Here is a 57,671-nt window from a genome sequence, read left to right as displayed (position 1 = left end):
GGTGGGGTGAAGGTGTTCAGCGGCGGGATGTTGAAGGCGACGAAATCACCGCCGCCGGTCAGTGCCGGGCAATTGAACAGCAGGCTGCAATAACCGCACTTTTCCCACAACACGTGGTGCGAGGATTGCGGTGGGCAGTGTTCGGCGCTGGGCTTTGCATCATGGCCGCTGTGATCCATGCCCGGCATGCCCATCGACATGTCCATGCTCATCGGCATCGATGTCGAGACGTGTTGATCCATCGGCATCGACTGAGAAATCAGTGGGCCGATGAAGATCATCAACATGGCGAACAGGGCGATCCAGCTGCCGCGAGTCAGGTGTTGAGTCTGACGGCGTTGCCGGGAGGGCCTGGCGCTCTGCGGGCGCATGGGCGGAGTCTGCCGGAAGGCTTACTGGGCGTGCGCGTGGGCCTGCGTGGTTTCCGGCGGTTTCTTCTGCACCGAGACGTCGACGGTGACGTCACCGGCCTTCTCGAAATGCATCGTCAGCGGGAAGCGCTTGCCGTCGCTGAGCAGGCTGCGATCGGTCGGGTTGAGCAGCATCACGTGATAGGCCATCGGCGCGAATGTCACGTTGCCGCCGGCCGGAATGGCCACACTCGGCACCTGCTGCATCTTCATCAGATCGCCCTGCATGACGTGTTCGTGCAGTTGCGCTTCCGGGGCGATGGGCGAGTCGACGCTGAGCAGGCGATCGTCCGTCTTGCCGGCGTTGTGAATGATGAAATAGGCAGCAACGGTCGGCGCATTTGGCGGCAACTCTTGCGACCACGGATGGGCGATCTCAAGTTCGCCCACCTTGTATTCGTGGGCATGAGCAAAGCACGCCGGCAACAGCAGCGCAGCGACGACGATGAGTTTGTTCAACATGGCAGTTCTCCAGAACGATTTGAAACGCAGGTCAATTGCGCGAACAAATCAAACCAGAGGGGAGGCGCGGGGATTGAGACTCGGCCATTGCTGGCGCGGCGTGGGTGTTTGCAACGAGGCGGGCGCCACACTGCGATTGCTTTCATAACGGGCGAAGTAAAGCTGCGGCGAATGCCCCGGCAACGCCACCAACGGCGCCGAGCCCGAGCAGCACCAGCAATGCTGCATGTTCGAATGAGTGTCGTTGCTCGGGGCCTTCTGATCGGTGGCGCCGATGTTGATCGCCACCATCTTGGTCCCGCTGCCGGTGCAGAAACTGCTCCAGAGCAACTGTTCGGCCGGTGAATTGGCCGCCTGCGCCATCGCTCCCGTCATCGGCATGGCGAGCATGTTGAACAGCACTGCAAAGCAGGCGATCCAGGCAATTGCTAGCCGGTGTCGGTTCATGGGACAGATCCATTGGGTGGGCGATCAGGCGCGGCTATTTAGCCTGATCAGGGCGGATAAGTAAAAAAGCGTCGTGCGGTTTGGTGTCGCAGCGCGTTCACAGTGTTACGGCATGCAATCGCAAACCCAGAGCCTTCATGACTTTCATGATAGTTGCGAATTCGGGATTGCCAGTGCTACTCAGCGCTTTATAAAGACTTTCGCGGCCCAAACCTGCATCCCGCGCCACTTGTGTCATGCCTTGAGCCCGGGCGATGTCATTGAGCGCTGCACGGATAAGGACGCCGTCGCCTTCATCGTCGTCAAAACAGGCATCCAGATACGCCGCCATGTCCTCGGGAGTTTTGAGGTACTCGGCGGCGTCAAAACGGGCGAATTCTTCGGTCATGATTTACTCCTCATTTCCGATGTTATGAGCCATCTGCACGGCGCGTTTGATATCTCTTTTTTGTGTCGATTTGTCGCCCCCGATCAGCAGTAGATAAATCACTTCGCCTTTGCGTGTGAAGTACATCCTGTAACCGGGGCCGTAATGAACACGCATTTCATAAACAGTGTCACCGACGAACCCGCAATCACCGAAGTTGCCATTTTCGGCTGTTTTAATTCTGGAGATGATTCGGCCTTTCCCTTTGATGTCTTTCAAGGAGTCGAGCCATTCGGAAAATATGCGGGATCGTTCAAAAGCGATCATGTCGGGATCGTATTCCTTGGGATACAAGCTGGCAAGCCGCTTTTCTTGGCTGTCTGCTTGTCGGGATTAAAGGAACCGAAGTATTGGGGTGAGGATGTAGTGAAAAACAGTCGGCTGCGTCCTCAAAAATTGCAGGTAAATTCGCAAATAAATTCGAAGTCAGGAAAAGTCTGACGTCGTCAGGGCTTCAAGGACTTCAGACGCTGATCGAAATTCCCGATCAACCTCTGGCAACCCCGGACGCTTCAACACAATCACCGGCACCCCACGTTCACGCGCCACTTCCAGCTTCGGCTCGGTGGCGGTGCTGCCGCTGTTCTTGCTGATCAACACATCGATCTGCCGCCGCTCGAACAGTGCGCGCTCATCCCCAAGCAGAAACGGCCCACGCGCACCGATCACTTCGCAGCGTTCATTGCCCGGGTAAACGTCGAGGGCGCGCAGGGTCCAGAACTGGTCGGCGGGGATTTCATCGAGGTGTTGCAGCGGTTCGCGGCCGAGGGTGAACAGCGGTCGGCGAAACGGCTTGAGGGCAGCGATCAACTCGTCCCAGTCGCTGACTTCGCGCCAGTCATCACCGGACTGCGGTTGCCATGCCGGACGGCGCAAAGCCCAGCAGGGGATGTCGGTCCGGAGTGCGGCGGTCGCGGCGTTCTGGCTGATCTGGGCGGCATAGGGATGCGTGGCGTCGAGCAATAGGTCGATGCCTTCGTCACGAATGAATTGCGCCAGACCTTCAGCGCCCCCGTAGCCACCGACGCGCACCTGACAGGTCAGGTCGGTCGGTACTCGGCCAACGCCAGCGAGGCTATAGATATGTTCTGGCCCCAGCGTGCGAGCAATTGCCAGCGCTTCCGTGACGCCGCCGAGCAGCAAAATTCGTTTCATGCAAAACCTCCGGCATGCCCGACAATGCCGCCCTGACGATCAATCGCAAACACCTCGACCTGCACCTGCGCCGGCACCACGCTGCGGGCGAAATTCAACGCATGGCGGCAGACTTCATCACCGAGGGCGATCCCCGCCGCACTGGCCATGGCCAATGCCTGCTGGCTGGTATTGGCTTCACGAATGCCTTGCTGCAAAGCCTCATCGGCGCCAATCGCCGCGGCCCAGTCTGCCAGTTGCGGCAGGTCGATGCTCGAATGCCGCGAATGCAGATCCATGTGCCCGGCGGCCAGTTTACTGATCTTGCCGAAGCCGCCGCACAGGCTGAGTTTATCCACAGGCACTTTGCGCAGATGCTTGAGCACCGCACCAACGAAGTCACCCATTTCGATCAGGGCGATTTCCGGCAGATTGTAGACCCGACGCATGGTGTCTTCGCTGGCGTTGCCGGTGCAGGCGGCGATGTGCAGATACCCGTTGGTCTTGGCGACGTCGATACCCTGATGAATCGAAGCGATGTAAGCCGCACAGGAAAACGGCCGGACGATGCCGCTGGTGCCGAGGATCGATAATCCACCGAGAATGCCCAGCCGTGGGTTCATGGTTTTCAGCGCCAGCGCTTCGCCGCCCTCGACATTGACAGTGACGTCGAAGCCGCCGCCGTAGCCGGTCTCGGCGGCGAGCAGGCTCAGATGATCGCTGATCATCTTGCGCGGCACCGGGTTGATTGCCGGCTCACCAACGCCGAGCACCAGCCCCGGCCGAGTCACGGTGCCCACGCCGGCACCGGCATTGAAGCGAATTCCCGGCTCACTCAGCAGCCGCACCCGCGAGTAGAGCAGCGCACCGTGGGTCACGTCGGGATCGTCACCGGCATCCTTGATCGTCCCGGCCTCGGCGCCGTCGTCGGTCAAACGACAGAACTCCAGGCGCATCTGCACCTGTTTGCCCTTCGGCAACACGATCTGCACTGCATCGGCGGACAGCCCGCCGAGCAGCAGGCGTGCGGCGGCAAGGCTGGTGGCGGTGGCGCAGCTGCCGGTGGTCAGGCCGCTGCGCAGGGGTGCAGGTTGTTCGGCGGTTTCGTCACGCATCGAGGGGTTTGACCAGATCGAGCAGAGTGATTGGCAGCGCCTGGCGCCAGGTATCGAACTCGCCGAGCGGCTGCGCCTGGGCGACATGAATGCGCGTCAGCTCGCCACCGAAGCGCTCGCGCCAATTCATCAGGGCCACTTCGCTTTGCAGCGTCACTGCGTTGGCGACCAGACGGCCACCGGGTTTGAGCTGTTCCCAGCAGGTTTCGAACACGCCCTCACGGGTGACGCCGCCACCGATGAAAATAGCATCCGGGCGTTCCAGTCCGGCCAGTGCCTGCGGTGCCTTGGCGCGAATCAACTGCAAACCGGGCACGCCTAACGCATCGCGATTCTGTTCGATCAACTGTTGACGGCCATCATCGGCTTCAATGGCCAGCGCCCGGCAACTTGGATGAGCACGCATCCATTCGATGCCGATCGAACCGCTGCCCGCCCCGACGTCCCAAAGCAACTCGCCGGGTGTCGGGGCGAGGCGGGCGAGGGTGATGGCGCGCACGTCGCGTTTGGTCAGTTGGCCGTCATGTTTGAACGCCGAGTCGGGCAGTCCGGCAAGACGCGACAAACGTGGCGTGTTGGTGTCGGCGAGGCATTCGATGGCGATCACGTTGAGGTCGGCAGTCGAGGCAAGACTCCAGTCGTTGGCGCTGGCGTCGATCCGCTGCTCGGCGCCACCACCCAAGTGTTCGAATACGCTCATGCGGCTCCAGCCAAAGCCGCGATCGCGCAGCAATTGCGCAACCGCCGCCGGGCTCTGGCCGTCATTACTGAGCACCAACAAGCGTACGCCGCTGAACAACTGCGCATTGATCGCTGCCAGTGGGCGCGCCACCAACGACACAATGCTCACCTCCTGCAACGGCCAGCCCAGCCTTGCAGCCGCCAGTGAGCAGGACGAAGGTGCGGGCAGAATCAGCATTTCATCGCTGGGCACCTGCCGCGCCAGGCTAGCACCGACGCCGTAGAACATCGGATCGCCGCTGGCCAATACACAAACCGCTTCGCCGCGTTGTTCCAACACCGGGGCCAATGAAAACGGGCTAGGCCACAGTTGGCGTTCGCCGCGAATGCACACCGGCAGCAAATCCAGCTGACGCTGGCCCCCGATAATCCGCGAGGCGTCCATCAGAGCGCGTCGAGCATTTTTACCAAGGCCTTTAAAGCCGTCTTCAGCGATGCCTACAACCGTCAGCCAAGGGGCCATACCTTCCTCAATCGTGCGCTTGCCATTATCCGGCGACATGATAGCGCGATGGCTGCCAACTGACCGCTTGAAATCTTTTAATTGTTGATCGGACACTAATTGTTTTAGTTGCTTTAATTGAAGTTTTTGTGAGGTTGTTATTCTTTCGCGATGAGCTGCTGTTTATAACTGAACAGGCAGTGAGAGTGAGTGCCAGGCAAGGCACTTCAAATTACAGGAGTAGAGAGATGAATGAGATGCAGCAGTTAACAAGTCCGTTGCTTGATGGCGGTGCTTCAGTCGTGATGGGAGGCAATCTACTGACTTTTCTTTCGGGGGTGGCCAGGGAAGATCAGCGGTTCATTAAAGACAGTATGCGCTGGGCGGAATATAGAGCGGATCAGCGCCATAACAGAAAACATGAGTCGGCGGCGTGGTTCGAGTTTTACTCCGGCGTACTGTGGTCCATCGGCTGGGGTTTGGAATACGAACCGGTCATTGTCGCCGACAAGAACTTTTCAGGAAACGTATTGGACACGTGGGCAAAGTCGGTCTCGACGTTGATTAGTCGATCAAAGATTGCCGCAATGAAAGAGACGTTTCAATTGCTTGAGTGTAGTTCCGCTGGAATCGATGCGTTATCAGACAGTACGCGCGCATGGGGAGACTTTCGTTTTTCCCCGGCGCAATACAATGCCCAGAAAGAATTGGAGATTGTGGTCAGCAACGTCCGTTTTTTGCAGGCTGACTGGAGCTCGAATTATCTGTTCTGGACGATACAGCACAGTGGCTCGCAACTTGATATCCAGTCTAGGCGCTTTGCAATAAAACCACGACAGGTGGAAGAGTATCGCGCACGGTTAAGCGCGGCGGTGCTGGAGATGCGTATGACAGAGATTGAACTAACGCGTTGAATTGCTGTTGGGAGATAAGTGTTTTGATTATTGGTGTGAAGCCTGAAATGAATTGAATGGAACGTAAGTTGATTAGTTTTCGCTGGAAGGCTAATTTGGTTTTACGCCAAGACGGCGTTTAGATAACTGCATGGAATCAAAGTAATGAATGAAGTAAATGATCAAGTAATTTCTGCTGCGCAGCGTGTTGCGTTAATTGCTGAGTGCAATGAGTTTGTCGCGGCGCAACCGGTAATACGTGCGCGCACATTCCGTGCGGCCACGGACTTGCCCATTGACAAGGATGAACTGAACGCCGCCATTATGGGGTCGGGTATCGCCGGCTTTGATGCGAGCATGTCCAAGCGCAGCAAGCGTATCGTCAAGCACTCTTACATGTATGCCGACCTGGTTGCCTTGCTCAAGTTTCCGTCGGCCAGTCAGAAAGAACAACGATACAACGAGTTCATGCGACTGATGAAGTTGACCGGATGGTTCGCCTTCAGCCAGCCATATAATCGCTACAGCGCTTCTTCGCAAAAGCTCACCATGGACAATGTTGCATTGAACATTATCCATGCGGCGGTGGGTGCAGCTATTGGCCAAGGCCAGGCAGCATTGAAGGTGCTGTCGACTGTCGCCGATAAGACCATGGATGCGCTGAAGAACGAGCCTGAAGCGTTAAAGCTTTTTGAAAACAACTCGAAGAAAGCCGAAGGTGGCAACTTCTGCATGTCCAGTGCTCTGGAAGATGCCGACGGTGGTATCACCCTGGCCGTTGCAGCGGTGCAATACCTCGCCACTGCGCAGCCGACCAAGGTTCTGTTTATCGAGTGGGCCACTTCTTCGGTTGAAATCTATAACGGTGCGGCCACCATGCATATGGATGAAGAGGACTACTTGATGGTTGAACCGCTGATTGTCAAAGCATTGACCGAGCAGCGTGAAAAAGCACTCAGCTATGAGTTCGGTACAAAGGCCTGAGTTTAAGTAAAGCCAGAGGTGCAAACTTCTGGCTTTCCAGGAAGCAGAATATGAACACAGGATCTAAAACCTTCGTCTGCGCAGGCGCGATCATTCTGCTGGCGGACGAGTTATCCACTGCAGACAGATCCGATAGCCTTGATGCGCTGCTGTATTCTCAAACGGTCGCATCCCATAAAGTTTCCGATGTAAGCGATGTTACAGCATGGACCCACGCTAATAAAATGGCGATGAGGGCCACCGGAGCCTTATTGCTGGACAATCCAGGCGTCAGTCTCCCGCTACCGATGCCTGACAGCTTTACCTTGTTGGAGTTTGCAACCAGACTTTTGCACCACTGGATTCCCGCAACGGTAACTCGCGTGAGCGCCTCGGCGATCGAGTCGCAGTTGAAGCAAGTCTCAGTTGCCGTTGCCAATGAAAGTATCCAGCCGCATATTTTATCGGGGGGAAATTGCATAAGGTTTATGTTGGGCTTTGCTTCTGCCGGGACAACGTTATCGACGGTAATCCTGTCTTTCGAGAGTGCGGAAAGCATCGTCGATAATGTGCTTCATCATCGTTTCAACAGTAAGAGTGTGCAGGGCAACGTGTTTGTCGAAGGCTACCGGGCGCTGATTGATCCCGAAGATTATATTTTTTCCCGGGCCAAGGTTATCTCGCTATTGGGCGAGCGCCGCCAAGAGCAAATCATAGCGTTGTCGTGAAATGACTGCGTGGGCACTGCCCGTCGAACGAGTATCCAGGGATATGTCTTGCAAACCGACGGGCAGACTTTTCATGCCGGTGAACAAAGCAGGCATAATACCGCGCCTTTCCCTCGCTACTGGTTCGCCCCTTGAACGAACGCTTTTTGTCCACTGCCATACGCCCCTCGGCCTGTCCGGGGTTGCTGCGTATCGTCCAGGCGCTGGATGGCGGGATCTGCCGGATCAAGCTCAATGGCGGCTCGATCAGCGCCGAACAGGCAGATGCGGTGGCAACTGCGGCGCAACAGTTCGCCAGCGGGGCGATCGAGGCGACCAACCGCGCCAATCTGCAGATTCGCGGAATCGGCCCGCAATCTGCTGCGCTGATTGATCGTTTGCTCGCCGCCGGCCTCGGCCCGCGCACGGCGGCCGGTGACGATGTGCGCAATCTGATGCTCAGCCCCGCTGCCGGGATCGATCGGCAGATGCATTTCGACACGCGCAGCCTCGCCGGGCAGATCCTCGACACCTTGCAAAATCATCCCCGTTTCCATGAGTTGAGCGCCAAGTTCTCCGTGCAACTCGACGGCGGTGAAGCGTTGGCGATGCTCGAACATCCCCACGACCTGTGGTTGTCGGCGTTCGAGCGTGACGGTGAAACCTTGCTGGCGTTCGGTCTGGCCGGATGCCCAACGGATCGTGCACTGGGCGCGGTGTTGCCGGAGCACGGCCATGCACTTGTGGTGGCGGTACTGGAATTGTTTCTTGAGTTGGCGCGCCCCGAGCAAACGCGCATGCGCCATTTGCTCGACGAGTTGCCGCTCTCGGCGTTTATCGGGCAACTGAGCACGCGCTTGCCGATCAAGCTGATCAGCCATTGGCAGCGCGCGGCTGTTGCGGACGATCTGCACATCGGCGCTCATCCGCAAAATACCTCGGGGCGGGTGTACATCGGTGCAGTGCCGGCGCTGGGCCGTCTCGATCCGGCGATGCTGCGCGGGGCGGCGCAACTGGCCCGTCGGTTCGGCAATGGCAGCCTGCGCTTCACACCTTGGCAAAGCCTGCTGGTGCCTGATGTGCAAGCCAGCGATGCGGCGCAAGTGCTGGAAGGTCTTGAGCAACTGAACCTGCTGACCCGCGCTGCCGAACCCCTTGCACGACTCATCGCCTGCACCGGTTCCAATGGCTGCGGCAAAGGCCTGGCCGACACCAAGCAGGACGCCCGCCTTCTGGCGACGTTGCTGCCTGCTGCCCTCAACATCCACCTCAGTGGTTGCCCGCGCTCGTGCGCCGCCGCCCACTGTGCCCCGGTGACGTTGCTGGCCGTCAATCCCGGTCATTACGACCTCTATTTTCGCGATGCGACGCTGCCGGGTTTCGGCGCGCTGCACGCACGCAACCTTACTATTGAAGCGGTCGCGACCCTGCTCGCCACCCGCTCTCGGAGCCCCCTTGATGCTTGATTACATCCGCGACGGTCAGGAGATTTATCGCAACTCCTTCGCGATCATTCGCAGCGAGGCCAATCTGGCGCGCATCCCGGCCGATCTGGAAAAACTCGCGGTGCGGGTGATCCACGCCTGTGGCATGGTCGAAGCCGTCGACGGCCTGCAATTCTCCGAAGGTGCGGGTAAGGCCGGGCGTGATGCGCTGGCCGCCGGTGCGCCGATCCTCTGCGATGCGCGGATGGTCTCCGAAGGCGTGACCCGTGCACGCCTGCCGGCCAATAACGAAGTGATCTGCACCTTGCGCGACGAGAGCGTGCCGGAGCTGGCTCGCGAGTTGGGCAATACCCGCTCCGCCGCCGCGCTGGAACTCTGGCGTCCGCACCTGGAAGGCAGCGTAGTGGTGATCGGCAACGCACCGACCGCACTCTTCTATCTGTTGGAGATGCTCGACGCCGGGGCACCGAAACCGGCATTGATTCTTGGTTTCCCGGTCGGATTCGTCGGCGCTGCTGAATCGAAAGCCGCGCTGGCCGCCGACAGCCGTGGCGTACCGTTCGTGATCATGCAAGGCCGCCTCGGTGGCAGCGCCATGGCCGCCGCCGCCGTCAATGCCCTCGCCACGGAGATCGAATGATGCAGGCCAAAGGACGTTTGATTGGTCTGGGCGTCGGCCCGGGTGATCCGGAACTGATTACTGTCAAAGCCCTGCGCCTGCTGCGCGAATCGCCGGTGGTGGCGTACTTCGTTGCCAAGGGCAAAAAGGGCAACGCGTTCGGCATCATCGAAGCGCACCTGCAAGACGCACAGAATCTGCTGCCGCTGGTGTACCCGGTGACCACCGAAGTGCTGCCGGCTCCGCTCTCGTATGAACAGGTCATCAGCGATTTCTACGATGAGGCTGCCGAAACCATCGCGGCACATCTGGATGCCGGTCGCGATGTCGCGGTGATCTGTGAAGGTGATCCGTTCTTCTACGGCTCCTACATGTACCTGCACGATCGCCTCGCCAGCCGTTACGAAGCGCAAGTGGTGCCGGGCGTGTGCTCGATGCTCGGCGGCGCTTCGGTGCTGGGCGCGCCGCTGGTGTATCGCAATCAGAGCCTGTCGGTGCTTTCCGGCGTGTTGCCCCATGAAGAGCTGAAGCGACGTCTGGCCGATGCCGACGCGGCGGTGATCATGAAGCTGGGGCGCAACTTCCCCAAGGTGCGTCAGGTGCTGGAAGAACTCGGCTTGGCCGAGCGTGCGCTGTACGTCGAGCGCGCAACCATGGCCAATCAGAAGATCGTGCCGATGGATCAGGTCGAGCCGATGTCTTCGCCGTACTTCTCGCTGATCATCGTGCCGGGCGAACGGTGGCAAGGCTGATGACTCAATCCACGCCAGCCATCGTTATTCTCGGTCAGGGTAGCCTGGCCACCGCACGGCGCATTCAGCAGGTCTATCCGGCGGCGCAGATCCACGGCCTCGCCGGGCGCGTCGAAGGCGCCGATTGCACCTATCAGGAATTCGGCGCGACCCTGCGCGCGCTGTATCAGCAGGACACGCCGATCATTGCCCTGTGCGCGGCCGGCATCGTCATCCGCACGCTGGCGCCGCTGTTGCTGGAAAAGGGCGCCGAGCCGGCAGTGCTCGTGGTGGCCGAAGACGGCAGCGCCGTGGTGCCGCTGTTGGGCGGCCTCGGCGGGGTGAATGTCATGGCGCGGGACATCGCTGCCGGGCTGCAAGTCGCTGCGGCGATCACCACCAGCGGCGAGTTGCGTTTTGGTACGTGCCTGCTCAATCCCCCGAGTGGTTACGCGCTGGGCGATCTGGAACTGGGCAAGCGTTTTGTCTCTGATCTGTTGGCCGGCCACAGCGTGCGCATCGAAGGCGCGGCGCCGTGGCTGGATCAGGCGCAACTGCCGGAAGACCCACAGGCGCAGCGCTCGATTCATATCGGCAGTGCCGCGCGTGAAGCGAGCGCCAGTGAGTTACTGATCTATCCACGCAGCGTGGCGGTGGCGGTGAGTGCCGAAATCGTGGACCTGGCGGATGCCGTTCGCAGTGCGTTGCTGCAGGCGCAAATCGCCGTGCCGTCGCTGGCCTGTCTGCTGGCCAGCGAGACGCAAATGGCTTCGCCACGTTTGCGTGAAGCGGCGCTTGAGCTGGGAGTGCCGCTGCGCTTTGTTGCGGCGCAAAGCGACATCGAAAATCTGGCACGTGCCGCAGTGCCTGAGGCTGCAGTCGTGGTCAGCCACGGCGTGGCAATCGCGGTTGCCGAGCAGCCGTTGGATGTTTCGAACATTGGCCGGCCACGCGGTCGTCTCGCCGTGATCGGCCTCGGCCCCGGCGCTGCCGAGCTGATGGTGCCGGCAGTGAAAGCCGAACTGGCTCGCGCCACCGATGTGCTCGGTTACGAAACCTACGTACGCATGGCCGGGCCGTTTCGCGACGATCAAGTGCAGCACTGCACCGACAACCGCGAAGAAATGCAGCGCGCCCGTCACGCCTTCAGGCTGGCCGCCGAGGGGCGCTCGGTGATTGTCGTGTCGTCGGGTGATCCCGGTGTGTTCGCCATGGCTGCGGCAGTGCTCGAAGCCTTGCACGAGTCCACGGACCCGGCGTGGCACAGCGTTGATCTGGAAATTCTCCCGGGCGTGTCGGCGTCGCTGGCCACCGCTGCACAGGCCGGTGCGCCACTGGGTCATGACTTCTGCGTGATGTCGCTGTCGGACAACCTCAAGCCTTGGTCGATCATCGAAAAACGTCTGGATCTGGCCGCCGAAGCGGATCTGGCGTTGGCGTTCTACAACCCGATCTCGCGCGCGCGGCCATGGCAACTGGGCCGGGCGCTGGAGATTGTCGCCCAGCATCGCGCGCCGCAAACACCAGTGGTGTTGGGCCGCGACATTGGTCGTCCCGGCCAGACTCTGCGCACCACGACACTGGGCGCGTTGACCCCGGAGCAAGTGGACATGCGCACCATGGTGCTGGTTGGTTCTTCGACCACCTGCACGTTTGCGCGTGCCAGCGGCGGTGATTGGGTTTACACGCCGCGCTGGTACGGCGAAAAGCCGCTTTCCTGAGTGCCGAGCCGAGGCAAGTTGTAAATAAGTTGCCTCGGTGTGACATCAAGTCGAACTTTATTATCGGACGATCAAGTTTAAGACAGGGCGGCGCATCCGTTGGGAGCGCCGCTTTGTTTGTTTATCGGATGACTCGTCATACGCCTGTTTATTACCGAATCATGCGCGCAATCAACTTGTCTGTTGTTTGATGTTTCTTGGGAAACTATTTGAATTTTGTGCTTTTTGAAGTTGCCCGGCGGGCAGACTAACTTCGTCGAGGATTCTCTCAGCGAATAAAGGATGAAGTCTGATGGGTGTAATGGAGCAATATGTCGACGAGTTTAATTTTATTTCGGCCAATGAATACTCTGCGTTAAAGCGCGCATTCAAGGCATTTTCCAGTTCTGCCGAATATGCAATGTTGGTGACGCTTTACGAGAATGCTGGCCAGGCCACTAGCCTCGCTGAAAAGCTGCAGGTCGTAACACTCTTTCTGGAAAATTTTGAACGCTTGGCAAAGCGTAACCCAGTGCCCGCGATAGCGTTGATCGATAGCGTCGAAGAAAAATTGCGCGATCACGCAGCCCGCTTGACGGGCACTGTAAACATGCTCAGCGACGTGCCCAGTCCCATACCCGGAATCATGCATTTTGTCTGGGTGGGTGGCAGTGAAGTTGGCAATATCCAGCGCGATTACATGAATATCTGGCGTCAGGTGCTGGCTGCCGAGAATTACCAGTTCAATCTCTGGTACGACAGCGATGCGTTACTGGCTTTCGAAATGAATCGGGTTATATCCGACAGCGCCAGAGTTGCTGCAATGGAGTCTGGCGGGGACACCGTGAGCAACCCCGATGAACTTGCAAAGATGATCGAAGATCGTGCGCGTGTATTAAAGCGCGAGATGTTCGAGTACCTGCAACAACCGCAATGGCAAGGGAAAGCTGATCAGGCCCGGATCGACCTGATGGTGCGCGCTTACGGCAAAGACCGCACGACGCTGGAAGCCTTCCGTCAACGCTGCTTGCAAAGCCATCAGCAAATGGCCGGCAGCGACTTGCAGTTGCGTGATGTTCGACGGGAGTTCGCCGGGCACTTTCTAGAGGATGTCTATCAACGCGAAGTATCGATGCGCGGCAACTTTGCGGCGGCAAGTGACGTTGTTCGCTTGCAGGCCGAATATGCCGAAGGCGGGCGTTACAGTGACATGGATTACTTGCCGCCGCTGGCTGACAGACTGGGCGGTGTCGACATCAGCGGGTTCAGTGACGAGCAACGGCTGGGGGTGTTGCAGCTTTTGCTCAATCATGATGAAAGTTTGATGCCCGGTCGCGACCGCCTGCGCTACGCCGATCACACGGACACTTTGCCTGCCGCACATCGCGAGGCACTGCTGGTCTTTGCCCGCAGCAAGCCCGGCGTCAAGCATATATTTGTCGCACCGCGTGAAGTCGTCAGCCCGCAACACGGTCTGCGAATGGGCACGCAATTCAGCAGAGAGATGAACGCTTATCTGCTGGCACAGCCGCAAAGCGAGATGACGCTCGCGGTCATGCAATTGATCCGCTTCAACTATGACTGCCTGCAGGCCGTTGAGCAGGCGGCCATCGCATCGTCGGTAGACTGGTCACAGACTGAACGATTGCTCGATGTCATAGAAAACGTCATGAACGAGAAAATCGAGCAGGGGCAACTGACGCGCACGCTGCAGGATTTTCTGGGTAAGTTGAGCGAGGCGATTTTAAGCTACTACCGTGACGGCATTCGCGTCGGATCGCGCGGCACTATTGCGCTTACCGGACCCGGTGCAGCGGTGACCGGGCTGAAAAATTACGTCGAGACTCACCTCCTGCCGCACAACGAGGTTACGGTTCAGGAGCGCTTGCGACTGGCCGAGGGTTACAACGTGCAGACCGAGGAGGAAGCGATCTCCGGTTGGACCGTCAATGATGACGCCGAGCAATGGCTGGCCAAAGAGCAGGAAAAGTGGAAAACCGGCAAACTCAAATCACGCTACACCGGCCAACTGGCGGATCTGCTTCAGCCGCAACAGACGCTGACGTTTAAACAAGGCTGGCCCGTAGTCGGCGGTAAAGCGGTGCTGCTGACGTCGGTCCTGCAACAATTGATGGATGATCTGGGCGAACCCTTTGTGCGAGCCATGAGGGACAAGCTCAGCGGTGACATCACCTTCACCCAAGCCTTTACCATCGGCTTCGATAATCGTCAGTTGATCCTTGCGCAACCTGTGCGCGAACTGCCTGTTTCCCATGGCGCCGAATCATCAAGCAACCTCAATGAACTGCTCAGCCGCATTGCCCATGATTCCCTGCCGCTGGAACAACTCAGCCCGTTGGTACGCGTCATGCTCGGGGGCATTTTCGGCGCGACAAGTCTGGACGACGCGAGCTTTGCCAACGTCTGGCAAACCGTGCGCGACCTCGCTGTCGAGACTGACGGCGACGGTACTTTCGCTCGTTATGATGCGGTTGAAAAAGCCCTGCGTCAGCGGCAGTCGCCCGACTTCGAGGCCGGGCTGGTGCGTGGACAAGCGCATGACGTCCTGACAGCCCGCGAACTCAAGGTTCAGGCACTGTTTGAACCCTTGACCTTGCGCCAATGGGGCGAACGTATCGGGCAGATCAATCACACGGCGCAAGGCGAGTTCCGCTCGCGGATTCTCCAGCGCAGTGCGCAGGTGCGCGAGATATTCTTCGAGGCCGGCGCGACCTCGGCCCGGCAGCTGTCGCAGGATTTGCTGATGCACACGAGCAGTGATCCGGGGCGCCGGTGTTATCCGCTGGCGTTGCTGATGGGCGCAGCGGTGGCTGCCGGCGAGTCGGCCGAACGGACATTGGTGGGGCATGTCGCCACGGCCAACGTCAACCATCAGGAACCGAGTTCACAGGCTTTGCTCAGTGCGTTGAATGAACTGCGGGCCTTGCCCACCAGCGCTATTGGTGAATCCCGCGGCTTGCAGAGTCTGGGCTCGGTCATTGCGACACTGGAGGCGAAAAGTACGGCCACCGTCCTGTTGCTCGACACCGGCGATCACGCCTTGCTGGTGGCGAAAGTGCAGGCAGGAGGGCAATTCGTCTATCGATTCTACGACCCGAACTTTGCCATTTATGCGTTCGCCGAAAGCGCGCAGGTGAAACTTGGCATTGAGCGTTATCTGAGTGCAGGCGACAGTGCACTGGCCAGGCTCTACGGTCTGGGCGAGATGGCCGGGGCGCGATTCAACGTGATCGAGTTGAACACGCAGGCGATGGCGACCCGCGAGCTTTCGACGGGTTTGCGTCTGGACAGTTTTTTGCGCATTCCTTCAAGTGATTCACGTAGTGTCCCGGTCTGGGCAAAACAGGCCGTGGCGCGCCAGCGTTCGCTCGGCGAAAACGCGCGGATGGGGGCCAGCCTGGCACAGGTGGATGCGCGCTATTGGGCGCAGGCGTTTGCTCAGGCCATGCAGCAGTTGCGTAGCGAACACTCGCTGGGGCGTGAATATCTGCCGTTGCTGGAAACGCTCACACCTCAGGCGGACGGTGACTTTTCGCTGACGCTGGTCGATGCACAGCATCCGCATCAAGTGCGCACCGTGAGCACGACCGACCCGCGCTTCACTCAGCTCAAGCAGCATCTGCATCAGAGCGTGAAGGCAGGCAAACCCAGTGGCCCGGCCGAGGCTGATGGAGGCAGCCGCTTGAGTTTCGCCTTCGCGATCCAGACGCTGATCAGCGAACTGCGCCATCGTGAATACCAGGCCGGGGATCAGTTGCCAGCCTTGTCGATTGCGCTTCAAGTCCAGGTTTACGTCAGCTATGCGCAGTTGGGTTTTGGCGTGCTCAGCGACACCGCACAGATGATCAACCTGGTGCGGCAAGTGGTGGCCAGTGAACAGGCGTTGGTCCTGCGCCAATCGTCGTTGTCCGGCCGTGTGCTCGGTCGCGGGGCAACCGGCGTTGGTTTTGCGTTTTCGCTGGTCAACATCGGCTTCGACATTCATAACCTGTCACTGGCGCAAAATTACGAGCAGCGCTCGCGGTTCTCCACGTCTCTGGCGTTCAACACAATAGCGTTGGGATTGGATGTTGCTGCATTGGCGGCAGGCGGAACGGTTGGCGCAGCGGCGGCTTTTCTGTCTGTGCCGTTACTCGGCATCGGCATCGGTGCAACGGCCATTGCCAGCAATCTTGGGCAGATTGCCGACAAGGCAACAGCGGTCGGCAATCATTTGCGTGCGATACACAACGCTTACAAACCGGGCGCTTTCACTGTCGCAGAGGGTGTATTGCAGTTCCCGCCAGAAGCCGTGATCACCCACCTGGATCTGCAGGACAGGCGGGTTCGCTTTGACAGCCAGCGCTTTTATCCATCGGGCGGCGGCGCACTCGAATTGCCGAAATACAACGATGACCCGCAGCAGATACACCGTTCCCTCAATATCCGCCAGGCTTTCGGTCTCCCCGAGAGCACAGCGCTGAATATCCACGGGGCCGCTTCACTGCATACCGTGGTGCTGCCTTGCACACCACTCTGCTATTACGGCTACGAATATCAACTGGGAGGCGCGGGCTATGTGTATGAGCCTCTGCCGGGAGAGCAGGTCGAGCCTCGTAACGCCAGTGAAATGCCTGAGCCAGACTTTTACTCGTATTTCAATCCGTTCGCGGCACTGGGCGATACGCTGACGAGCCATCTGGATAAGCGCATCCACACACGCTATCCGCAATTGCGCGACAGTGCGGCGGACAAGCTGGAATACGACGAGCAGGGCAACCGGCGTTTTTATCTGCACAGCACACCCTCTTTCAAACACATCCTCTACAAACTGCATCCGGTCTATAAAGCGACAACGATCAGCGTGGTGCTGGACGAGCAGGTGCGCCAACTAGCGGTGCCGACCTTGCCGATGGAGTGCCAGCACAAGCTGTCCTACGAAATCAGCGCCACGTCAGACCGCTGCCAGCTCCGTCTGACCCCGGGACTGAAAACCGTGAAATTCAATGGAGCGACGCAATGGCTGGTGCATGCTCCTTGGGCCAGCATTGAGCAGGTCTGCTTTGATGACGTATCCACGATGGACGACGGCGCCCTGCAGACATACCTGGCGGGGCGTCAACTAACGGTCGACGGTATCGTGCTGTCGGCCTTCGAGGGGCTGATCGAACTGGCCGGGGGAGAGTTGTTTCAACTGGACTGGCAACGTCAGTCGCTGCGCCTGCTTTCCATCACCCTCAACGATGCTAAAGACAATCCGCGTGATGTCCTTGCCCATCTGCGCCAGCGAGACAATGAAGGGCGTCTGGGCACTGGTTACGTCACGCTTCACCGGTTCAGGGTGCCGTTCAATCCGGCCAGCCACGCTGTGCGCACAACCGCTTTTTACGATGTCGCTCGAAAACGCTTGTTGTACGCGCGCGAGCTGCCGCGCGAAGTCAACGACGGCCTGATGCTGGGCGCCGCCAGCGCTGCTCATGCGTGGTTTTATCATCCCGAGCATGCCACGGTCTGGCGCGTGGCTGTGATCAGCGGCCTGGTCGTGCATCGTTATCGGTTATTGAGTGTGGAGCCCGGTACGAAAATCAGCGCTTTCGGGCAACTGGCGGACGGCACTCTGCGAGTCTCGCAGCAGTTGCTAGAACAAAAGTCCATGAATGTGCGCACGACACTGGAGTTTCATCTGACCGACCGCGAAGTGACCCTGACGGACATCCACATGTGGTCGCCCGGTCTGGAAAAATCTTTCCTCAAGCCCGAGGAGGGCACGAGAATCGCGTTTTTCCGCCATCGCCAGAAACAACGCCGTCCCTACGCAGACGAGACACCCGGTATGGCTTCGCCCATCAGCACCTGGACCTACGCGCCATACATTCACGCCCGTGCCTGGTCCTTCGATCAGTTGCTTGAGCGGGCATGGATTGCCGCGCATCACGACAGGTACTTCCCAGCAGACACCGACAGTGACGCGGACAGGGTGATGCTGATGCCTCGAGCCTCTGATCCCGCCGCTGCGCTGCTGTTTTACAGCCGGCAAAGTCAAATGCTCAGTCATGGCATAGAACTGCGTGACAACGTGCCATGGCACAAGGCGCTTGCGAAAGGTGTGATCGATGTTACGCGCGTTGGCGAAAGCTTCCTGGCCACCCAAGACGATGGGCGAATGTTCGAAGTCGACCTCGGCGCCAAGGACGACAACTGGCTGTCCGAGCTTGATAGACCTGTGCTGAAATTTGTCGGCCTCGGCCAGCGTTGGCTGCAGCAAAACCCCGACTGGCTGACGGCATTACCGGCGCTTGCCATGGAATACAGCAGCGCCGCGTTTGCAATCATCGGCTTGCGTGCCCAAGCGGGTCAGACGTTTCTGCCAGTGTGGTGTATTGACGAAAAACTTGTGTTGATGGACGCCATGGGCAGCCACGAGCTTACGTTGCTGGGGCTAACGCCCGACCGGCAAGCGGTTTGGCTGCTTGATATTACTTCCGGGCAGCTGTGGCGCCAGACGCTGGTTGCTCTCGAGCAGATGCACGCGGCGTTCGGCAACGGCAGCGTGTTGCTGCATCGCCAAGCGTTGCCACAGGCCGAGCGAGTATGGTCATCGTGGGCGTTTTGCGAAGTGCTGCCGCATGGCGACGGGCTGCTCGGGCGTACCCGCGAAGGTGTGACGCTGCAACTGCAGGATCAGCAGCCGGCGCGCATTGTCGGCATGGAAAACCGCTGGTCATACGTCTCGGGCCAGACGTCTGTGCAATTGCAGGAGCGTTTAAAAAAGCTGCTGGACGGGCAAGACCATGCCGCGTTTCTTCCCGTTGAAAATACCGGCAATCGCTACCAATACTACGTGCCGAAGCTTGATCGACTATTCGAGGTGTCTGCTCGGGACGATGGAAAATGGGCTACGTTCCTTGGTACGCGTGATGCGGCCAATCCGCTGCTGTTCGACCCGATTGACCCATTGATCTTCAGCGCCGGAACGGTCGATGGCGTCTGGTTGCCGGGTAGCTACGCCCTCCGTGACGAGGAGGTCATGGTGCTGGAAGTGAGTGATGACCTCACCGAGGTACAGCCATTGCTTGCGGACAGCGTCGAACGGTTGATTCTGACCTTCGGTTCGCGCACGGAGGGTTATCAGATATCGGCCGCAACCTGGCAGCGACTCGATTGCATCGTTGTCGATGTGCGGCGCCCATCCGCGGAGCAGGAGACGGAACCTGGCTTGTTGGTGCTGGATATGCCCGAGTGTGGGCATTGGCTGATGTCGCGGATCGATGGCCACCTGGTACTGGCCGATCCGGACAATGGCCACAGTCTGATCGTACGCGGGATCGAGGAGCAGGGTTCATGCGAACTGGCTGTCAAAATCGCTGGCCGTCAGTACGTGTTCGCACTCGAACAATGCTTGAAGGCTTTGGCGAGCGTGCAGGGCAATGACGCAACTGCCAGCCTGGCGGTGCTGGCTGACCATTTGCTCTGACCGGTGAATTCGTCTGAAAACCAAAACGCCGCGAACGTTGTCGTTCGCGGCGTTTTAATTTTGGCCGGCGCACTCGGGGGCCGGTTTCAGGGCACCAAATAGCCTTTGATCCCGGTAAAAATGATCTGCGCCGCCAGGGCGCAGACAAACAATCCCATTAAACGACTGACGATCTGCAATCCCTGATCCCCCAGAATCCGCTCAATACGATTGGACAGGTAGAGCACCACGCCCACGGTGAAGCTGGCCAGCGCGATACTGATGATCGCGGTGAGCTTGTCGTCCCAATGCGGCTGGCTGACGCCCATCACCAGCAAGGCACCGATTGTGCCCGGGCCAACCGTCAACGGGATGGTCAGCGGCACAATGGTGACGTCCTGCTGCACGTTGTCGGCCTGTACCGCCGGTTTGCCCTGCGCCATGCCCAGCGCCGAAATGAACAGCACACTGCCGGCGCCGATGCGAAACGCATCCACGGTGATGCCGAACACATCGAAAATCACCCGTCCGAACAAATACAGCAGGACGCTGGAGACCAGCGTCGCCACCGCGACCTTCCAGGCCAGCCGCCGTTGCTCCTTGCGCGAATAACCGCGGGTCAGACTGATAAAACAGGACAGCACGAAGAACGGGCTGTAGAGCACCAGCATCTTCAGGTAAACGCTGAACAACACGTGGAGCATGGTCATGTCTCGCTGGGAAGGAGAGTGGGGAGGGAGTCTATCAGCGCTTTGCGGGGTTGGGGTATCGACTTTTATAGCGCTGATTGTTATTGGTTTAGTTGTTTGTTAGTTGTGGTTTTATTGCTTTGGTAAGTAGTGTTACATGTTTTTGTTTGTGGGGTGTTGGTGTCTTTGGTTATGGTCGTTTTCGCAAGTTAATGAAGGCTTGCTTAAATGATGATAAGGAATTGAAAGTGAATAATCCAGTAATGCAACAGCTCTATGTCGCCAACTGCATTAGTGCTTTGCAGCAATATGAAATTGATGAGGTTCCAACTATTCAAGGTCGTGGTGTTGCCCTGACCCTTAATTCGGGTGACGCCGTGGACGCGCCGACAAAGGCGGCAGTTGTTGGCGAGGGTCTTTTGGCATTTTCTGCTCATCTGACGGATGACAATCGGACCGACGCACAAAATGCCTTTCTTTTCGCGACACTTGTAGCCAACAAGAAATTCCCGCTCGAAAGCCAGGGCCTGGAGTGGTATCTGCTGTTTCGCGAGGTCATGACCAACTCAGGCTGGACGCCTGTTACCAAGTACTACAACGATCTGGAAGTTGCGGGCACCAGCGTACGGATGGATAAACTGGTCCTGGAAATTCTCGGCTCGGTGGTAGCGGGTCTTGCGGTGCCTGGTCCTGCAACTGCGCTGATGCTGAAGACGGCGGGCGACGCCATCGCCGCTCTGAAAAAACGCGACACCGCATTGACTCTGTATGAGCGCAATCTGCTGAACCACGGCGTTGGCGGCATCACCGCTGGCGTCTGTACCGAAGTTAATGGTGAAGCCATCATGGCCGTCGGCGCTGTGCGTTTTCTGCGTCGCAATACTTCTACTAAAGTTATGTTTGTCGATGTGGATATTCGCAATGTGAAGTTGTACACCGGTGAAACGATCTTTGCCAAGAATACCGAAGTTGCTGATAAGGCGCGCATGGCCATCAGGACTAAGCTGGGTCTGAACGTGGTATCGAAAATCGAAGAGTATGAAATCTGATTGACAGAAGAAGGGCAGTCATGGCGACTGCCCTTTTTAATTACGGAGGCCTAACATGGATGATGAGTGTTTAGTTCTGATTGTCGGGGCTTGTGTGGTGATTATTCCCGATGGTGAACGGCTGGAAGTTTATAGCGATCTGGTCAATTCGATTTTGCTGGCGCAACTGGTTGCCAATAAGAAACGTGAAAAATCCCTGTCCCCGGATTGGTACGGCACGTACGTGAGTGTTCTTGATGATTTCTGGTTGCGCCATCAGAAGTCGAAGCAGACATGGCAGGTCAGCAATCCCGGAAGTCAGTCCGCGCTGGAGTTTTTCAATACAGCGTTAAGCAATGATGCCATGCCTGAAACCCGAATAATGGGTGCTGTTCTGCAGCGAATGGCACAAATACCGGGCGACGAACTCGCCATCCAGCGATTGCGCAGTTTCATGAAAATATCGGCTACGGCCGAGTCGGACAGCATGCCGCCGCCGTTGGCGAAGGTACATCTACTGGTAATTGTCGCGAATGCTGCCGATTCGATAGCAAGCGCGTTTGTTGAGTTCGAGGCGTCACTCGAGTTAAGCCAAAATCCATTTCAACAGATGTATCAGTGCGAAGAGGTTCAAGGCTTGGTCCATGTGCATCACGCCCGGGCAAGTCTGTCGGAAATTCGCTACAGCGGCGCGCGTGAGGCGATTGCCAGGAAAGTCAGGGACAAACTTGCGGACAGCGTGGCAGTGCTGAATCTGCCCAAGGAGATTACGGCATGAAGGACTTGATTACACCGCAGGCTGCGGTGGTGGGCGGCAGTGTCGTGGCGTTTGCCGGTGGCCTGCCTGCGACCCATCGAGACGACATCTACATGAGCACAGCCTATGCGCAAAGAGCAACGCGCGCGGCGTTCGAGGACGGACTATCGGGGGACTGGTTCGAGTACTACAGGAATGTCCTGAAATTTGTCGGATGGGACGTGCCGAAACCGCAAACCTTGACGCCGTCGCGCAATAATCTGATGGCCGGTCAGGCAACGCAGCGTATCGCGGCGGTATTGGGTGAGCAGTTCTGCGAACCTATGCGGCGTGCGCTGCAGGTGATGGAGCGTGACGCATTGGCACTCAGGCTGTTCGAGTCCACGAGCCTGCGTGCCAATGTCGGATATTTTCAAATGATCCCCTGCGTGATGAGTGGCCCGAACAAAGTGGAAATGGGCATCTATCACCGCCAGTTCCAGATCGAGAGAGAGGCCAGCGGGTTTTTGTTCAGCGAGGATGAAACACTCATCCACAACAGCGTTGAACAAATTGCTGCCATTACATTCAACACGCTGCATTACGCACAGTTTCGCGAAAAGGTGAAAAACTCCGTCATCACCGGCTCACTCAAATACCTTGATGGCCTGGAGATCTGATCGAATAACAATACGATCCTGCTCAGAAGGTCGACGCCGTCCGATTCTGCTGATCTCGCTGGGCAACCCAGTGCTCGATCAGCTCGCGCAATTGCGACAACTCGACCGGCTTGGACATGTGCCCATCCATCCCGGCCTGACGCGCGCGCTCCTTGTGTTCGGCGAGAATGTGCGCCGTCAATGCCACGATCGGCGTGCGGATGCGTTGGTTGCTGACTTCCCACGCGCGCAGTTGCTGGGTCGCCGAGAAGCCATCGAGAATCGGCATTTCGCAGTCCATCAGCACCAGGTCGTAACGCTGGGCTTTCATCGCTTGCAGGGCTTCTTCGCCGTTGGCGGCGGTGTCCGGTTGCAGGTTGAGCTTGCCGAGCATGCCGCGAATCACTTTGGTCGAAATCGTGTTGTCTTCGGCAACGAGGATGCGGAAGTCGCTCGGCACTTTGGCAGCCGTGGCTGGGGTGACCACTTGCGGCTGGAACACCACTTGGCCTTTGTTGCGCTGGTTGAGTTCGTCGGCCAGCGTAGTCTTGAGGGTGTAGCCGGCCACCGGTTTGGCGAGGATGCGTTTGATCCCCGAGTTGCGCGCGATGATCTTGCTCGGCGCATTGCTGATGCCGGTGAGCATGATCAGCAGAATGTCGTGGTTCAGGCTCGGGTCTTCCTTGATCTTGGCCGCGAGCTGCATACCGGTCATGCCCGGCATGTTCTGATCGAGCAACACCACATCAAAGTAATCGCGCAGGTGCGCCTTGGTGCGCAACAGGGCCAACGCTTCCTTGCCGGAGGGCACGGCGCTGACATTCAGCCCCCACGCGCTGCATTGCTGCACCAGTACTTTGCGACAGGTGTCGTTGTCGTCGACCACCAACACTCGTGCGCCTTGCAATGGGCTGTCGAGATCGGAGGTCGGGTGTTCGAGGCGATCCGGATCCAGCGGCAGGGTCAACCATAAGGTGCTGCCCTGATTGGCGCCGCTCTTGATGCCGAATTCGCCTTGCATCAAACGGATCAGCTGACGTGCGATCACCAGCCCCAGATTGCCGCCCAAGCGATTCGCCGAGAGGAAGTGCTTGCTGTGCAGTTCGGCGTGCATCAGCGCGTCGCGTTCTTCCTGATCCATCGGTTGGCCGCTGTCCTGCACAGCGATGCGCAGGCGTGGCTTGCTGCTGCGTTCGTCGAGCGCGACGACGATCAGCACTTCACCTTCATCGGTTTTCTTCAGAGCGTTTTCCAGCAGGCTCAGCAGCGTCTGACGCAGACGTGTCGGGTCACCGCTGATCACTCGCGGCACTTGCGGCTGGATGAAGCTGATCAGTTCGACGTTCTGCTGTTCGGCCTTGGCGCGGTAAATGCTCAGGCAGTCATCGATCAAGGCATTAAGGTCGAACTGCACGTCGTCCAGTTCGATTTGCCCGGATTCAAGCTTGGAAATGTCGAGGATCTCGTTGATCAACGTCAGCAGTTCGTTGCCGGCGCTGTGGATGGTCTGCACGTAATCGCGTTGCTTGACCGACAGTGGCGTGCCCAGCAGCAGTTCAGTCATGCCGAGCACGCCGTTCATCGGCGTGCGGATTTCGTGGCTGATCTTGGCGAGGAATTCGGCTTTGGCGTTGATCTCGGCATTGCTTGCGGCGAGGTCGCGGCTGACGCTGAAACGGCTTTCGGTGATGCTGCGCTGACGCTCACCGAGGGCGATGCTCATCAGCAGGCCGCTGATGCAGATGAATGCCATCAGGGTCATGATCAAGCCTTGCGGCGAGACCAATGTCAGCCCCAGCAAGGCCGGAAGAATGATCAGCGTGCCGATGTTGAACACCACCATCGCCGCGACGAACAAACGCGCCGGGCGGTAACCCTTCTGCCAGTGATAGAACGCGACGAACAACATGCTCAGGCCGGCCAGCGCCACCAGTGCATAAGTGATGATGTTCAGCGGCAGGGTGTTGACGAACAGCAGCAACAGGCTGCAGGTCACGATAAACAGAATGTCGCCCAGCAACAGTTTGTTCAGCGGATGCGGGCCGAGCGGGGCGAAGAAGCGATAGGCGAACATCAGCCCGGCCGGCGCCGTCAGCAGCAACGCCAGATAGGCGCCCGGCGTCTGCACCGCATGCCAGTTCGGCAGCCAGGGACCGGCGAGGTTGAGCAGCAGCAACAGGCTCAGGCCCAGCAGGCCTTCACAGACCGCCAGCCATAAGCTGCTGCGCGAGCGGGAATAGGCGTAGCGCACCAGATTGTGCAACAGCAGCATGCCGAGGCAGCCGAACAGTAAACCGAAGACCAGCGTCTGATTGTGATTGGCCGCGCTCATCACCGCCGATTGCAGGGTGACGTGCGGGCGCAACTGATGGTCGGACACCAGGCGCAGATACACGTCGAGGGGTTTGTCGCTCTGCGGCAACGGCAACATGAAGTCGCTGCTCGGCAACGGCCGTTCGGCCTGCGGCTGGTCGGTGCCGGTGTTGCGTTGCTCGATCAGCTTGTCGCCGTCGAGTACGTAGAGATTGAGCTGTGACAGGTCGGGGGCAAAGATGCGCAGCACTTGCTCGTGCTTGCCCGGTGCCAGCCTGAAACGCAGCCACAAGGCGCCATCGGGTTCGGACGCGGTGAGGCGGTCAAGGTCGATGGGGCTGAATTGATTGGTGTAGCGAGCGGAGCGGATATCGCTCAGTTGCAGATTGCCCTGATCGTCGAGCAATACCGACCAGCCACTGCCTTGCGCGGCCTGGGCCGGAAGCATGCAGAGCAAGGTCAGCAACGTGACGGTGAAGCTTATGGCAATCCTGAGCCAGCGCACGGCGAAATCCCTTCGTAGGTTGATGCCAGAATATAACGATGCGCGGCGGCGGAACAGCCCGGCGAGGAACGGTATCCCTCGCCGGACTTGATCGACAGCTTATTCCTGGGTTTCGCCACGTTCACGGGCAATGGCGCGGTAGCCAATGTCCTTGCGGTAGAAGCAGCCTTCCCAGTCGATGGCGGCCGCGAGCTTGTAGGCTTGCTGCTGCGCTTCACCGACGCTGGCGCCCATTGCGGTGGCGCAGAGCACGCGACCGCCGGCAGTGACGACGTTGCCGTCTTTCAGTGCCGTGCCGGCGTGGAAGACTTTGCCTTCCAGCTTCGCCGCAGCATCGAGACCGTTGATCGCTGCGCCCTTGGCGTAGTCGCCCGGGTAGCCGCCAGCGGCCAGCACGATGCCGACGCTCGGGCGTGGATCCCATTGGGCTTCGACCTTGTCCAGCGCTTGCGCGAGCGCCGCTTCAACCAGCAGCACCAGGCTCGACTGCAGACGCAGCATCACCGGTTGGGTTTCCGGATCGCCGAAGCGGCAGTTGAACTCGATGACTTTCGGGTTGCCGGCTTTGTCGATCATCAGACCGGCATACAGGAAACCGGTGTAGACGTTGCCTTCCTCAGCCATGCCGCGCACGGTCGGCCAGATCACCAGATCCATCACGCGCTTGTGCACGTCGGCGGTGACCACCGGGGCAGGGGAGTAGGCACCCATGCCGCCAGTGTTCGGGCCGCTGTCGCCGTCGCCAACACGTTTGTGGTCCTGGCTGGTGGCCATCGGCAAAACGTTTTTGCCGTCGACCATGACGATGAACGAAGCTTCTTCGCCGTCGAGGAATTCTTCGATGACCACGCGCGAACCAGCGTCACCGAAAGCGTTGCCGGCGAGCATGTCACGCACGGCGTCTTCGGCTTCAGCCAGGGTCATGGCGACGATCACGCCTTTACCGGCGGCCAGGCCATCGGCCTTGATCACGATCGGTGCGCCTTTTTCACGCAGATAAGCCAGGGCCGGCTCGATCTCGGTGAAGTTCTGGTAGTCGGCGGTCGGAATCTTGTGACGGGCGAGGAAATCCTTGGTGAAGGCTTTCGAACCTTCCAGTTGCGCAGCGCCGGCGGTCGGACCGAAGCAGTCCAGGCCACGGGAGCGGAACAGGTCAACGACGCCAGCCACCAGCGGCACTTCCGGGCCGACGATGGTCAGGGCAACGTTTTTCTCGGCGAAGTCGGCCAGTTGCTCAAGGGCCAGCACGTCGATGGCGACGTTTTCGCACTTGGCTTCAATGGCGGTGCCAGCGTTGCCCGGAGCGACAAAAACCTTCTGCACGCGCGGATCCTGAGCCACTTTCCAGGCCAGGGCGTGTTCACGGCCACCGCTGCCAATGATCAAAACATTCATTTCAAAAACCTCGGATGACGCTAATTCTGTGGGGGCTGATCGTTCCCACGCTCTGCGTGGGAATGCCTCTACGGACGCTCTGCGTCCGAGGGACGCGGAGCGTCCCGGGCTGCGTGCCCACGCAGAGCGTGGGTACGATCAAGCAATAATCAGTGACGGAAGTGGCGCATGCCGGTGAACACCATCGCGATACCGGCCTCGTCAGCAGCAGCAATCACTTCAGCATCACGCATCGAGCCACCCGGCTGGATCACCGCAGTGATGCCGACCTTGGCCGCGTTGTCCAGACCGTCACGGAACGGGAAGAACGCGTCCGATGCCATCACCGAACCGGCCACTTGCAGACCGGCGTGCTCAGCCTTGATTGCGGCGATACGTGCCGAGTTTACGCGGCTCATCTGGCCTGCGCCGACACCGATGGTCTGACGGTTCTTGGCATAGACGATGGCGTTGGACTTAACGTACTTGGCGACTTTCCAGGCGAAGATCAGGTCGTGGATCTCCTGTTCGGTCGGCGCACGTTTGGTCACGACTTTCAGGTCATCGGCGCTGATCATGCCGATGTCGCGGCTCTGTACCAGCAGGCCGCCGTTGACGCGCTTGTAGTCCCACGCTGCAGCGCGGTCAGCCGACCACTCGCCGCAGGCCAGCAGACGTACGTTGGCTTTCGCCGCAACAATGGCGCGGGCTTCTTCGCTGACGCTCGGGGCGATGATCACTTCCACGAACTGACGCTCGACGATCGCTTTGGCGGTCTCGGCATCCAGTTCACGGTTGAAGGCAATGATGCCGCCGAACGCAGATTCGGTGTCAGTCGCGTAAGCCAGTTCGTAGGCCTGACGGATACCGCCCTCAGCGTCCGGGCTGACTGCCACGCCGCATGGGTTGGCGTGCTTGACGATCACGCAGGCTGGCTTGACGAAGCTCTTCACGCATTCCAGCGCGGCGTCGGTGTCGGCCACGTTGTTGTACGACAGCTCTTTGCCTTGCAGTTGGGTCGCGGTGGCGATGCCGACTTCGGCAGGCTTGGCTTCCACGTAGAACGCCGCGCTCTGGTGCGGGTTCTCGCCGTAGCGCATTTCCTGGGCCTTGATGAACTGGCTGTTGAAGGTGCGCGGGAATTCGCTGCGGCCTTCAGTGCTCAGGGTTTCAGCGGCCTGGTTCACGGTGCCCATGTAGTTGGCGATCATGCCGTCGTAGGCGGCGGTGTGTTCGAAGGCCTTGAGCATCAGGTCGAAACGCTGAGCGTAGGTCAGGCCACCGGCCTTGAGGCCTTCGAGCACGCTGGCGTAATCGCTGGCATTTACCACGATTGCTACGTCTTTATGGTTTTTCGCTGCCGAACGGACCATGGTCGGGCCGCCGATGTCGATGTTCTCGATGGCGGTCGGCAGGTCGCAGCCTGGCTTGTTGATGGTGGCTTCGAACGGATAGAGGTTAACGGCAACCAGATCGATCGGCTTGATGCCGTGCTCGCTCATGATTGCATCGTCGATACCGCGACGACCGAGGATGCCGCCGTGGATTTTCGGGTGCAGGGTTTTCACCCGACCGTCCATCATCTCGGCGAAACCGGTGTAATCCGCGACTTCCACTGCGGCAACACCGTTGTCGCGCAGCAGCTTGAACGTCCCGCCGGTGGAGAGGATCTCGACGCCCAGGGCTTCAAGCTCCTTGGCGAATTCGAGGATCCCGGTCTTGTCGGAAACGCTGATCAAGGCGCGGCGGATCGGCAGGCGGGTAGTCTGGTCGGTCATCTCAATTTCCATCAAAAGCAAAGGAAGTCAGCAAAAAAGGCGACCGTTTTTTACGCGGGCGCCTTTCTGGTTTGATTGAATGCTTACAGCAGATCGTACTGCTTGAGTTTCTTGCGCAGCGTGCCGCGGTTAAGTCCCAGCAGCTCACTGGCCTTGGTCTGGTTGCCCTTGACGTAGTTCATCACGCTTTCGAGCAGGGGAGCCTCGACTTCGGAGAGCACCAGGTTGTACACATCCGTGACGGACGCGCCCTCAAGGTGGGCGAAATAATTGTGCAGCGCCTTCTCGACACTCCCGCGAAGGGTCTGGCCTTCTTCGCTCGGGGTATTGAGGTGCTGTTTCAAATTCACGTTGTCGCTCACGGGTGCTGTTCCACTCACTAAAGTCTCGGTCATCATCGTCATGCGGCCACCCCTTCTTCGTCCCCTGTCAGGCTCTTGTAATGCTCGGCGAAGAACTCCCGAACATTGGCGCATTGTGTTTCCGTACCATCCAAACGATTGAAGTGGGCGCGAAACTCCCTGGCGCCCGGCAAGGTTGCGAGATACCAGCCCACATGCTTGCGCGCAATGCGCACGCCCATCACGTCCCCATAGAAAGCGTGAAGTGCGGCCAGATGCTCCAGCAGTATGTGTTCCACTTCGATCAGCTCCGGCGCCGGCAATTTCTCGCCGGTACGCAGGAAGTGTTCGATCTCGCGAAAAATCCATGGCCGCCCTTGGGCAGCGCGGCCTACCAACAGGCCATCGGCACCGGTCGCGTCAAGCACGTAACGGGCCTTCTCCGGCGAATCGATATCGCCATTGGCGAACACCGGGATCGACACGGCCTGCTTGATCGCGGCAATCGTGTCGTACTCGGCTTCACCCTTGTACAGATCGGCGCGAGTGCGGCCGTGCACTGCCAGCGCGGTGATCCCGGCCTGCTCGGCGATCTTCGCCACGGTCAGGCCGTTCTTGTTGTCGCGATCCCAGCCGGTGCGGATCTTCAAGGTGACCGGCACATCAACCGCAGCCACAACGGCCTGCAGGATCTCGGTCACCAGTGCTTCATCTTTCAACAACGCGGAACCGGCGGCCTTGTTGCAGACCTTCTTTGCCGGGCAACCCATGTTGATATCAATAATCTGTGCGCCCAGTTCGACGTTGGCCCGCGCTGCGTCCGCCAGCATCTGTGCATCACCACCGGCGATCTGTACCGAGCGTGGCTCGGGATCGCCCTCGTGGATCATGCGCATGCGCGACTTGCGGGTGTTCCACAGGCTCATGTCACTGGTGACCATTTCCGAGACTACAAGCCCTGCGCCCAAACGCTTGCACAGCTGACGAAAGGGCTGATCGGTGACGCCCGCCATCGGGGCGAGAATCAAGCCGTTCTGCAATGTGTATGGGCCGATGCGTACCGCCGACATAGGACTTCCCTGAGGTGGGGCCGGATCATGAGAGTTCGAAAAAGGGTTGGCATGATACCCGCTCTCGATGACTGGATAAAGGCTGAATTGAACAAAATCTGAACAGTTATTCTGTTATCGCCGCCGGTTTGGTCGTGGCTGGCAAAGTCAGAAAACCGCCGTCAATTCGAAAGCCATGCAGGGATTCACTCGGGTGAGTGGAAACTCAGGCTGTAATTCACCGCTTTGGGGCCGGGATCGAGAATATCCAGCGCAATATGGATCGGCGTCTGCGGCGGCATTTCGGCCAGACCTTCGAGATCTCCTCTAAGGTACTCGCCGGGTTTGAAACGACGACTGGCGATCAGGTGACCGTTGAGGTCGGCGAAGCGCAGTTCCAGTAATGGAAAGGGCTGAGAGAACGTCGCGCGGTTATAAATGATCGCGTCGACCACCAGTGCACCGTTGAACTCCGGGTGACTGCGCACCACCAGGTTGCTGCTCTTGATCCGGGCGATGTCGACCTTCGACGGCACCGTGCAGCCGATCTGCGGGCAGATTTGCTGAAACCACGGGCGGTATTGATCCTGTCGAGCCAGTTCATCGAAATGATAGGAAATGTACTGGGCAGCCAGTCCACCTGCCGCCAGCAGGACCAACAACAGCCAAAGCAAGCGGCGTCCCCACGGTGAGCGGCGTTTCTGCCAGTCCAGTTGCAGTGGGTCGTCGGTCAGGTCCTGCAGGACTTCGGCACGTACGCCGGGCTCTGCGCGCTCGCGCTTTTTGCGCAGCGGTTCGATCGATGGCAAATCGTCGTCATCGACCTCGTCGCTGGCCGACAAGCGTTCGCGGCGGGCATTCGGGTCGATCGGGTCGTGCAAGCGCAGATGCGGAATCGCCGGCTCGTCATCCACATCCACCGGTTCCAGCGACAGCGAAGGCTCGGTGCGCTCGGAGGTGAGCGGTTCAATGTCGTCGGCTTGTGGTTCGTCGTCCGGCTCAGGGATCCGCTCATCGGCGGGTTCGCTGAACAGGCTGCCAGGCCACGCGGCATCATCGGGCTCGGGGCTGTCGCGTCGGGCGCTCAGGGACTCTTCGCGCGGGCGGCCGAGTTCGGTGGCGGGCTGGATTTCCCGTTGTTCGAGACGGGCCAGTTCTTCGTCCAGATCGAGGCTGTCGAGATCAAGCGCCGAGGCGCTCCATTGTTTCTGGCTGATGGCACGCGGTGCCGCAGGTTCAATGGCGGGTGGCTCGACAACAGGCGGCGCGGCAATGCTCGGCGACGCCTCGACAGGCAGCTCGGCGAGCGGTGGTGCAACCGGCGTCACCGCGTCCTTGCCGGCGTGTTGTTCCAGCAGCTGTTTGGCGGCGTTGAACACTTGCAGGCAGGAGCCGCAGCGAACCACCCCGCGGGCCACGCTCAATTGAGCATGGCTGACACGGAAACTGGTTTGGCAATGCGGGCACTGGGTGACGAAACTGTCGGTCATGCGGCGATCCGGATTATGCAGGCGGACATATTAGCGCCGACGGCCAGTGATGCGCACCCAGCCATCGCGATTGGCGATCGGGTCGAGATCAAAGTCCTGCGCGTAAGCTGCAGCCACTTCGTCACCCTGCTCAGCGAGGATGCCCGACAGCGCCAGGCGTCCACCGGACTTGACCAGCCCGGACAGTTGCGGCGCCAGCGAAACCAGCGGGCCGGCAAGAATGTTGGCGACCAGCACATCGGCTTGAACTTGCGGCAGATCTTCCGGCAAGTACAGCGGGAACAGCTCATCGGCAATGTTGTTGCGCCCGGCGTTGTCGCGCGAAGCTTCCAGCGCCTGCACGTCGATGTCAGTGCCGACCGCTTCCTTGGCGCCGAGCAGCAGGGCGGCGATCGCCAGAATCCCCGAGCCGCAACCGAAGTCGAGCACGTTGCAGTCTTTCAGGTCCTGACCGTCGAGCCATTCCAGGCAGAGCGCGGTGGTCGGGTGCGTGCCGGTGCCGAAGGCCAGGCCTGGATCGAGCAGCAGGTTGACCGCATCAGGTTCCGGCGCGGCGTGCCAGCTCGGCACGATCCACAGGCGCTGGCCGAAACGCATCGGCTCAAAACCGTCCATCCAGCTGCGTTCCCAGTCCTGGTCTTCGATGACTTCGCTGTGATGCTCGGGCAGCGGGCTGCCGGTCAGCAGTTCCAGATGGGCCAGAACCGGTGCCGGTTCGGTGCCGCCTTCGAACAGCGCCAGCAGGTGCGTGTGCGCCCACAACGGGGTGGTGTTGAGTTCCGGTTCGAAGATCGGCTGATCTTCGGCGTCCATGAAGGTCACCGACACAGCGCCGACTTCAAGGAAAGCGTCTTCGTAGGTTTCGGCTTGTTCCGGGCTGATGGCGAGACGTACTTGCAGCCAAGGCATGGCGGGCACCTTTGAAAAATATTGATTGCAGCCTAGCGGCCGGCGAGAAGCGCGCAAGTTTACGCGAGCGCGCGGCAGAACACGAACATGGTTGAAGATCAAAAGATCGCAGCCTGCGGCAGCTCCTACAGGAGTTCGCATTCCAAGGCAGGAGCTGCCGCAGGCTGCGATCTTTTGACTTTGCAGCAGAAACAACAAAGCCGCCCGAAGGCGGCTTTGTCAGGTGCGGGCTGAAGCTTAGTGCTTCTCGCCAGCCAGCTTGTGCTCGAGGTAGTGAATGTTCACACCACCCTTGCAGAAGCCTTCGTCACGAACCAGATCACGGTGCAGCGGGATGTTGGTCTTGATCCCGTCAACCACGATTTCGTCCAGGGCATTGCGCATGCGGGCCATGGCTTCGTCGCGGGTGGCACCGTAAGTGATCAGCTTGCCGATCAGCGAGTCGTAGTTCGGCGGAACCGCATAGCCACTGTACAGGTGCGAATCGACGCGAACGCCGTTGCCGCCTGGGGCGTGGAAATGCTTGACCGTACCCGGGCTCGGCATGAAGGTTTTCGGGTCTTCAGCGTTGATCCGGCATTCCAGCGAGTGACCGCGGATCACCACATCTTCCTGCGTGAACGACAGCTTGTTGCCAGCGGCGATGCTGAGCATCTCCTTGACGATGTCGATACCGGTGACCATTTCCGAAACCGGGTGCTCCACCTGAACACGGGTGTTCATTTCGATGAAGTAGAAACGGCCGTTCTCGTAGAGGAACTCGAAAGTACCGGCGCCACGGTAGCCGATGTCGATGCACGCCTTGACGCAGCGAGCCAGTACTTCTTCGCGTGCCTTCTCGTCGATGCCCGGTGCCGGCGCTTCTTCGAGAACTTTCTGGTGACGACGTTGCAGCGAGCAATCGCGGTCGCCCAGATGGATCGCATGACCCTGGCCGTCGGACAGCACTTGCACTTCGACGTGACGCGGGTTGGTGAGGAATTTTTCCAGATACACCATCGGGTTGCCGAACGCCGCGCCAGCTTCGGTGCGGGTCAGTTTGGCGAAGGCGATCAGGTCTTCTTCCTTGTGCACCACACGCATGCCGCGACCACCACCGCCGCCAGCGGCTTTGATGATCACCGGGTAGCCGACTTCACGACCGATGCGCAGCGCCGTTTCTTCGTCTTCCGGCAGTGGGCCGTCGGAACCTGGAACGGTTGGCACCCCTGCTTCGATCATCGCGTGCTTGGCCGAAACCTTGTCGCCCATCAGGCGGATGGTTTCGGCTTTCGGGCCGATGAAAGCGAAGCCGGAGTTCTCGACCTGCTCGGCAAAATCGGCGTTTTCCGCGAGGAAACCGTAGCCTGGGTGAATGGCGGTAGCGCCAGTCACTTCAGCGGCAGCGATGATGGCCGGGATGTGCAGGTAAGAGTGCGCGGCAGAAGCCGGGCCGATGCAGACGGATTCGTCTGCCAGACCCAGGTGCATCAGCTCTTTGTCGGCCTTGGAGTAAACGGCGACGGTCTTGATGCCCATCTCTTTGCAGGCACGCAGAATCCGCAGGGCGATCTCACCGCGGTTAGCGATCAGAACTTTTTCCAACTTCGCAGTCATCAAAGGCTCTCCGCAGTTCAAACGATGGTGAACAGCGGTTGGTCGTACTCAACCGGCTGGCCGTCTTCGACGAGGATGGACTCGATCACACCGCTGGTTTCAGCTTCGATGTGGTTCATCATCTTCATGGCTTCGACGATGCACAGAGTGTCGCCTTTCTTCACGGTCTGGCCGACTTCAACGAAGGACGGCGAGGTTGGCGAAGATTTACGGTAGAACGTGCCGACCATCGGCGAACGGGCAACGGTGCCGTTCAGCGCTGGAGCAGCAGCGGCAGCCGGGGCGGCGGCAGCCACCGGAGCAGCAGCAACAGGTGCGGCAGCCGGCGCTTGCATCGGCGCCGGCGCGTAGTACTGCTGAGCCGGGGTCTTGCTGTGACGGCTGATGCGTACGGACTCTTCGCCTTCCTTGATCTCGAGCTCGTCGATGCCGGACTCTTCCAGCAATTCGATCAGTTTCTTAACTTTACGGATATCCATGAATCATCAACTCCCAAGGGTCGGTCAGGGGCGCTTAACGCTTGTAGTTCAAGTCGTTGCCTGTGTTTCAAGCTGTTCTAGTGCAGCCTCCAGGGCCAGTCGGTAACCGCTGGCGCCAAGGCCGCAGATCACTCCCACCGCTACATCGGAGAAGTAAGAGTGATGGCGGAAAGGTTCGCGTTTGTGCACGTTGGACAAATGCACTTCGATGAATGGGATGCTCACTCCCAGCAACGCGTCACGTAATGCGACACTTGTATGCGTAAAAGCCGCCGGATTGATCAGAATGAAATCGACGCCTTCGCCGCGCGCAGCGTGGATGCGGTCGATCAATTCGTACTCGGCATTGCTTTGCAGATACAGCAGATGATGGCCGGCTTCACGGGCGCGGCGCTCCAGATCCTGATTGATCTGCGCCAGGGTCGTTGAACCGTAAGTGCCGGGTTCGCGGGTGCCGAGCAGGTTCAGGTTGGGGCCGTGCAGCACCAGGAGGGTTGCCATCTGCGTAGTCCTTGTTATGAGTGAGCAATCGTCAGAACCCGGCGACTATGCCGCAAAGACTTTGTGACTGTCCAGTTCTATGCAATAGCCAGCACGATGGCCGATGTTTGCGCGAAATATGTGACCAAGTGATTTGATCCGGTCATTTCTGCAAGATAGGCGGTGATGCAAATGACGCTATCGCGAGCAGGCTCACTCCTACAGTTGGAATGCGTTCCCTTGTAGGAGTGAGCCTGCTCGCGATAGCGGTCTATCAGACCCGAAAGGCCTGAACGGCTGTATGCAGTTGCCCGCCAAGAACCAGCAAGTTCTCGCCCTGTTCGCGCCCACGGCCGATACGCACCAGGTTATCCCCACCCAACTGATGAATCCGCTCACTGTGATCGCGAATCTCGCTGACAGCGCCGCTCTGTTGCGCAGTGACATCGGCAATGCGAATCGCCGTCTCGGAGATGGTCTGGATCGCGCCGACGATTTTATCCAGCGCACCATCCGCTGCTTGCGCCTGGTTGGCTGTGGCTTCGGCGTGTTCGACCTGTGCGCGCATGCCTTCGACCGATTGCCGCGCCGCTGTTTGCAGGCCGGCGATCAGCGTCTGAATTTCCGCTGTAGCACCGGCGGTGCGTTGTGCCAGCGAGCGCACTTCCTCGGCCACCACGGCAAAACCACGGCCCATTTCCCCGGCGCGCGCCGCTTCAATCGCCGCGTTCAGCGCCAGCAGGTTGGTCTGGTCGGCAATCGAGCGGATCACCGTCAACACGCCGCCAATGGTTGCCGACTCTTCGGCCAAATGCTCGATCATCTGCGCGTTGCCCTGAACTTCACCGACCAGCGCGTGCAGGCCGGTCAGGCTCTGGCCGATCACGGTCTGGCCATGCACAACGGCCAGTCCGGCGTGACGGCTGGCCTCTGCTGCCTGTTGCGCATCACCGGCAACTTGCTGGATTGTCGCTTCAAGTTCGCCGAGGGAATCGCGGATCAGCGCGGTATCGCCGGCCTGATGTTCAGCCCCGCTGTGCAAGTCGTTGCTCAGTTCGGCGAGGGTGCGGCTGCTGCCCGCGACTTGTTCGGCGTTGCCACGAATCGTCCCGACCAGATCCACCAGATAGGCACGCAAGCGGTTTAGCGAGGCTTCGATGTCGTGCAGTTCGCGGTTGGTCTTGCCCAACTGAATATCGCGGCTGAAATCGCCTTCGGCCCAGGTCGAAAGCGCCGGCGCCAGATTGGTCAGGGTGCGCGAGAGCCGGCGCTGCAAGGTATCGATCAGCAACGCGATCAGCAGAATCAGGCCGATCATCACGCCTTGCATCAAGCGCACTTCGCCTTGGATCTGGCCGTGCTGGGCGCGTACCACCGGCTCTAGTCCGGCGATGGCTTGCTGTACGGCGGCGATTTTCTGGTGAGTGGCGGCGCTGAGGTCGGCGCGTTTCTGGATCTGGTCGCGAGTGCGCGCAAGCTCCGCCGGGTAGCGGGCCAACAAACTGTTGAGTTCACGCTTGAGGCCGACCCCGACATCTTCGGCGACGGTTTTTTCACTGTTCTCGATGCCCATCATCGCCGCGAAGTCGTCGCTGCCCGATTCATTGTTGGCGACGACGCCGAGCAGCGGCAGGGCATCAAGCGCTTGAGCCTGCGAGCGAATACTGGTGACTTCGCGCTCAACATCGGCCGCCAGTTCGCTGCGCCCGCTGCTGACCAGTTTGCCCCGCGCCAGTGACAGTTTGCCCAAGTGCTGAGAGGCGATGAGCAACGGCGCCAGATAAGCCGGATTACCGTTGGCGTAGGTGCTGAACTGATCGAGGCTGGCGCTCAATTCGCGCTCGGCCTGCAATAGCAACGCCTGCGGATCACCCGCCAGTTTGCCGGCCGCGAGCAAGTCGGTTTTGCTGAACTCATCCAGGTCCGACAGGCTCGGGCGCAGCGTTTCAGCCAGCGCCGGCGGCAACTCATCGAGTTCTTTGCGCAGGCTATCGATGGCCTGGCTGGCGCTGCTCAGGCGCAGGGCATCACCGCTGCCGAGGTAGTCCTCAACGTTGCGTGCCACCTCGTTCTGAAATTGTTGCGACAGCCCAAGATAACGCTCCATCAACAGATACGGGCGTTCGAGGGCTTTTTGCGACCACCACAGCGTAGCGCCGAGTGCCAGGCACACGGCGACCAGCAGCAGCGTATTGAGATTGGTGAGCAACTTCAGGCGCATGACGGCTACCAACGGCAGAAATGGTAAGCGCCTGAATTTATTGCGGTTCTGTTACAGGGTTATGACCGAATCAGTGGAATCTGATGAAAAAGTGGCACTTTGCTTTGAGTCGCGCGCGGTCTGCACCCGGTTGCGCCCGGCCCCCTTGGCCCGGTACAGCGCTTCGTCGGCCTGACTGGCCATCATCAGGCTGTCGCAGTCATCGTGCATTTCCACCACGCCGGCACTGAAGGTGCACCACAAATCCTGCGGCTGCGCCGGATAATGGATTTCGGCGAAGCGCTGGCGGATTTCGTCGAGCACTTTGTGCGCGGCTTCTATATCAGTGTCGGGCATGACGATGGCGAATTCTTCGCCGCCGTATCGGCCAATGAAATCGGTTTTGCGCAAACGCTGCTTGAGAAACAGCGCGAGGCTCTTGATCACACGGTCGCCCATCGGGTGGCCGTGACTGTCGTTGACCCGTTTGAAGTGGTCGATGTCGAGCATGGCAAAGCTCAGCGGCTTGTTCTCGCGGCGGGCGCGGAATGAGCAATCCTCGAGCAGTTGCAGAATATGCGTGTGGTTGTACAGGCCGGTAAGGCTGTCGCGGACCATCCGTGCTTTCAGATTGCGCGCGCGGGCGGCGCGGTTGCGCACGGTAGTGATCAGGTGGCGCGGCTTGATCGGTTTGGTCAGGAAGTCATCGCCGCCTTCGCTCATGGCGTCGAGTTGCTTGTCCAGATCGTCTTCGGCCGACAGATAAATGATCGGCACGCTGACGTAGCGATCATTGTGGCGAATCACTTTGGCCAGTTCGGTGCCGGTGCAGGCCGGCATGTACATGTCGAGGATGATCAGGTCCGGCTGGAAATCTGCCAGTTCGGCCATCGCCTGAATCGGTTCGATCAAGGTGCGCGTGACGATGCCGGCGCTGTTGAGCAGGCGTTCGGTGTGCAGGGCCTGCGCACGCGAGTCGTCGATGATCAACACTTTATAAGGTTCGTATTGGGCGACGCAGGTGAGGACTTCGATCTTTTCCAGCAGGCTCGACGCTTCGAGAGTGCCGGTGAGGAATTCCTGGCCACCGGCACGCACGGCGGCGAGACGCGTCGGTGTGTCGGTTTCGTGCAGGCTGAAGAACAGCAGCGGCAGCGGTTCTTCCAGGCCAACCTGGGCTTCGGCGGCGAGCTTCAGGCCGATGCCGGCGCCGCTGAAATCCACGTCCATGACGATCGCTGCTGGCAGACGCTCGACCATTGAGGAGCGAAAGGCTGAAACACTGTCCAGCGCCTGCGCGCTCAGGCCGAAAAATTCCAGTTGCTTGGCCAGCCGCTCGGCGCGGTCGTAGTCCTGCAGCATTACGTAGATCGGTTTGCGCAGGGGCGGCAAAAAAGTCTGGTCGAGTTGGTCGCCATGGCGCAGGCCGGTACGCGACAAGCGCTGCATCAAGCGATTGAGGTCGGTGATCAGGCCGCTGCTCAGGCGTCCGCGGTTGGCGTCCACCGCTTCCAGCGACTGGCTGATGTGCCGCGCCAGTTGAGTGTGTTCGGGCTGTTCGAAGCGCTCGGCAAAACGCAGCAGGCGCAGGTTGGCCTCGCTCAGTTCGGCGAGGTCGACAGTGGACCACTCACTGCGTTGCAGGCGCTGCCATATCTCAAGAATCTGACGTGCCTGATGAATTACCCGCTGGGCAAAGTGGTGCTTGAGACGCTCACGGCTGGGGTCTTCTGGCTCGGTCATATCCTGACTACTAGTTAGGCTGCATGCTGAGATCGACTGGTGGCTCTATGCTAGCACCTCTTTTCCCTTACACGAGTGTCGTACGTCAATAATCTGCAATGCGTCACCATTCAGTTTCTGACCGGGCGGTTTTGTTTTTGACCTTGGCGTCTGACAAGTCCCCGTAGACCGGGCACTCCCTGACTAAACAGGGTGATCAGGATGACCACGCTGTCGTGCTTTTACCCGAGCGCTGAGTGACCTTTGCGATGGTTTTCAAGCCAATGGGCTGAAGCGTGGGCATCGGGGATTCCCTTAGTCATCGTCGAAGCGTCATTCGGCCATACGAATTGCGGCTTATCTTTACGCGCGGGTGCCCGGCCTTGGCACGTTGTTGTATGGTTGTGGTCGAACCGTTGAACCCAAGTGATTGAAAGGATATCGCCATGCTGGACTGGAAAAACCGCGCGGGCAGCGCGCCTGAACGTGCCGCCGAGCCCAAGTCGGCCGCCCGCAGCTATGTCGGTGGGGTGCTGTTCAGCCGAGCTTTGGCCACGCTGATCGGCCTCTATCTGCTGGTGACCATTGGCCTGGGCTGGTACTGGAGCCAGGAGCCGGCGTTGTTTCCGGTCGCACAAAATGCGCAAGTGGCTGCCGAGAAAGAAGGCAAGCAGATGGTGATCGGCTACACCACCGTCGAAACCTTGAAGACCGTTGCCGGCACCTTGCTCAACAAGCCGGGCGGCTACATTTCCAACGACCGCTTCCCGCCGGGCCTGTGGATGGACAACACGCCAAGCTGGGAATACGGCGTTCTGGTGCAGGTGCGTGACCTGACCCGGGCTCTGCGTAAAGACTTTGCCCGTTCGCAATCGCAGTCGGCGGAAGATGCCGATCTGGCCAAGGCCGAGCCGCGTTTCAACTTCGACAACAAAAGCTGGATCCTGCCGTCGAGTGAGTCGGAATATCAGGAAGGCATCAACTCGCTGAGCCGCTATCAGGCTCGCCTGTCTGATCCAACCCAGAAAAACGCGCTGTTCTATGCCCGCGCCGACAACCTGAACAACTGGCTGGGCGATGTCGGCACCCGTCTCGGTTCGCTGTCGCAACGCCTGTCGGCCAGCGTTGGCCGGGTCAAACTCAATACCGCGCTGAAAACCGAAGTGCCGGCGATCGGCGAAGTACCACAGGTTGACGAAGAAGTCGTCGAGACTCCATGGATGCAGATCGACAACGTGTTCTACGAAGCGCGTGGTCAGGCCTGGGCGCTGTCGCACCTGCTGCGCGCCATCGAGGTCGACTTCGCCGATGTGCTGGCGAAGAAGAATGCCACGGTCAGCGTGCGTCAGATCATCCGTGAACTGGAAGCCTCGCAGGAACCGGTCTGGAGTCCTATGATTCTTAACGGAAGCGGCTTCGGCGTCCTCGCCAACCACTCGCTGGTCATGGCCAACTATATTTCCCGTGCCAACGCCGCTGTGATCGATTTGCGTCAACTGCTCAATCAGGGCTGATTATGAGTCAGAACGCCAAAGAGGCGGCCCATCGCGCCGCCTCGGATGCCGAACAGATCGCCTGGGTCGACGAGCAGGACAACCTGCTCGGCGCGCTCGTCCGTGCCGATCTGCGCGAGCGTGGGCTGATTGGTCGAGGCACCTACATCATGTTGTTCAATTCTGCCGGTGAGCTTTGCGTGCACCGGCGCACCTTGAGCAAGGCGATTTATCCCGGCTACTGGGATGTCGCGGCGGGCGGCATGGTGCAGGCGGACGAGACCTACGCCGAGTCGGCGGCCCGTGAGCTGGAAGAAGAATTGGGTGTCAGCGGCGTAGAGTTGACGGCCCATGACCATTTCTACTTCGAAGACACTGGCAATCGTCTGTGGTGTTCGGCGTTTTCTGCCGTGTGGGACGGCCCGTTGAACCTGCAACCTGAAGAAGTGCTGGAAGCGCGCTTTATTCCAGTCGATCAGGTCATGCGGGAAATCGAGCAGAAGCCTTATTGCCCGGACTCTCTGGCCGCTTTGAAGCGCTATCTGAAGGCGCAGCAAAGCGACGTCGCAAAGAACACATAAATTGGCGCCGATTGGCACTTAGCAATCGGGATTTTTGCCGTTACACTGCGCGACCTTTTCAAGCTGCGCCGCGAGTGCTTTTTGTAGGAGCTGCCGCAGGCTGCGATCTTTTGATTTTTTGTTTTGGCGTCGAAATCAAAAGATCGCAGCCTCGTTTCACTCGACAGCTCCTACATTTGGCGCTTTATCGGTGCAGTAGCGCTGCCCCTGCCTGAGTGGGGCTTCGCGGTCGATGACCTTGCCCAAGGTCGCGATCAGTCTTTGTCCTCCCAAGAGGATTGCCGGTGGCCAAAAAAGCCGCATCCTTCGCCGCCCTTGGTGGCCTGGTATTTTCCACCGACGCAGGTCGTCATTGCCCGGAATGCAGTAAGCCGGTAGACGCCTGTATCTGCAAACAAACCGCGATCCCGGCCGGTGACGGCATTGCCCGCGTGCGTCGCGAGAGCAAGGGCCGTGGCGGCAAGACGGTGACCACCATCACCGGCGTGCCACTGGCCGAAGACGCGCTCAAAGAGTTGGCGACAACGTTGAAGAAACGTTGCGGCACTGGCGGGGCGTTGAAAGACGGCATCATCGAAATCCAGGGCGATCATGTCGAGCTACTCTTGGCTGAGCTGATCAAGCACGGTTTCAAAGCGAAGAAGTCCGGCGGCTAGCAGCCTCTGTGAAATCCATCTGCGGCTTGATCCGGCGCTGAAACACTTCAGATCCGGCGTCGTCTCCATGGTTTTCACAGAGCCTGTTCATGACCGGTTTCTAAACTCCACGCAGTCAGTGAGGTCTACCGCCGCACTGACGAACCGTCATTTTCATTCTTTAGACTGCGCCGGCCTGCGATCAGGCGACGCACTATGACTTCTTTATAGGGGACTTCGATGTCCGTACGACGCACACGCAAAGACGATGGCAGCCAATGGACAGTTGCGGACAGCCGCAGTGTTTACGGGATTCGCCATTGGGGGGCCGGGTATTTCGCGATCAATGACGCCGGTCGCGTCGAAGTTCGTCCGAACGGCCCGAGCAGCTCGCCTATCGACCTGTTCGAGCAAGTCGACCAACTGCGCAAGAGCGGTTTGTCTTTGCCGTTGCTGGTCCGTTTTCCCGACATCCTGCAAGACCGTGTCCGCCAGTTGACCGGCGCCTTCGATGCCAACATCGAGCGTCTGGAATACCAGAGCAAGTACACCGCGCTGTACCCGATCAAGGTTAACCAGCAAGAAGCGGTGATCGAGAACATCATTGCCACCCAGGACGTGTCCATCGGCCTGGAAGCCGGCTCCAAGCCTGAGCTGCTGGCCGTGCTGGCGCTGGCCCCGAAGGGCGGCACCATCGTCTGCAACGGTTACAAGGATCGTGAGTTCATCCGTCTGGCGCTGATGGGTCAGAAGCTCGGTCACAACGTGTTCATCGTCATCGAGAAAGAATCCGAAGTCGGTCTGGTGATCGAAGAAGCTGCCTCGCTGAAGGTCAAGCCACAGGTCGGCCTGCGCGTGCGTCTGTCGTCGCTGGCGTCGTCGAAGTGGGCGGACACCGGTGGCGAAAAATCCAAGTTCGGTCTGTCGGCGGCGCAACTGCTGTCGGTGGTCGAGCGTTTCCGCGCGGCCGGTCTCGATCAGGGCATCCGTCTGCTGCACTTCCACATGGGTTCGCAGATCGCCAACCTGGCCGACTACCAGCACGGCTTCAAGGAAGCGATCCGTTACTACGGCGAGCTGCGCAACCTCGGTCTGCCGGTTGATCACATCGACGTCGGTGGTGGTCTCGGTGTCGACTACGACGGCACGCACTCGCGCAACGCCAGCTCGATCAACTACGACATGGACGATTACGCCGGTGTCGTGGTCGGCATGCTCAAGGAGTTCTGCGACGCGCAGGCGTTGCCGCACCCGCACATCTTCTCCGAGAGCGGCCGCTCGCTGACCGCGCACCACGCGATGCTGGTCGTGCAGGTCACCGACGTCGAGAAGCACAACGACGAAATCCCGCAGATCGAAAACAAGGAAGCGCTGCCGGAAACCGTGCAGTGGCTGGTTGATCTGCTCGGCCCGACCGACATCGAAATGGTCACCGAAACCTACTGGCGTGCCACGCACTACATGAGCGATGTGGCTGCGCAGTACGCCGACGGCAAACTGACCCTGGCTGAAAAAGCCCTGGCCGAGCAGTGCTACTTCGCTGTCTGCCGTCGCCTGCACAACTCGCTGAAAGCGCGTCAGCGTTCGCACCGTCAGGTGCTCGACGAACTCAACGACAAACTGGCCGACAAGTACATCTGCAACTTCTCGGTATTCCAGAGCCTGCCGGACACCTGGGCGATCGATCAGGTCCTGCCGATCATCCCGCTGCACCGTCTCGACGAAGAGCCGCTGCGCCGCGCGGTGTTGCAGGATCTGACCTGCGATTCCGACGGCAAGATCAACCAGTACGTCGACGAGCAGAGCATCGAAACCAGCCTGCCAGTACACGGTTTGAATGAAGGCGAAGACTACCTGCTGGGCGTATTCCTGGTTGGCGCCTATCAGGAAATCCTTGGCGACATGCACAACCTGTTCGGTGACACCGACTCGGTGAACATCTACCAGAACGCCGATGGCAGCGTGTACCACGCCGGCATCGAGACCCACGACACCATCGAAGACATGCTGCGTTACGTGCACTTGTCGCCGGAAGAACTGATGACTCACTACCGCGACAAGTGCGCCAGTGCCCGCATCAGTGCCAGCGAGCGCACGCAATTTCTCGATGCCTTGCGTCTGGGCCTGACCCGTTCCTCCTACCTGTCCTCCTGACGCCAGGTGGCGATCTCGCCGGGTTGTCCGAATTTTTTCCGAAAGTGGTGGAAAATTCGCATGACCCGGTGGGATATCTCCCAAAATCTTCGCGAAATGCTTGGCATCCCCGGCCAGCAAAGTCATCCGGTCTGCTTTTCACGTAGGTCATTTCCTAAGTTGTACTTCAGCTCTCTACTCGGCCATGGCTCTCGGCGAGAATCCCCGACCGCCCCTCCTGTAGAGATCCGCCCATGTTCGAACCAGTCAACGAGTCGTCGTTTCGTCTCGATGTAGCGGGCCTGTCCGACCCCTTCGAAGTCCTGGCCTTTACCGGTAGCGAAGCCCTCAGCGAATCCTTTGCGTTCGAGATCGATGTGTTGATCGACGATCCGCACCTGGATCTCGCCGGTCTGCTTTACCGTTCGGCGTTCCTCTGTTTCGGGCCGTCGGGGGAGGGTGTGCACGGGCAATTGCAGAGCCTTGTCCAGCATGAGCATGATCATGGACAGGGTTTGCGGTTGAGCCGGATCCGTCTGGGGCCGAAACTGGGTTGCCTCGCGCTGCGCTTCAGCCAACGAATCTTCAGTGGCCGTTCGGTGCCGCAGATCATCGAACAGGTGCTCAGAGAGCACGGCATCGTCGGTGCCCAGCGCCGCTTCGAGTTACGCGGGGAGTACGCGCCCCGGACGTTCTGCACCCAATACCGCGAGTCCGATCTGCAACTGCTCCAGCGCTTGTGCGCGCAGGCGCGGATTCACTATTACTTTGAACACGACCGTGACCGGCATTGTCTGGTTTTTGCCGATGATCCGGCGCAGTTGCCCTTGGCCGGTGCCGCGCGGTATCAGCGCGAGGACAATGGGCATAACGCTTCTCGCACCTTGCACCAATGGCAGTTGCAAGAGACCGTGCAGGCCAGCTCATCGGGCCAGCAACAGGCCGAAGGACAAAGTGAGCTGGCGGCGTTGCGCAGCGGTCATTGGCTGCGATTGGCCGGTCATCCTTTCGCCGAATGCAATCGCCCATGGTTGCTCACACGCATTGAACATCGCGCCGATCCCTCCCTCGAACGTCCTTATGCCAATCGCTTGTTTGGTGCGTTGCAGGTGCCGTGTGCATCAGCCACTGCGCCCTCGCGCATGCACAGCCTGCAACGGGCGTGGGTGGTGACGGTGGACGAGCCGCAGCCTGATTGCCAGCGCCCGGTGGCGGTGCAATTCGATTGGCTCTATCAAGGTGAAGGCGCCGCGCCGAGTCACTGTTGGCTACCGCTCGCGCCATCCGTGGCGCAAACGCCAATGGCGGCGCTGAGCGATGGCGTCGAGGTGGTGGTGAGCTTTTTCGAGGGCGATCCGGATCAGCCGATGATCAGCGGTGTACTGCAACCGCCACTTGCCGTCGCCGAGCCTGACGATGCCCCGCCACTGCCCGACAGCTTGGTGAGTGAAGGCCTGCAGCAACTGCTGGCGTCCGGCGAGCCGTTGCTGCTGTTGTGCCTGATCCCCGGCGGCGGCAGTTTCAGTCACTGCGCAGAGCCGGTGTGCAGTTGTCGACTGGTCACCGCCCTTGAACAGAGCGGCACAACATGACTGGCGCGGCGCTTGAGCCCATGGCGCAGTGGCTGTTGCTCGATGGCCCGGATGCACCGCAGGCCTTGCTGGTATTGCGCCAGGCCTTTGCCGATGTGCGGTGCTTCAAGCTGTTCGATGGCACCGAGTTTGAACCGGTCAGCGAGCATGGCCCGGTGTTGATCGAGTTGCGCGATTGCCCGGCATTGGCCGCGTTGTGTCACCGCGATCCGGACACCTGGCGTGGGCTGTTGCTGGGCAGTGAGGTCTCGGCGCAACAGTTGCTGAGGCACTTGCAGCGCATGCTCACAGTGTCGTTCGGATTGAGTCATCGGGCGTTGCTCAGCTATTACAACCGGCAGACCGCGAGCTATTTTTTCGACGCTTGCGACGCCTCTGAATTGAGCCGCTGGCTCGGGCCGATCCGTCAGTTGCGCTGGTTCGGCGGCACTTGGGCCGACCGCGCGATTGGCAGCCAGGGCTGGCAGCAGTTGCGCAATCCGGGGCTTGCCGTCGAACCGCTGAGCATCGAAGAAAGCCTGACCCGGCGCCAGCGCGAACGCTTGCAAACCTGCTTGCTGGAACAGCACATCTGGCGCTGGTGCCAATCGTTGGGAACCGATTACGCGACGATGTCCTCCCATGTTCAACAAGGCCTGGCGCTGGGATTCAGCGACCGCACCGTGCTCGATGGCTGGTTATGGCTACGCTTGCTGCATCCGCGTGCCGTGCTGGTGCCACCGCCGGTGGGTTTGACCCAACAGCAGCGGCTTGACCATGTACGACGCCAGTGGCGCGGCGATCAGTCCTGAGGCGAGGTTCGGCGCGTATGACACGGTTATTCCGGCAAGGGGTGGGCGCTGTGATCGGCAGTGTGTTGCTGCTGGCGCTGAGCGGTTGCTCGCCCGTGCAGTTGCTCAACGCGCTGACACCGGACAGCACCTACGACAAAACCATGGGCATCGCGTATGGCGACGACCCTCGGCAGAAGCTCGATGTGTATGTGCCGCATCAGCCGATGGCGGGCGCGCCGGTGGTGGTGTTTTTCTATGGCGGCAGCTGGAACAGTGGCTCGCGCGTTGACTACCGCTTTGTCGGTGAAGCGCTGGCGTCCCGGGGGATAGTCACGGTGGTGGCGGATTACCGTTTGTATCCACAGGTGCGCTATCCACTGTTTCTGCAGGACGGCGCGCGGGCGGTGGCGTGGACCAAAGCGCATATCCGCGAGTTTGCCGGCAACCCGCAGCGCTTGTATGTGATGGGCCACAGCTCTGGCGGATACAACGCAGCGATGCTTGCGCTGGATGGTGAGTGGCTCGCGGCGGTGGGCATGTCGCCCAAGGATTTGCGCGGCTGGATCGGTCTCGCCGGGCCTTACGACTTTCTGCCGATCAAGAATCCCGAGGTGCGCCCGGTGTTCTTCTGGCCGGACTCACCGCCGCAATCGCAGCCGATCAACCATGTCAGTCGCGGCGCACCGCCCGCGCTGCTGATTGCCGCGACCGAGGATGATCTGGTCAACCCGACGCGCAACACCGGCGGGCTTGCGAGCAAACTGCGCGAGGCAGGGGTGCCTGTGCAGGACTTGTATTACTCGCGGCCCAATCACATTACGTTGGTTGCGACCTTGTCACGACCGTTGCGGCAACTGGCGCCGGTGCTCGATCAGGTGGTCGGGTTTATCGCCCACACGCCATCTCAGTGAACGCCGCCACTGAACCAGCCATCGTTGCGTTTGAGCCACCAGGCTTGTGCGCCGAGGGTCAGGCTGCGCAACACCATGAACAGCAGAAAAGATATCCACAGCCCGTGATTGCCCAGACCTTGCAACGCCCAGGCGAACGGCATCAACAGCACCACAGTGATCAACATGCCGTTGCGCATTTCCCGCGCGCGGGTAGCGCCGATGAACAAGCCGTCGAGCAGGTAGCTCCAGACTGCAATCAGCGGCAGCACGGCGAGGTAGGGCAGGTAGACGAAGGCCGTGTCGCGCACGCTCTGGATGTCGGTCTGCATCTCAATGAACAGGTGCCCGGCCAGCAGAAACAACGTGGCGAAGGCGAGGCTGGCGATCAGTGACCAGCCGCCGGCAACCACCAGCGATCGACGCAGGGCCAGGCGATCACGGGCGCCGATGGCGTGTCCGCACAAAGCTTCGACGGCATGGGCCAGACCGTCCAGCGCATGCGCCGTCAACAGCAAGCCATTGAGCAGCAGCGCGTTGGCGGCCACCGTCGAATCACCCAGTCGCGCGCCTTGCACGGTGATCATGAAAAACACCGATTGCAGCGCCAGGCTGCGGATGAAGATGTCGCGGTTGACCGCCAGCAACGGGCGCCAGCTCTGCCAGACCTTCAGCGCCGCCCAGACAATGTGCCCCGGATACGCCCGCAATGCCTTGCGTGTCAGCAGCAGGCCGAGCAGGGCGCCGCTCCACTCGGCGATCACCGAGGCCCGCGCCGAACCGACCACGCCCCAGTCCAGGCCGATGACGAACCACAAATTGAGAACGATGTTGATCAGGTTGGTGCTCAGCAGAATCGCCAGCGGCGCCCGGGCGTTTTGCGTGCCGAGGAACCAGCCGACCAGCGCATAACTGGCCAGCGCCGCCGGCAAGCCGAACAGCCGCGTGTGGAAAAAGTCCCGAGTGAGCTGATCCAGCTCCGCCGACGGTTGCATGAAGTGCAGCGCGACGCCGCTCAGCGGCACACCCAACGTGCCAAGCACGAGTGCCAGTCCCATCGCCAGCAGCAGGCCCTGCAACAGAATCTGCCGTAATGCCGCACCGTCGCTGCGCCCGGCAGCCTGTGCGGCAAACCCGGTGGTGCCCATGCGCAGAAAACCCATGGCCCAAGCGAGAAAAGTGTAGAGGCTGGCGCCGACTGCCACCGCGCCCAATTGATGGGCGTGGGGCAGGTGGCCGATGACGGTGCTGTCGACCAGCGCCACCAGCGGTACGGAAATATTCGACAGAATCATCGGCGCGGCGAGTGCCCAGACCTTGCGGTGCGTCGGGCGGTCGCGCCAGTCGGCGATCAGAGTGGGCATGCAGGCTCCTTGGGGAAGCGGACATTGTAGCGATGCACCGCGGATTTACCGCACCCGAAATCTGCGTTGGGCGGCAATGGCGCTCCCCGACGACACATCGGGTTATGCGCCCAGCTCAAAAACATGCCGCGTATATCTATGTACCGCACGCCAGATTTGTACACGGGGTTCAATTGCCCTCAAGCAGTCAAACAAATTACTGGAAGGCGCAATGGATCACTCTGAAAGCATCATCTCTGGCATCGTCAACGCCGTTGTGACGGCGCTTCGCTCCACCGGTTTTTTCGAAAGCGCAGAGAACGCGATAGTCAGCGCCCCCTATCGCAAGCACATTATCTGGCTGAAAAAGCGCAGCGATGAAGCATCCCTTGAGGTCCTCATCAAGGCTGAGATAACAAGAAGCGTTGATTGCAACGTGACGACTACATTGCCAGGCAGACTTCACAAAGAGTCGCTGGGATATTTCCGACTTGATTTGCCGATTACCCTGTCGACAAGAAAGGGATGCCCGGTCACCCACGAAGAAACGGTGTCGTTAGTGCTCACGGATAACACGTTCGATTATTCGAGCAGACAACCCATTGTTATTCATGCGCACGAGCATATTGATATTTCGTACGCGATTGAAAAAAAAGCGCGCGGCGATTAGCGGTTGAGCGGTTGTTGAACAAAAAAACCGCCGGGTATTTCGCTGCGGCGCATGTCCGGAACATTAATGGATTGAATTGGCCTGTGTTTACTAATGATCAGGCTGTAAGGAAACGAAATGGAAAACGAGCGAAACATCATCCACGAACCTGTGTCTCAGGAAACTGTGCGCGACAGGGACTATTCCGAACGCCCGGAGAATATCCGGATAAAAGCCCCTGATCGGAAACATGTTTTCTGGCTGCCGAGGCGCGACGACGCGCAAACGCTGGTCGTACGCATTCAGGCCAGGATCACCGTTATTGGAGAATGCAATCTTTGGACAGACTGCGGAATGGGGGGCAATCTGTTTTTCGGTGATCTGGAGGCGATTCCGGAGGGTTATTACAAGATCGATAAACCCTATGAACTGACTACACAGCGACTGCAATGCGGTCGTGATGCCAAGACTTACGATCTGATACTCAGGGACAGCCTGCTTGCCTATTCCAGCACCGCTCCAATTGTTATTCACGCACATGAGGACATCGATATTCATTACACCGTAGAAGCCAGGCCCGAAGAATCCGGGAGCTGAGTGCTGCCAGCTTTGAATTGATTGATCCTTTATTTGATCAGCCCCCTGATATGAGGGGGCTTTTACAGGATCAATGAATAATCCAGCTCAATAACCACAACCCCAGCAACAACCAGATAATCCCGGCAATGATCGAGGCATTCATGAACGCCCGAATCGCCGACCACAACAGCATCAACCCGACAATCAGCGCGATGATGCTGATGATCGAGGTGTCCATGCCCAGGGTTTTGGCCAGCCCGTCGACAAAGTTGCCGCCGGCATTGCTCAGAATGTTGAACAAGCCACTGAGGCCGTCGACGATAAAGCGGATGACCGAACCGAGCGCCTGGCCGAGCCATTCGAAAAAGCTTTCTACCTGCATGTGTGCATCCTGATGAAAGAGCTGAGCCTTGGGCCACAACGCAGGTGGCCGAGTTCCCTGCATGATAGAAGGTTTGCACCCATTCTGTGTGGGAGCGAGCCTGCTCGCGAATACGGTGGATCAGATAACTGATGGGTTGAATGACACACCGTATTCGCGAGCAGGCTCGCTCCCACATCAGATCACCTGCGCCGCTTGCCTTTGGTGGGTATCCCCCCGAAGCTATACGCCTTCAGGAGAGCCCGATGAACCTTGTTGAACTGACCGAACGCCTGCACGCCATTCGCGACCGCAATGACTGGCGGCAATTTCACAGCCCGAAAAATCTGGCCATGGCGGCCAGTGTCGAGATGTCTGAACTGGTGGAAATCTTCCAGTGGCTGACGGAAGACCAGTCGCGCCAGTTGCCGGCGGACAAACTCGCCCACGCCGGGCAGGAAGTCGGCGATATCGTGCTGTATCTGTTGCTGCTGTGCAGCGAATTGGGGTTGGACATGAATGAAGTGGTGCGCGCCAAGCTCGCCGACAGCGAACGGCGGTTCAGATGATGAGCGACCGGCATTTCGATCAGTTGGCGACGCGGTTCGCCGAAAAAATCTATGGCGGCGCCAAAGGCGCGATTCGCCTCGCGGTGTTGCAGGCCGATCTTATCGAGGCATTGCCGGGTCGTCCGTTGCGGGTGCTCGACATTGGCGGCGGCCTTGGCCACATGTCGCTGTGGCTGGCTGAACGCGGTCACGATGTGACCTTCACCGAGCCGGCCGCACCGATGCTCGAAGGCGCGCGCCAGCGTTTCGCTGAAGCCGGGCAAACCGCGACGTTCATTCAGGCGCCATGGCAGGAACTGCTCGGGCAACTTACTGAACCGTACGATCTGGTGATCTGCCACGCCGTGCTGGAATGGCTCGCCGAACCCCACGCGATCCTGCCGGTGCTGCATCAGTTGACCATGTCTGGTGGCTGGTTGTCGCTGGCGTTCTACAACCGTGATGCGCTGATCTACCGCAACCTGCTCAAAGGCCATTTCAAGAAAATGCGCAAGAACAGCATGGCCGGGGAAAAGCAGAGCCTGACCCCGCAACAACCGCTGGACCCACGGGAATTGGCAACGCAACTCGACGGCCTGTGGCAGGTCGAAACCCAGAGCGGGATTCGCGTTTTCCACGACTACATGCCGGTGGAGTTCCAGGCCCGCGCCGAACTCGCGGATTTGCTCGAGATGGAACTCGCTCACCGCCGTCACCCAAGCTTCGCCGGGCTTGGGCGCTACTTGCACTGGATCTGCCGGCCGATCTGATCGGAGCGCGACATGAAAGCTCAATCCGGGTTATTGCTGATCTGTCTGGGGTTGGCTGCCTGCCAAAGCAGCAACCCGTACGTGGCGCAATCGCGGCCCTTGCCGCCTGCACCGCCCCAGGCCGCCGCCACCTTCGACCGCAGCGCGTACCCGGCGCCGCCGCGTGACTACGGACGCTATCGCAGTTGGGCCTGGCTCAATGGGCAATTGCCGCCGGGTACGGCGTGGGCCGATTCGGCGCAAGTGGCCGAGGCGGTGAGCAATGCCCTCGATCAGAGCGGTTTGCGCCCGCTGCACGACAAGCGCCCGGCCGACTTGTTGGTCAGCGCCAATCTGCGTTTGGAAACCCGCTTGCGTCAGGTCCAGGACGACTACGGTTATTACGGCGGCGGATACGGCGGCTATGATCGATATGGTCGCGGTTATGGCATGTACAACACGGTGCCGATCGTACGCACGTATTCCGAGCAAGTCGTGGTGGTGCAAGTCGATCTGTTCGATGCCGGCACGGGGCAACCGGTGTGGAGCGCCAGTGCTGAAACCGCGAACAAGGGCAGCGAAATCGATCGCACCGATTCGATCCGCGAGGCTGTGGAAAAGGCCATGTCGGCGTATCCTCCCGGTTAGCTTCCTGCCAATCAGAAGCTGCCGCAGGTTCATGTCTTCAACCGGAGAAAAACCATGTTCCGCCGTCTCGTTCTACTGGCCATGGCCGCGCTGCTCACCGCCTGCGCCGCCAACCAGGTCAATCACGACTTCGATGCCAGCCGCGACTTTGCCGCCTATCGCAGCTGGAGCTGGAAAGACCCCGCCCTGCAATATCGCCCCGATGATCCGCGAATCAAAAGCGACCTGACCGAACAGCGCATCCGCCAGGCAGTCGCCGACCAACTCGATCAGCGTGGCTTGCGCCCGGCGGCTGCGGGCGTCAAGGGTGACTTGAGTGTGCAGACCTACTTGATCGTCGAGGATCGTCAGCAGCAAGTAACAACCAACTACGGCGGCGGTTGGGGTGGCCCGTGGAACGGCTACTGGGGCGCACCGATGTACAACGAAACGCGCAACATCACCTACAAGGTCGCGACCATCCAGATCGACCTGCTCGACGGCAAGGACGGCAAACTGGTGTGGCGCGGCAGTGATGAGCAGATGCTCGCCAGCAAGCCTAATCCGCAGGATCGCAGCAATGCCATCCGCGAGACGGTCGGGCGGATTCTGGCCAACTATCCACCGCGCTGAATCCGTTCAGGAAAAGCGGGAGCTCTTGAGCTCCCATTTTTTGCCCTGCGACGAACCCCTGTAGGAGCTGCCGAAGGCTGCGATCTTTTGATTTTGCTTTTTAGAGGCCAAGATCAAAAGATCGCAGCCTGCGGCAGCTCCTACCGGGGATTGCGCGTCTACACTCAGTTGCACCAATGGAGCTAGCGGCAAAGGAGTGCGCCATGTCGCCTCGTTCGCGATTCAACAGCCCGGCCCGGCAGCGCGGGGCGATTGGCTTGATGGCGGCGGCCACCCTCAGTCTGGCGGTGGTGATGCTGCTGTTGGTGGTCGACACCGGCCGCCTGTACATGGAACAACGCAAATTGCAGCGCGTGGTCGACAACGCCGCCCTCGAAGCCGTCAGCCGTGGCGGTAATTGCCTGCCGGGCCTGAGCGCCGCCAGTTATGCCGGGCAGAGCGCCGTGCGCAATGGCTACCTCGTCGATGCCAGCAACACCCTCGCCACCACGTGCGGCACCTTGGTGACGGCCGCCACCGGCCTGCGCACGTTCGCAGTGGATGCCACGCAAGCGGCAGCGGTCAAAGTCGTCGCCAGTCGCACGGTGACCAGCAGTTTTGCCGGTGGCGTACAGGCCTTGTTCAGCGGCACACCGGTCAGTCTCAATACCACGCTCAATGCCTCGGCGGTGGCCGCCAAACCGCAGCCGACGGTGGCCCAGTTGAATATTCGCAGCACCCTGGCCAGCATCGATACGGCGCAGTCGAACATCCTCAATCCACTGTTTTCCGGATTATTGGGCGGTAACGTCAATCTCACGGCTCTGGGCTGGGATGGCCTGCTGAACACCGACATCAACTTGCTCAAATACCTTGATCAACTGGCGATAAATCTCAACGTCGCGGCCGGCAATTACACGCAGTTGCTCAACACCCAGGCGACCGTGACGCAACTGATTCAGGCGGCGGCGACGGTGGTGCAGCTCAATGGCGCGACCGCCCAGGTGATCACTGCACTGGGCCAATTGCAGGTCGCGGCAATCAATGCCGCGCCGGTCAAACTCGGCGACATCCTGCAACTGCAGACTGGCACCACGGCGGCAGGGCTGGACGCCAATCTGCAACTGCTGCAACTGATTCAGGGCGTGGTGCAACTGGCCAACAGCAAGAGTGCGGTGGCGGCGACATTGCCGATCAGCGTGCTCGGGCTGGCGAATGTCACGGTGCGGGTGAAAGTGATCGAACCGCCGCAGTTTTCTGCGATTGGCGATCCGGCGCGGGCCAAGGTCAACCCGACCGGGGCGGACCGGATTTATGTGCGTACGGCGCAGGTGCGCACATTGGTGTCAGTCAGTCTGCCGGTGCTCAGCGGCGTCACCGGGCTGACCAATGCCGTGCTGGGGCTGGTCGGTGGCTTGACCCCGACCCTCAATGCACTACTGAGTCTGAATCTGGTCAGTACGCTCAATTCAGTCCTGTGTCTGTTGGGCGCCGGTTGTGAGCAACTTGATCCACAATTGCTGCCATCACCGCAAATCGACATCAGTCTGGATGCCGGTGGCGCCAAGAGTTATGTCACTGATTACAGCTGTCCGACGGGCACCACCGGCACCAAGAGCCTGACCGCGCATACCATCACGTCCATCGCTGATTTGAAACTCGGCAAGATCGATCCGACCAATGCCTTCTCTTCGGCGGCCGAACCCACGGTGGCGCCCTTGGCGCTGATCGATCTGGGGATCGTCACCTGTCACAAAATCCTGCTGCTCGGCACCTGTGATCCTGCCACCCATGTCCCTTTCGGCGCGGGAGGCATCGGCATCATGCTCGACACCAGCGTCGCGCAAAACACTCAGGATCTGGTCTTCTCCAGCGCCACGCCATTCGCCACCCCGGCCAACCTCAAATTGCCCCCAAGCATTCAGTCAGCCGCACCCACCAACAACATCGTCGGCAGCTTGTCGAACACCCTCGCCGGCATCAACCTGATCGTCTACAAACCCCAGGGCAGTAATCCATTGGGTGCCGTTGTTACCGGCGTTGCCTCGTTGATCAGTGATGTCACCAGCAAGTTACTGCCAGTGGTGACCAATCTGGTCAGCCCATTGCTCGACCCGCTGCTGAACAACCTGCTCAAAGGTCTGGGCATCAATCTGATGGACGTCGACGTCGGCGCCAACATGACCTGCGGCCAGACCGGCAAGGCCTATCTGGTGATCTAGGCGTCCACGGCAACCGGCAATTCGATGCAGAACCGTGCGCCCTCCACCGAGTTGCGCACGCTCAACCGGCCACCCATGTTGTCGATGATGCCGTAGCTCACAGACAATCCCAGACCGGTGCCGACGCCGATCGGTTTGGTGGTGAAAAACGGCTCGAAGATCCGCTCCAGCAAGCGTGGATCGATACCGCCACCGTTGTCCTCGACCCACAGCCGCACGCACTGTTCATCGCGTTCGGCATAGATCGAAATCCACGGTTTGAAGGATGAATCCTTCTCGCGTTTGCTCAGTAACGCATCCCGCGCGTTGACCATCAGATTGATCAACACCTGTTCAAGCTGATCGACGTAGCCGCGCACCTGGACCTCGAACCCGGTCTCGCTGATGCGCAAATCCACGCCTTTGCCGCGCATGCCCTCGGCCAGCAGCGACAGCGTGCCTTCAATGGCCGAGGCGGGGTTGAACAGTTGCTGCTCGATCTCCGAGCGCCGGCCGAATACGCGCATGTGATCGACCACTTTCGCCGCACGCTGCACCTGCGCGTCGATGCGGTTGAGTTTGTCGGTCAGGTAGTCGGCCTGCACATCGCCGTTGCCCAGACGCTTGAGCACGTTGACGATGGCCATGCGCATGACGTTCAGCGGCTGATTGATTTCATGGGCCAGGCCGGTGGCCATTTCGCCAAGGGTGGCCATTTTCGCGCTTTGCGTGAGTTGCTGCTGCGAGCGGCGCACCTCGGTGTTGTCGCGGCCCACCGCTTGCACTTCGATCAATTGGCCGTGTTCATCGAATACACCGCGATCGGACCAGACCCACCAGGCGTGTTCGCGGCCGGGCAGTTGCAGGCTGATTTCTGCGGTGCTCACCGGCTGTTCCGCCGTCAGTGATCCGAGACGCTGGACGAATGCGGCGCGTTGTTCCTCGGACATCCAACTGCCCAGATCGACCCCCGGCAGTTCCTCCGGCGTGCATTCCAGATACCTCGCCAGCGGCCGGTTGCCGAAAGTCAGAATCAGGTCCGGGCGATAACGACAGATCATCGCTGGCGAGTCCTCTACCAGAATCCGATAGCGCTCTTCACTCTTTTTCACCTGCTCGGCCGCCAGGGTCGCTTCGGTGACGTCCAGCCACAGACCGACTGCTTCCACGGGCAGGCCCAGGTCATTGCGCAGCAACTTGGCTTCATCGAGCAGCCAGTGATATTCACCGTGACGATCGCGCAGCCGATAACGCGCGCGCACTGAACCTTCGCGCAACAGCTGGCGACTGCGGGCGAAATACAGGTCACGGTCTTCGGGGTGGATCATTTCGACCAAGGCCCCGTTCCCGCAATCATCAAGGCTCCAGCCCAGCAACGGCTGCAGGCTGGCACTGAAGAACGCCGGAATCAGTGCACCTTCGTGGTACTGCTGGACGTAAATTACTGCGGGCGAACTGGCGATCAGATTGTCGAGCCGTGCATGTGCGGCAGCGGCTCGTTGGTGCTGGTTCTGAGTGTCGCTGATATCGAGCATGAAACCGACCAACCGGCGGTACTCGCCGCTGCCAATCACTTGGCCCTGCACGCGATACCACAGGGGTGCCTGCGCGGGATCATCGCTGCTCAGACGCACCGAAAGCGTCAGGGCTTCGCCCTGTTGCTGCAAGGCTTGCAGATGGCTGCGCAACTCGTCGCGGTCGACGGGATGGATTTGCCTCAGCCAGTCTTCCAGCGATAATCCGCCAGGGTTCACCTTCAGGGCTGCGGCCAGCGCAGGCGCCAGTTGAATGTTGTTGTCGCCTGCAAGGATCTCCCACCAGCCGGTGCCCAGCAGGGTTTGCAGCGCTTCGATGCGTTCCAGTTGCAGGTGATGTTGCTGTTCACGCAAACGCCCCAGTAAAGGCCCGGCCAGTGCACCGACCAGTGCGATCCAGTCGCGCTCGGTCAGGTACGGCGCGGCGCTGTCCACGGAGTAAAAACCGCAGAGCAGCCAAGCCACCACGCCGCGTTCATCGCTATACGGCACCGCGAAACCTTCGGCATTGCCGAACAGGACTTGCACCCGCGAGTGTTCGTCGAGGCCATGGTGTGCGCCGACACGCTGTGGCGCGACACCGTTCAGGCTGTCCAGCGGCGTGCCCAGACGCTGCTGGTCATGCCACAGATTCGGCGCATCGTGAGCGCGATACTGGCGATAGATTTGCCAACCCTGTTGCTCGTCATCGAGCAAGGCCAGGGCCACACAAGGGATATGCCAGCGCTGGGCGATCAGTTGCAATTGTTCGCTGACGATCACTGGCAAACGCAACTGGCTGCACGCGCGTAACTGTTCGCTGATCTGCCCGGCAATCAATTGGCAGGCATCCCGCTGACGCGATTGTTGACGTTCGAGCAGCAAGTCGGCGATATCGATCAACTGCATCAGCCAGCCTTCGCCCTGCGGCTGCACCCAGCCACGCAGGTGCACGGTCTGCTCGCCCAGACCGAAGAAGTCGAGATCAAGCAGCAGCCCCTGCCATTCCCTTGGTCGACCTTCGATGGCCAGTGTGCTGTGCGGCAGCAGGTAGGTGCTCAGCGGTAAAGGGTGATCGTGAGGCTTGAACTGCGCCAGCAGATGCCGCAACGGCCCAGCCATTTGCAGCACGCCACCGTCATCGTTCAGGTACAGGTGCAAGCCTGTTGCGGGTGAGCCGAGAGGGTCGGGCAACTCATGGGCGGCGGGCGGTGTGCGTTTGAGCAAGCGCCCGAACAGTTTGTCCCCCGACGTCAAAATTGCAGACTCGATTTGGCGGTCAGATAGGTGGGCAGACTGGGCACTGTGCCAACGACCGGAAGCACCAGAAACGGCATGACCTGATTCAACTTGC

49 protein-coding genes and 1 pseudogene (2 of these 50 running past the window's edge) are annotated in these 57,671 nt (G+C 59.7%); 25 read left to right on the top strand and 25 right to left on the bottom strand.

Annotation, left to right across the window (positions count from 1 at the left end; genetic code table 11):
* From ACM6IN_RS20985 to cbiE, 8 genes are all read right to left on the bottom strand, one after another.
* Positions 1-371, bottom strand: partial view of a DUF2946 domain-containing protein gene (locus ACM6IN_RS20985; protein WP_414916647.1) — the 5' portion only. Its footprint begins 76 nt before the window's first position; 371 of the gene's 447 nt are visible here — the first part of the coding sequence; its start codon is at positions 369-371; the stop codon falls past the left edge of the window.
* Between the two features lie 21 nt (positions 372-392).
* Positions 393-872, bottom strand: coding sequence for a copper chaperone PCu(A)C (locus ACM6IN_RS20980; RefSeq protein WP_007914562.1), 480 nt, complete (start codon positions 870-872; stop codon positions 393-395).
* 48 nt (positions 873-920) lie between these two features.
* Positions 921-1,319 (bottom strand): DUF2946 domain-containing protein, encoded by a 399-nt coding sequence (locus ACM6IN_RS20975; protein WP_007914565.1) that lies wholly within the window; start codon positions 1,317-1,319, stop codon positions 921-923.
* A 97-nt stretch (positions 1,320-1,416) separates the two neighbouring features.
* On the bottom strand, positions 1,417-1,707 hold the full coding sequence (locus ACM6IN_RS20970; protein ID WP_007914567.1) for an addiction module antidote protein: 291 nt from the start codon (positions 1,705-1,707) through the stop codon (positions 1,417-1,419).
* 3 nt (positions 1,708-1,710) lie between these two features.
* A complete protein-coding gene (locus ACM6IN_RS20965) occupies positions 1,711-2,013 on the bottom strand; it encodes a type II toxin-antitoxin system RelE/ParE family toxin (RefSeq protein ID WP_122606498.1) in 303 nt (100 codons plus the stop codon).
* Positions 2,014-2,172: 159 nt separating this feature from the next.
* Positions 2,173-2,901 (bottom strand): cobalt-precorrin-6A reductase, encoded by a 729-nt coding sequence (locus tag ACM6IN_RS20960; RefSeq protein ID WP_414916646.1) that lies wholly within the window; start codon positions 2,899-2,901, stop codon positions 2,173-2,175.
* Complete coding sequence (locus ACM6IN_RS20955) at positions 2,898-3,995, bottom strand: cobalt-precorrin-5B (C(1))-methyltransferase (RefSeq protein WP_414916645.1); 1,098 nt, start codon at positions 3,993-3,995, stop codon at positions 2,898-2,900. The genes ACM6IN_RS20960 and ACM6IN_RS20955 overlap by 4 nt, the downstream gene beginning before the upstream one ends.
* Positions 3,988-5,199, bottom strand: coding sequence for a precorrin-6y C5,15-methyltransferase (decarboxylating) subunit CbiE (gene cbiE, locus ACM6IN_RS20950; RefSeq protein WP_414916702.1), 1,212 nt, complete (start codon positions 5,197-5,199; stop codon positions 3,988-3,990). The genes ACM6IN_RS20955 and cbiE overlap by 8 nt, the downstream gene beginning before the upstream one ends.
* Positions 5,200-5,426: 227 nt before the next feature.
* Here cbiE and ACM6IN_RS20945 point away from each other — a divergent pair, with 227 nt between their 5' ends.
* From ACM6IN_RS20945 to ACM6IN_RS20910, 8 genes are all read left to right on the top strand, one after another.
* Positions 5,427-6,092: a hypothetical protein gene (locus ACM6IN_RS20945; RefSeq protein ID WP_414916644.1), complete on the top strand. Its 666-nt coding sequence runs from the start codon at positions 5,427-5,429 to the stop codon at positions 6,090-6,092.
* A 144-nt stretch (positions 6,093-6,236) separates the two neighbouring features.
* Positions 6,237-7,055, top strand: coding sequence for a hypothetical protein (locus ACM6IN_RS20940; protein ID WP_414916643.1), 819 nt, complete (start codon positions 6,237-6,239; stop codon positions 7,053-7,055).
* 50 nt (positions 7,056-7,105) lie between these two features.
* Positions 7,106-7,762, top strand: a complete 657-nt coding sequence (locus ACM6IN_RS20935; RefSeq protein WP_414916642.1) for a hypothetical protein — start codon at positions 7,106-7,108, stop codon at positions 7,760-7,762.
* Positions 7,763-7,908: 146 nt separating this feature from the next.
* Positions 7,909-9,207: a precorrin-3B synthase gene (gene cobG, locus ACM6IN_RS20930; protein ID WP_414916641.1), complete on the top strand. Its 1,299-nt coding sequence runs from the start codon at positions 7,909-7,911 to the stop codon at positions 9,205-9,207.
* Positions 9,200-9,826, top strand: a complete 627-nt coding sequence (locus ACM6IN_RS20925; protein ID WP_007914573.1) for a precorrin-8X methylmutase — start codon at positions 9,200-9,202, stop codon at positions 9,824-9,826. Before cobG ends, ACM6IN_RS20925 begins: the two co-directional genes overlap by 8 nt.
* Complete coding sequence (locus ACM6IN_RS20920; protein ID WP_007914574.1) at positions 9,823-10,557, top strand: precorrin-2 C(20)-methyltransferase; 735 nt, start codon at positions 9,823-9,825, stop codon at positions 10,555-10,557. The genes ACM6IN_RS20925 and ACM6IN_RS20920 overlap by 4 nt, the downstream gene beginning before the upstream one ends.
* Complete coding sequence (gene cobJ / locus ACM6IN_RS20915) at positions 10,557-12,257, top strand: precorrin-3B C(17)-methyltransferase (protein WP_414916640.1); 1,701 nt, start codon at positions 10,557-10,559, stop codon at positions 12,255-12,257. Before ACM6IN_RS20920 ends, cobJ begins: the two co-directional genes overlap by 1 nt.
* Before the next feature lie 625 nt (positions 12,258-12,882).
* Positions 12,883-19,710: a TcdA/TcdB pore-forming domain-containing protein gene (locus ACM6IN_RS20910; RefSeq protein WP_414916639.1), complete on the top strand. Its 6,828-nt coding sequence runs from the start codon at positions 12,883-12,885 to the stop codon at positions 19,708-19,710.
* An 86-nt stretch (positions 19,711-19,796) separates the two neighbouring features.
* On the opposite strand, the gene ACM6IN_RS20905 is transcribed toward ACM6IN_RS20910, so the two are convergent.
* Positions 19,797-20,393, bottom strand: a complete 597-nt coding sequence (locus ACM6IN_RS20905) for a MarC family protein (protein WP_007914577.1) — start codon at positions 20,391-20,393, stop codon at positions 19,797-19,799.
* A 233-nt stretch (positions 20,394-20,626) separates the two neighbouring features.
* On the opposite strand from ACM6IN_RS20905, the gene ACM6IN_RS20900 reads away from it, so the two are divergent.
* From ACM6IN_RS20900 to ACM6IN_RS20890, 3 genes are read left to right on the top strand one after another with little or no spacing between them, the layout of a single operon-like run.
* Positions 20,627-21,427, top strand: a complete 801-nt coding sequence (locus tag ACM6IN_RS20900) for a hypothetical protein (RefSeq protein WP_414916638.1) — start codon at positions 20,627-20,629, stop codon at positions 21,425-21,427.
* 55 nt (positions 21,428-21,482) lie between these two features.
* Complete coding sequence (locus ACM6IN_RS20895; protein ID WP_414916637.1) at positions 21,483-22,184, top strand: hypothetical protein; 702 nt, start codon at positions 21,483-21,485, stop codon at positions 22,182-22,184.
* Complete coding sequence (locus ACM6IN_RS20890; protein ID WP_095113540.1) at positions 22,181-22,822, top strand: hypothetical protein; 642 nt, start codon at positions 22,181-22,183, stop codon at positions 22,820-22,822. Before ACM6IN_RS20895 ends, ACM6IN_RS20890 begins: the two co-directional genes overlap by 4 nt.
* A 22-nt stretch (positions 22,823-22,844) precedes the next feature.
* Here ACM6IN_RS20890 and ACM6IN_RS20885 read toward each other — a convergent pair whose 3' ends face one another.
* From ACM6IN_RS20885 to gcbA, 12 genes and pseudogenes are all read right to left on the bottom strand, one after another.
* Positions 22,845-25,619 (bottom strand): hybrid sensor histidine kinase/response regulator, encoded by a 2,775-nt coding sequence (locus tag ACM6IN_RS20885; RefSeq protein ID WP_007914583.1) that lies wholly within the window; start codon positions 25,617-25,619, stop codon positions 22,845-22,847.
* A 99-nt stretch (positions 25,620-25,718) separates the two neighbouring features.
* Positions 25,719-27,014, bottom strand: a complete 1,296-nt coding sequence (gene purD / locus ACM6IN_RS20880) for a phosphoribosylamine--glycine ligase (RefSeq protein WP_007914586.1) — start codon at positions 27,012-27,014, stop codon at positions 25,719-25,721.
* Between the two features lie 149 nt (positions 27,015-27,163).
* Positions 27,164-28,771: a bifunctional phosphoribosylaminoimidazolecarboxamide formyltransferase/IMP cyclohydrolase gene (gene purH, locus ACM6IN_RS20875; protein ID WP_007914589.1), complete on the bottom strand. Its 1,608-nt coding sequence runs from the start codon at positions 28,769-28,771 to the stop codon at positions 27,164-27,166.
* 83 nt (positions 28,772-28,854) lie between these two features.
* Complete coding sequence (gene fis / locus ACM6IN_RS20870) at positions 28,855-29,175, bottom strand: DNA-binding transcriptional regulator Fis (protein WP_003221275.1); 321 nt, start codon at positions 29,173-29,175, stop codon at positions 28,855-28,857.
* A complete protein-coding gene (dusB, locus tag ACM6IN_RS20865; protein WP_007914598.1) occupies positions 29,172-30,182 on the bottom strand; it encodes a tRNA dihydrouridine synthase DusB in 1,011 nt (336 codons plus the stop codon). The genes fis and dusB overlap by 4 nt, the downstream gene beginning before the upstream one ends.
* A gap of 185 nt (positions 30,183-30,367) precedes the next feature.
* Positions 30,368-31,651: a DUF3426 domain-containing protein gene (locus ACM6IN_RS20860; RefSeq protein ID WP_007914599.1), complete on the bottom strand. Its 1,284-nt coding sequence runs from the start codon at positions 31,649-31,651 to the stop codon at positions 30,368-30,370.
* Between the two features lie 30 nt (positions 31,652-31,681).
* Positions 31,682-32,560 carry a 50S ribosomal protein L11 methyltransferase gene (prmA, locus tag ACM6IN_RS20855; RefSeq protein WP_007914600.1) on the bottom strand — a complete coding sequence of 293 codons (879 nt, stop codon included), beginning with the start codon at positions 32,558-32,560 and terminating at the stop codon, positions 31,682-31,684.
* 237 nt (positions 32,561-32,797) lie between these two features.
* Positions 32,798-34,156 (bottom strand): acetyl-CoA carboxylase biotin carboxylase subunit, encoded by a 1,359-nt coding sequence (gene accC / locus ACM6IN_RS20850; protein WP_123376932.1) that lies wholly within the window; start codon positions 34,154-34,156, stop codon positions 32,798-32,800.
* A 17-nt stretch (positions 34,157-34,173) separates the two neighbouring features.
* Positions 34,174-34,635: an acetyl-CoA carboxylase biotin carboxyl carrier protein gene (gene accB / locus ACM6IN_RS20845; protein ID WP_007914603.1), complete on the bottom strand. Its 462-nt coding sequence runs from the start codon at positions 34,633-34,635 to the stop codon at positions 34,174-34,176.
* A 48-nt stretch (positions 34,636-34,683) separates the two neighbouring features.
* Positions 34,684-35,136, bottom strand: a complete 453-nt coding sequence (gene aroQ, locus ACM6IN_RS20840; protein ID WP_007914604.1) for a type II 3-dehydroquinate dehydratase — start codon at positions 35,134-35,136, stop codon at positions 34,684-34,686.
* A gap of 253 nt (positions 35,137-35,389) precedes the next feature.
* Positions 35,390-35,896, bottom strand: a pseudogene (locus ACM6IN_RS20835) (methyl-accepting chemotaxis protein); the annotation flags it as partial.
* A gap of 1,491 nt (positions 35,897-37,387) precedes the next feature.
* The gene (gcbA, locus tag ACM6IN_RS20830; RefSeq protein WP_007914606.1) at positions 37,388-39,058 is read right to left on the bottom strand and encodes a diguanylate cyclase GcbA; all 1,671 of its coding nucleotides are present in this window, start codon (positions 39,056-39,058) and stop codon (positions 37,388-37,390) included.
* 425 nt (positions 39,059-39,483) lie between these two features.
* On the opposite strand from gcbA, the gene ACM6IN_RS20825 reads away from it, so the two are divergent.
* The 7 genes from ACM6IN_RS20825 to ACM6IN_RS20795 all read left to right on the top strand — a co-directional run bounded on the left by ACM6IN_RS20825 (position 39,484) and on the right by ACM6IN_RS20795 (position 47,155).
* Entirely contained in the window at positions 39,484-40,551 is a 1,068-nt protein-coding gene (locus tag ACM6IN_RS20825; RefSeq protein ID WP_007914608.1) for a DUF2333 family protein, read from the top strand.
* Positions 40,552-40,553: 2 nt separating this feature from the next.
* On the top strand, positions 40,554-41,111 hold the full coding sequence (locus ACM6IN_RS20820) for an NUDIX hydrolase (RefSeq protein WP_007914611.1): 558 nt from the start codon (positions 40,554-40,556) through the stop codon (positions 41,109-41,111).
* A 284-nt stretch (positions 41,112-41,395) separates the two neighbouring features.
* Entirely contained in the window at positions 41,396-41,767 is a 372-nt protein-coding gene (locus tag ACM6IN_RS20815; RefSeq protein ID WP_123448468.1) for a translation initiation factor Sui1, read from the top strand.
* 219 nt (positions 41,768-41,986) lie between these two features.
* Positions 41,987-43,900: an arginine decarboxylase gene (gene speA / locus ACM6IN_RS20810; RefSeq protein ID WP_007914615.1), complete on the top strand. Its 1,914-nt coding sequence runs from the start codon at positions 41,987-41,989 to the stop codon at positions 43,898-43,900.
* 233 nt (positions 43,901-44,133) lie between these two features.
* A complete protein-coding gene (locus ACM6IN_RS20805) occupies positions 44,134-45,471 on the top strand; it encodes a type VI secretion system Vgr family protein (protein WP_414893239.1) in 1,338 nt (445 codons plus the stop codon).
* The gene (locus ACM6IN_RS20800; RefSeq protein ID WP_007914618.1) at positions 45,468-46,262 is read left to right on the top strand and encodes a DUF4123 domain-containing protein; all 795 of its coding nucleotides are present in this window, start codon (positions 45,468-45,470) and stop codon (positions 46,260-46,262) included. The genes ACM6IN_RS20805 and ACM6IN_RS20800 overlap by 4 nt, the downstream gene beginning before the upstream one ends.
* Positions 46,263-46,279: 17 nt before the next feature.
* Complete coding sequence (locus ACM6IN_RS20795; protein ID WP_414916636.1) at positions 46,280-47,155, top strand: alpha/beta hydrolase; 876 nt, start codon at positions 46,280-46,282, stop codon at positions 47,153-47,155.
* Here ACM6IN_RS20795 and ACM6IN_RS20790 read toward each other — a convergent pair.
* Complete coding sequence (locus ACM6IN_RS20790; RefSeq protein ID WP_007914620.1) at positions 47,149-48,498, bottom strand: MATE family efflux transporter; 1,350 nt, start codon at positions 48,496-48,498, stop codon at positions 47,149-47,151. The genes ACM6IN_RS20795 and ACM6IN_RS20790 overlap by 7 nt on opposite strands.
* Positions 48,499-48,709: 211 nt before the next feature.
* Here ACM6IN_RS20790 and ACM6IN_RS20785 point away from each other — a divergent pair, with 211 nt between their 5' ends.
* Together ACM6IN_RS20785 and ACM6IN_RS20780 are read left to right on the top strand one after the other, a co-directional pair.
* Complete coding sequence (locus ACM6IN_RS20785) at positions 48,710-49,147, top strand: ecotin family protein (protein WP_414916635.1); 438 nt, start codon at positions 48,710-48,712, stop codon at positions 49,145-49,147.
* Positions 49,148-49,264: 117 nt separating this feature from the next.
* Positions 49,265-49,723 (top strand): ecotin family protein, encoded by a 459-nt coding sequence (locus tag ACM6IN_RS20780; RefSeq protein WP_123376937.1) that lies wholly within the window; start codon positions 49,265-49,267, stop codon positions 49,721-49,723.
* Positions 49,724-49,793: 70 nt separating this feature from the next.
* Here the strand turns inward: ACM6IN_RS20780 and ACM6IN_RS20775 are convergent, their stop codons facing one another.
* Complete coding sequence (locus ACM6IN_RS20775; protein WP_007914623.1) at positions 49,794-50,087, bottom strand: hypothetical protein; 294 nt, start codon at positions 50,085-50,087, stop codon at positions 49,794-49,796.
* Between the two features lie 245 nt (positions 50,088-50,332).
* Here ACM6IN_RS20775 and ACM6IN_RS20770 point away from each other — a divergent pair, with 245 nt between their 5' ends.
* From ACM6IN_RS20770 to ACM6IN_RS20750, 5 genes are all read left to right on the top strand, one after another.
* Positions 50,333-50,635, top strand: coding sequence for a MazG-like family protein (locus tag ACM6IN_RS20770; protein WP_414916634.1), 303 nt, complete (start codon positions 50,333-50,335; stop codon positions 50,633-50,635).
* Positions 50,635-51,384 (top strand): methyltransferase, encoded by a 750-nt coding sequence (locus ACM6IN_RS20765; protein ID WP_414916633.1) that lies wholly within the window; start codon positions 50,635-50,637, stop codon positions 51,382-51,384. Before ACM6IN_RS20770 ends, ACM6IN_RS20765 begins: the two co-directional genes overlap by 1 nt.
* A gap of 12 nt (positions 51,385-51,396) precedes the next feature.
* On the top strand, positions 51,397-52,011 hold the full coding sequence (locus ACM6IN_RS20760; RefSeq protein WP_414916632.1) for a DUF4136 domain-containing protein: 615 nt from the start codon (positions 51,397-51,399) through the stop codon (positions 52,009-52,011).
* A 54-nt stretch (positions 52,012-52,065) separates the two neighbouring features.
* A complete protein-coding gene (locus ACM6IN_RS20755) occupies positions 52,066-52,623 on the top strand; it encodes a DUF4136 domain-containing protein (RefSeq protein WP_414916631.1) in 558 nt (185 codons plus the stop codon).
* A gap of 203 nt (positions 52,624-52,826) precedes the next feature.
* On the top strand, positions 52,827-54,824 hold the full coding sequence (locus ACM6IN_RS20750) for a pilus assembly protein TadG-related protein (RefSeq protein ID WP_007914629.1): 1,998 nt from the start codon (positions 52,827-52,829) through the stop codon (positions 54,822-54,824).
* Here the strand turns inward: ACM6IN_RS20750 and ACM6IN_RS20745 are convergent.
* Positions 54,821-57,574, bottom strand: coding sequence for a PAS domain-containing protein (locus tag ACM6IN_RS20745; protein WP_414916630.1), 2,754 nt, complete (start codon positions 57,572-57,574; stop codon positions 54,821-54,823). The genes ACM6IN_RS20750 and ACM6IN_RS20745 overlap by 4 nt on opposite strands.
* Positions 57,571-57,671, bottom strand: partial view of a TadE/TadG family type IV pilus assembly protein gene (locus tag ACM6IN_RS20740; RefSeq protein ID WP_007914631.1) — the 3' portion only. Its footprint extends 343 nt past the window's final position; the window shows 101 of its 444 coding nt (coding positions 344-444); the start codon falls outside the window, past its right edge; it ends in the stop codon at positions 57,571-57,573. The genes ACM6IN_RS20745 and ACM6IN_RS20740 overlap by 4 nt, the downstream gene beginning before the upstream one ends.

It is taken from the genome of Pseudomonas sp. IT-P395 (genome assembly GCF_949767675.1).
Classification (GTDB): domain Bacteria; phylum Pseudomonadota; class Gammaproteobacteria; order Pseudomonadales; family Pseudomonadaceae; genus Aquipseudomonas.
Note: the sequence above shows the minus strand (reverse complement) of the source record. Positions and strands in the feature narration are given on the sequence as shown.

Excerpts from the sequence above, each read along its gene's own strand:
- ACM6IN_RS20980 (WP_007914562.1), bottom strand. The coding sequence starts at position 872 with ATGTTGAACAAACTCATCGTCGTCGCTGCGCTGCTGTTGCCGGCGTGC.
- ACM6IN_RS20975 (WP_007914565.1), bottom strand. The coding sequence starts at position 1,319 with ATGAACCGACACCGGCTAGCAATTGCCTGGATCGCCTGCTTTGCAGTG.
- ACM6IN_RS20970 (WP_007914567.1), bottom strand. The coding sequence starts at position 1,707 with ATGACCGAAGAATTCGCCCGTTTTGACGCCGCCGAGTACCTCAAAACT.
- ACM6IN_RS20965 (WP_122606498.1), bottom strand. The coding sequence starts at position 2,013 with ATGATCGCTTTTGAACGATCCCGCATATTTTCCGAATGGCTCGACTCC.
- ACM6IN_RS20960 (WP_414916646.1), bottom strand. The coding sequence starts at position 2,901 with ATGAAACGAATTTTGCTGCTCGGCGGCGTCACGGAAGCGCTGGCAATT.
- ACM6IN_RS20955 (WP_414916645.1), bottom strand. The coding sequence starts at position 3,995 with ATGCGTGACGAAACCGCCGAACAACCTGCACCCCTGCGCAGCGGCCTG.
- cbiE (WP_414916702.1), bottom strand. The coding sequence starts at position 5,199 with ATGGCCCCTTGGCTGACGGTTGTAGGCATCGCTGAAGACGGCTTTAAA.
- ACM6IN_RS20945 (WP_414916644.1), top strand. The coding sequence starts at position 5,427 with ATGAATGAGATGCAGCAGTTAACAAGTCCGTTGCTTGATGGCGGTGCT.
- ACM6IN_RS20940 (WP_414916643.1), top strand. The coding sequence starts at position 6,237 with ATGAATGAAGTAAATGATCAAGTAATTTCTGCTGCGCAGCGTGTTGCG.
- ACM6IN_RS20935 (WP_414916642.1), top strand. The coding sequence starts at position 7,106 with ATGAACACAGGATCTAAAACCTTCGTCTGCGCAGGCGCGATCATTCTG.
- ACM6IN_RS20925 (WP_007914573.1), top strand. The coding sequence starts at position 9,200 with ATGCTTGATTACATCCGCGACGGTCAGGAGATTTATCGCAACTCCTTC.
- ACM6IN_RS20920 (WP_007914574.1), top strand. The coding sequence starts at position 9,823 with ATGATGCAGGCCAAAGGACGTTTGATTGGTCTGGGCGTCGGCCCGGGT.
- cobJ (WP_414916640.1), top strand. The coding sequence starts at position 10,557 with ATGACTCAATCCACGCCAGCCATCGTTATTCTCGGTCAGGGTAGCCTG.
- ACM6IN_RS20910 (WP_414916639.1), top strand. The coding sequence starts at position 12,883 with ATGCATTTTGTCTGGGTGGGTGGCAGTGAAGTTGGCAATATCCAGCGC.
- ACM6IN_RS20905 (WP_007914577.1), bottom strand. The coding sequence starts at position 20,393 with ATGCTCCACGTGTTGTTCAGCGTTTACCTGAAGATGCTGGTGCTCTAC.
- ACM6IN_RS20895 (WP_414916637.1), top strand. The coding sequence starts at position 21,483 with ATGGATGATGAGTGTTTAGTTCTGATTGTCGGGGCTTGTGTGGTGATT.
- ACM6IN_RS20890 (WP_095113540.1), top strand. The coding sequence starts at position 22,181 with ATGAAGGACTTGATTACACCGCAGGCTGCGGTGGTGGGCGGCAGTGTC.
- purD (WP_007914586.1), bottom strand. The coding sequence starts at position 27,014 with ATGAATGTTTTGATCATTGGCAGCGGTGGCCGTGAACACGCCCTGGCC.
- purH (WP_007914589.1), bottom strand. The coding sequence starts at position 28,771 with ATGACCGACCAGACTACCCGCCTGCCGATCCGCCGCGCCTTGATCAGC.
- fis (WP_003221275.1), bottom strand. The coding sequence starts at position 29,175 with ATGACGATGATGACCGAGACTTTAGTGAGTGGAACAGCACCCGTGAGC.
- dusB (WP_007914598.1), bottom strand. The coding sequence starts at position 30,182 with ATGTCGGCGGTACGCATCGGCCCATACACATTGCAGAACGGCTTGATT.
- ACM6IN_RS20860 (WP_007914599.1), bottom strand. The coding sequence starts at position 31,651 with ATGACCGACAGTTTCGTCACCCAGTGCCCGCATTGCCAAACCAGTTTC.
- prmA (WP_007914600.1), bottom strand. The coding sequence starts at position 32,560 with ATGCCTTGGCTGCAAGTACGTCTCGCCATCAGCCCGGAACAAGCCGAA.
- accC (WP_123376932.1), bottom strand. The coding sequence starts at position 34,156 with ATGACTGCGAAGTTGGAAAAAGTTCTGATCGCTAACCGCGGTGAGATC.
- accB (WP_007914603.1), bottom strand. The coding sequence starts at position 34,635 with ATGGATATCCGTAAAGTTAAGAAACTGATCGAATTGCTGGAAGAGTCC.
- aroQ (WP_007914604.1), bottom strand. The coding sequence starts at position 35,136 with ATGGCAACCCTCCTGGTGCTGCACGGCCCCAACCTGAACCTGCTCGGC.
- gcbA (WP_007914606.1), bottom strand. The coding sequence starts at position 39,058 with ATGACCGAGCCAGAAGACCCCAGCCGTGAGCGTCTCAAGCACCACTTT.
- ACM6IN_RS20825 (WP_007914608.1), top strand. The coding sequence starts at position 39,484 with ATGCTGGACTGGAAAAACCGCGCGGGCAGCGCGCCTGAACGTGCCGCC.
- ACM6IN_RS20820 (WP_007914611.1), top strand. The coding sequence starts at position 40,554 with ATGAGTCAGAACGCCAAAGAGGCGGCCCATCGCGCCGCCTCGGATGCC.
- speA (WP_007914615.1), top strand. The coding sequence starts at position 41,987 with ATGTCCGTACGACGCACACGCAAAGACGATGGCAGCCAATGGACAGTT.
- ACM6IN_RS20805 (WP_414893239.1), top strand. The coding sequence starts at position 44,134 with ATGTTCGAACCAGTCAACGAGTCGTCGTTTCGTCTCGATGTAGCGGGC.
- ACM6IN_RS20800 (WP_007914618.1), top strand. The coding sequence starts at position 45,468 with ATGACTGGCGCGGCGCTTGAGCCCATGGCGCAGTGGCTGTTGCTCGAT.
- ACM6IN_RS20795 (WP_414916636.1), top strand. The coding sequence starts at position 46,280 with ATGACACGGTTATTCCGGCAAGGGGTGGGCGCTGTGATCGGCAGTGTG.
- ACM6IN_RS20790 (WP_007914620.1), bottom strand. The coding sequence starts at position 48,498 with ATGCCCACTCTGATCGCCGACTGGCGCGACCGCCCGACGCACCGCAAG.
- ACM6IN_RS20785 (WP_414916635.1), top strand. The coding sequence starts at position 48,710 with ATGGATCACTCTGAAAGCATCATCTCTGGCATCGTCAACGCCGTTGTG.
- ACM6IN_RS20780 (WP_123376937.1), top strand. The coding sequence starts at position 49,265 with ATGGAAAACGAGCGAAACATCATCCACGAACCTGTGTCTCAGGAAACT.
- ACM6IN_RS20775 (WP_007914623.1), bottom strand. The coding sequence starts at position 50,087 with ATGCAGGTAGAAAGCTTTTTCGAATGGCTCGGCCAGGCGCTCGGTTCG.
- ACM6IN_RS20770 (WP_414916634.1), top strand. The coding sequence starts at position 50,333 with ATGAACCTTGTTGAACTGACCGAACGCCTGCACGCCATTCGCGACCGC.
- ACM6IN_RS20765 (WP_414916633.1), top strand. The coding sequence starts at position 50,635 with ATGAGCGACCGGCATTTCGATCAGTTGGCGACGCGGTTCGCCGAAAAA.
- ACM6IN_RS20760 (WP_414916632.1), top strand. The coding sequence starts at position 51,397 with ATGAAAGCTCAATCCGGGTTATTGCTGATCTGTCTGGGGTTGGCTGCC.
- ACM6IN_RS20755 (WP_414916631.1), top strand. The coding sequence starts at position 52,066 with ATGTTCCGCCGTCTCGTTCTACTGGCCATGGCCGCGCTGCTCACCGCC.
- ACM6IN_RS20750 (WP_007914629.1), top strand. The coding sequence starts at position 52,827 with ATGTCGCCTCGTTCGCGATTCAACAGCCCGGCCCGGCAGCGCGGGGCG.